Raw genomic sequence first — 57,671 nt, 5'->3', positions numbered from 1 at the left:
TTTTATTGTCAAATCTCTACTAGATAACAACTTATATTCAAATAACTTAACACCTAAAAATTTAATATAACTCTTTCTTATTATATTAAGGTCGTAATTTATAGGTTTATCAATTATTTCATAATACTTCTTTTTATTTTTTTTATTTAATTTCTTAGTTATAACAACTGTGTTATAACTATTTCTACTGCTCAAATGAGTAATATTTTTAAAATATTTTCCTATTATATTATCATACCAATCAGGATCTTTAACTGTACAATGGGCATTTTCTCCATTAGGGAGAATATTCTGTGCTTTAGCATGGTGCAAATTAAAATATGCAAACCTACAAATGGAGGATATATGCTCTAATATATTAGGTATATCTTGCTCAGGAATGTGCTCTAATACATCTGTATTAATAACCATATCAACCTTATTAACTGGAATTTTACTATATTCTTTTATTGCAGGATCATATTTATATATTTTTTTATTTTTATAAATTTCTTGAAGCTTATCAGCTAAAACTCCCTTGCCACAACCATAATCCAATATTGTTTTAGGTTTATATATATTAATTATAAAACAAATTTCTTCAATAAAACTTAATGAGCTAGTTCCAAAATCCTCTTTACTATTATGTAATTCTTCATACTGATTTATATATTTTTCATTTAAAAGCCCCATATGATATTCCTCCTATTTTAAAACAACTTACTATACTTAATCTTCTTCATGAAATCTAAAGATTTTGGGTTAGGAGAAGCATTCCTTAACTTAATTCCTTCTTCCGTAAAAGCTTTATTTGCTTTTTTTATCCAATTAAACATGCCTTCTTTATCCTTTATAGAATTGTTAAGACACCTACCCTGTTCTCCTTTAGAATCTTTATAGAAATGATTGTTATCTTTATTAAAAGACAAATCAACACCTATTAAATATATTTCTTTAATACCCATGTATCTAGCCATCATAAGCATTATAGAAACCACTGTAAAGCCAGAATGACAATACTTTGTCATATCATCACTAACACAAAACCTATTAAGTTTTTGTGGAGTATGGAAAAACGAAACAGTACTATAATCTTTTTTAAATTTAAAATATTTAACACAATCTGTATTAATAATAAACGAGTCCGCAAAATCCTTATCAATTTCAGATTCAAACTCAGGAATAAATTTACTATCAGTCAAAAAGTGATAATGAGTTTTATTCAAACCCTTTTCTTTTAATTTGTATCCCCTATTAGCACTAAACAAAATATAATCACTATTATTTAATTTACTTAAATCTAAATCATTAATAGAAGGAGCCCCTCCTATAATTATACATTTCTTACCTTTATACTTGTTTTTAAGTTTTGATGTTTTTGCTTTTTCAGCGGGAGTCATCTCTCTAGAAATATGCTCTGCTTCTTTCAAAATATCCTCATACTTATTATCTTTATTAACAACAGGAGAAAATGAGCTCTTTATATTTTCTTTAATTAAAGCCTCTTTATTAAATAACACAATATTAAATAGAGATAACTTATGTTCTTCCAAAGTTTTTAATTTTGAAAGAACCTTAATTCCAAACAAATAAAATTCTTTTAGACTCTTATCTTGATTTTTATTAAATATAATCTTTGCAACCGTAAATTTAAAAGCTATATCCGTAGTTTTCAGATTTCTGAAAGAAATAATAATAAATCTTTTTCTTATTACTTCACCTATAATCTCTTTTTTATAAAACTTAACATGTAAAAATGATTTTTTATCTTTGTTTTTAGGCTTAAAAGTTTTATACCCATCTTTCACTTTTATATATAAAATCCAATTTTTCTTACGAGTTGCTGTTCTTTTCTTTTTTAATAATTGAACACCGAATAAATATATTCCCCATTTATTAGAATCATATTTTTTAACTCTTTTATACTCTAAAACATAAGGAATACCTGCTTTTATATTATAACCATAAATATCTTTAGTTATTTCTAAGCTATTTTCTTTTAGGTTATTCCAAGGTGGTCTTATATACTTATTCGCTACATCACCTTTATTGGATATCATTAAAGGCTCATAGTGTTTATGATCTGACAAAGGAGCAAAATAAATTCCAGAGAAGTTTTTCTTATCTAAATTTGTTGGAGCACAATAGCATAGACAGTCTATTAAACAAACTACATCTTCAATAGAGAAAAATAGCTTTTTTGTTTGCAAACTACTTGTCAACTCTTTTGTTAAATCAATGATACCTTGTGTAATATCACCATATACAGACAACCTTTTCTCTTCATGTTTATTGATATCTATATATACTGGTTTATTATTCTCATCCAAATCTTTTATAGGTCGTTCAGGGGCTCCTATGAAAAACTCAAAAATAGTCCAATATTTAATACTATTAAATTTCTCTTCTATAAGGTTATCACATTTAAAATCTTTGCTCATCACTTTAGCTTCAGGTAAAATATGCCAATATATACCCAAAATATCTTTGTTTTCATCAAGTTTCTCCAATAAAGATTGACTAGAAAACTTTCCAGTTATAGTATCAACCATTGCAAATTTTTTATCTAACTTAAATGAAGAAATATATTTTTTCATTTGTTTAAATTTCTTTGCAGAAAACTTCTCTAGCTCTTCATCTGTAACAACATCTTTATTTAAAATATCTGAAGCTTTTCTTCTCATAGCTCTCTTTAAAATAGAATCATCTTTATGGAATGCAAATGATGTCATTTCTGACATAATTCTAGGAGCATACACATAATGAGTCTTAACTTTAGGCATTAAGATATTAAAAACTTTTTCTAAAGAATAACCATCTCTTGCTACGAACACAACATCTTTTAAATTGTTATTACTTACTATTTCACTAATATAATCACAATATGTGTAAGCTAAAGAACCTCCGTAATATTTCCCCATTAAATACCAATAATCTTTTTCCCATGTTTTACCTTCTAAAACAAAATCTATTGCCATCTGCATAATTAAAGCTGAACCACCAACAGATTTATGTCTTTGAATAAATTCTTCTATTTTTTTATTATTATTAGATAATTTTATAAACCTATCTAACACTTTAGGGTAGTGAACCCCCTTTATACCTATATTATTTGCCTGAACAAAATCAGAATGATGGTTATCCCCTATATGAACTACATTCTTTGCTTTTAGAGATAAATCTTTTAATACTTCTTTGTAAAGATTACCTGTCCCTTTTCCTTTTCTATATTCTGAAGATACATATAATTTCTCATACTTATCATATCCATTTTTTTCTACAACTTTCTTTAGAAAAGTAGCTGGTAAATACATATCTGAAACAAATATGACTTTCTTTTTCTTCCTTAGAGCATATTTATAAACATTATATATTTCAGAATTTTGGAATAATACTTTACCCTCTAAATCTAGTTCTTTTTTCTTTAGAGATTTAAACTTCGGATTTATTTCCTCATATATTTCATCAAGTGTGATGTCTTCATATTTAGGATTATTCCCTTTTATAATTCTTCTTGTTCTTCTTTCGGCATTAACTCTCTCTTCAGCGAAGCCTTCAACATTCTCTAGTTGCTCTAAATGGCTAAACAAATCTACAGGCTTAGCATAAGGCCTCAACAAAAGAGTATCAAATATATCAAAAGATACTACATCGTAATTGTCTATAAGATTTTTTAATTTATCTGCTTTAAATTTCATTCTTTATACCTATTATTTATTATTATTATCAACAAAGTGAGTCTTATATAAAGACCTATACACTCCATTTTCTTTATTTATAAGATAATTATGATTACCTTTTTCTACTATTTCCCCATTATCTATAACTATTATTTTATCAGCATGCCTAATTGTTGATAATCTATGAGCTATAATTAAAACTGTTTTATTTTTTATTAAATTTTCTATTGCTTGTTGTACAACTTTCTCTGATTTATTGTCAAGAGCAGAAGTAGCTTCATCTAATATAACTATAGGAGCATCTTTCAAAAATGCTCTAGCAATTGCAATTCTTTGTTTCTGTCCACCAGAGAGAAGAGACCCCATTTCTCCAATTTGAGTATCTAAACCTTTTGGTAAAGAAGTTACAAAATCCTCTAAGCAAGCAGATTTTATTGCATGCATTAACTCTGCCTCTGTTGCCTTAGGTTTCCCTACTAACAAGTTTTTCCTAAGAGTCCCTGAAAACAAGAAATTGTTTTGAAAAACAACAGAGATATTATCTCTTAAAGAGTTCATCGTTAAATCTCTAATGTCATTACCATCTATTGTTATACTTCCTTCTTGTATATCATAAAATCTAGGTATTAAATTTACCAGTGTACTTTTGCCCCCTCCAGAATTACCAACAAAAGCAAATGTTTTTCCCATATCTATTTTTAAATTAATATTTTTTAATACAGGTCTATTGCCTACATATCTAAAGTTTACATCTTTAAATTCTATCCCTTGATTAACTGTTTTTAATACTTTTGCATCACTGCTATCATTAATAGCAGATTTTTGCTCTAGAATTTTAAACATTCTTTCCATAGCAATAAAAGATAATTGAACTGACCCAAATAACTTACCTATTTTTTTTATAGGTGTATATAACATCATTAATGATACAGTGAAAGAAACAAAACTACCCGGAGTAATATGGCCTTGTTCTATTAAAGAGCCCCCATACCAGATAACTCCCGCAATACCACAAGCAACAAGTATATTCATAACTGGAGATATTGCTCCAGTTCTTTTTGTTATTTTAATTTTTAGCTTAAAGAAATCATTTAAAGTCTTTTCAAAATCTTTTTGAGTTGATTTTTTTAAGTTATATGTCTGAATTATCTTATTACCATGAAACACCTGATTAAAATGAGTCAAAATCAATCCTCTGGAAGCAAATATTCCTTTTGTAGCCTCTGTTATCTTTTTTCTAACATTTGTTAATGGAACCATAGCCAAAAACAGAGCAATTAATGCTAAAATAGATAGCCTCCAAGAGTTTACAAACAAAACAACTATAAGAGCTATTGATGAACAAAGTCTAACTGAAAAAGTTTTTATATTTTGCAAAAGACCTGAACAAGCATTATCAACATTATTGTTAAAGTTAAAAATAATATCTCCTGAAGAGCTGTTATCAAAAAAAGCTTGTTCCCTATTTAACAACTTTTTAAACATTTGACTTTTAATATTTATGGATATCTTTTCTCCTACATAAGCATTCAAGAATGTAGAAACAAACATTAATATACTTTGGATTATCGTAATTCCTATTATTACAATAGGAATATAACTTGCTGAAACTGACTTCTCAACTAATACAGTATCCATAAAAGGTTTTAAAAGATAAGCAACCCCAGCTTCCAAAGCACCGATGGGAACACTCATAATCAAAGAGATTATAGCTGCCCACTTATAAGGCTTTATAAACTTCCACATCTTGCGGTAGTTTTTATACATAACAGTATTTATAATTTTTTTCTTTATAACCTTAATCATGCTATTGTCAAATAACCTTTTACTATAGTTTAACATTAATCTATGTTATATATTCTTTTAATTAAAATGTCCAGTTCTTTTAGATAATTAAAGTACAAAAGTACTATTTAAATCTAATAATATTTGCTATATTTCTCAAATTCTTCAAAAGAAGTTTTTTCTTTTTATTTTTTGCAAGTTCTTTTTTAACAAACTCATTGTCATGATTCATTACTAAATTATAGAATTTAACTTCAAAACCACTTCTAGAGCTCATAAATTCTTCAGTGAAAGTTTCAAATAACTTTCTTAACTCCTTTAAAAAATTATCCTTATTTAAATCACAGGTTTTTACTAAATGCTTATAAAGCCATTTGAAAGACTCTGTTTCTGATTGCTTACCAAACTCTTTATAAAACTCTATTACTTTTCTATAGATCTCTACTTCATAGAAAAAGCTCTTCTCCTCTTGACTATCATAATAGCTATTAGAGAAAGAATCTCCTATTCTAGTATAAAAGTAAGCCCCCGCATTAGATATTGAAATCCTATTAGCAAAATGAAATAATTGTATATTAAAGAGATGATCCTCAAACATCAAACCTTCAGCAAAATTTAATGAATATTTATTAAAAAAATCTCTTTTAAAAAGCTTATTGCATACACTTATTCTCATTTCATTCCATTTTATATCTTTAATATCATAAGATCCTTCATTAAGCTTTAACTTATTCTTCGAGCTAATGTTTTTATTCTCATACACACTAACAAGCTTATCGTTATATGAAAAATCTGCATCAGATTTTTTTAAAGCACTATATAATCCTGATATATAATTCTCTGATATATAATCATCCGAATCTAAAAAATAAATAAAACTTCCAGAGCTATTATTGACTCCAAAATTTCTAGAAAATGAAAGACCACCATTTTTATTATGATATATTTTAATTCTATCATCTTTTTGTTTATAATTTTCTAAAATATCAGCACAAGAGTCAGGAGAGCCATCATTAACACAAACTATCTCTAAATTTTTATAGTCCTGATTTATAACTGAATCTAAACATCTAGGTAAATACTTCTCAACATTATAGATAGGTATAACAACTGATATCAAATCATCCATATTAATCTAATCTCCATATTATATATTTTTTATATTATATACAATAAATCATTATAAATGTCTATAAAAAACTCTTTACAAGTAGACAAAAAAAGTATTAGCATAAAAAAGAGGAGTATTTATTATGATATTAATCAAATTTTTAAAAAGCCGCATGCAAAAGCTATCTTTATCTGATATAGCTTTTCTAAAATTAGCATGCATTAGCTTTGGCATAATGTTAGCATCAATTTTTCCTGAAGCACTATTAAGATTGAGTTGGAAAAGCTGGATAACAATCTCTATTATACTTATGCTAAAACCATTTTATAGTTTTTATTTAAAAAGATAATATGAAAGGAGTTTATTATGAAAATAAATAAAATTATTACTATGATAGCAGTATTAAGCCTATCAACATCCGTTTCAACAGCTATAGCTCAAAATAAAATACCTGCTAAAAACAGTCGACCATCATATAGACAAGAAAGAAAAGACTACCGTTCAGACATGAAATCTGAAAGAAAGAGCTATCGTTCAGACATGAAAGAAAGCAGAAAAGATTTTAAGCAAGATATGATGCAAGAACGAAAAGAATTTCAACAAGATATGATGCAAGAACGAAAAGAATTTCAACAAGACATGAAAGAAAAGCGAAAAAGCTATAAAGAAGAGATGATGGAACAAAGAAAATCTCGAAAAGAAGAGATGAAAGAGAGAAAAAGAGATAGAAAAACTCAGAAAAAAGAAAAAAGAATGGAAAGAAGAGATAATAGACAAAAGAATAAAATGAATAAAATAAAAGAAAGAAGAGGCAAAAGATTTTCAGAAAATTAAAATTATAAAAGCTCCTAAAAAAATAGGAGCTTTTATTTATCTTGTATAATTTCATTTTATATGATATTAAAAACTTATGGAAAAGATAAATGGATTTTTAGTTATATATAAGCCTTTAGGGATAACATCAAATCAAGCTCTAGGCATATTAAAAAGAGCTATAGGAAAACAAAAAATAGGACACTTGGGCACACTAGATCCTTTAGCAGAAGGTGTCTTGCCAGTAGCATTAGGAGAAGCAACCAAAGCGATACCCTACCTAACTAATAACAAAAAAACATATGAAATAAAAATAAAATGGGGAGAACAAACATCTACTGATGACACAGAAGGTGAAGTTATAAAAACATCAGATAATCGCCCTAAACTTCAAGAATTGAAAGAAGCTATAAATACTTATCAAGGAAAAATAAAACAAACACCTCCTAACTTTTCTGCTTGCAAAATCAATGGACAAAGAGCTTACGATTTAGCAAGACAAGGAAAAGAGGTAAAAATAAGAGCAAAAGATGTAGAAATATTTTCTATAGAAATATTGGATCACAATGAAGAAGAAAGTTCTATAAGAGTGTTTTGCAGCAAAGGAACTTATATGAGGTCTTTAGCTAGAGACTTAGGAGTTGATTTAAATTGTTATGGACATTGCACATCAATAAAGAGAACTCAGTCAGGAGACTTCAATTTAGAGCAATCTATAATGCCTGAAGATTTCACTAATGCAAATAAAAAAGTAATATCAATTTCGGAAGCTCTTAAAGATTTATACACATTAGAGCTAAACAATGAAGAAGCTAAAAAAATAAAAAATGGCTTATGTATAACAAAGTTAGAAAAAATTCAAAACATTGCATTAGCTATAAATAACAAAACCCCTATAGCTTTTGTGAAAGAAGTTGGAGACGAAAAAATAAGAGCAGTAAAAGTATTTAATTTATAAAAAAGGAGGTTATAAAACCTCCTTTTTTATTTTATATTGTGAACGAAGCTATATTTTTCTTCTTATTTGATTTCTTATTTATAATTTCAGCAACATCAAATGCCATTTCTAATGCCTGCTCATTATTAAGCCTCGGATCAACTTTAGTTTCATAATTAGCACTTAAATCTTTAAGATCACAAGAACCACCAATACATTCTGTGACTTCTTTACCAGTCATCTCTAAATGCATACCAGCAGGGATAGCTCCATTTTCTTGACAAACTTCAAAGAAAGCCTCTAATTCCTCTAATATATCAGAGAAAAACCTTGTCTTTGTCCCATCCTCTAAAGATTTACCATTTCCATGCATAGGATCAGAAATCCATGTAACATTTAAACCTTCTTCTTTAACCGCATTAATTAGTGGTGGCAAATCTTCTCTTATTTTATCTTTACCAAATCTAGCAATAAGAGTAATTTTACCTTCTTCATTATCTGGATTTATAGTCTTAATTAAAGATTTCAACTCATCAGGAGTTAAACTTGACCCGCACTTAATTCCAATAGGATTAATAATGCCTTTTAAAAATTCAACATGAGCACCATTAGGCTGTCTTGTTCTATTTCCAATCCATAGAAAATGACCAGAAGTATCTACTTTTTCACCTGTTAAACTATCTATTCTAACCATTGGCTCTTCATAATCTAACAATAAAGCTTCATGAGATACATAAAAATCCGCCTCTTTCACACTAACTTTTGAACCATCAACCATAACATGACCATTAGATAAAGAATCTAATATAGTCTCAATATCTGAAGCTAGCTCTTGGTATTTGGCTTTAGCTGGGCTATTTTTTACAGATTCTAAAAGCCACTTAGAAGCTAGATGCAAATCCGCATAGCCCTCTACTGCAAGAGATCTAATAAAGTTTAAAGTAGATGCTGATTGATTATAAGCTTCTAACATTCTTTTTGGATCAGGTATTCTTGATTCTTCGTTAAAATCATAACCATTGATAATATCACCTCTATATGAAGGTAAAGAAACACCATCCCTTGTTTCAACATCACTAGATCTAGGCTTAGCGAATTGACCAGCCATTCTACCAATCTTACAAACTCTTTTATCTGCTTTAAACATAAGAATTGCTGTCATTTGCAATAAATGAGCAAAAGTTGCTTTAATAGATTGAGTATCAAATGAGTCAAAGCTCTCCGCACAATCTCCACCTTGAATAACAAATCTTTCTCCCCTACCTGCTTCAGCTAGCTCTTTTTTAAGATTTCTAACTCCACCAGCAAAAATAAGCGGAGGCCTTTTTCTAAGCTTTGCCTTAACATCTTTTAACTCTTCTGTGTTTGGATATGTTGGCATTTGTATTCTTTCTTTTTCTTGCCAAGACTTCTCACTCCATTGTTTTTCCATACTTACCTCTTTCTTATGTTATAAAAAAAAGACCTTTTTTCAAAGGTCTTTTCTTAAAATTTTTGCAAATAGCTAAATTCTCAAACCGACCTTAATCGCTTTGTCCAAAAAAAATAGTTAAATGCAAAATAATTCTGTTTCATTATTATTTTTCTTCTTTCTTAGCTGATGCCGCAAACATTCCTGCGAATCTACCTTCGAATTTATTTCTTTGTGAAGAACCAACCACAACAAAATCTTTAGACTTTGTGTAAGCGGGATGGTTATTAGAATCAATATCTAGATGCATTTCATAACCTTCCTTAGCGCCCAACACAGAGTTAATTTCAACTACTTCACCTGTAGATAGTGTTACTTTCATTGGTCCATACTCTGGATGTATATTTTTTTTCATTTTTAGTTTCTTCCTTATTAATATAATTAATCGTTCTACTTTTATATAGTAGAACTAATAAAAAGTCAAGGTATTTTTTACAATACTTGCTCTACCTTTTTAACCTCTTCAATTTTTTCAGTTAAAATTCTTTCAACTCCGCCTTTTAAAGTCATTCTTGACATTGGACAACCAACACAAGCACCCTCTAACTGAACGAATACTGTTCCTGTTTCAGGATCGTAATCAATTACAGTAACATCTCCGCCATCATTTTGCATTGCTGGACGAATAGTTTCATCTAGTATTTTTTCGATCTCTAAAATTATATCTTTTGACATTTTAAGCCCTTTCTCTTAATTGCTTTATTTGTATAACATCATTTAAAAAAAATATCAATTGAAAAAAAATAAGTTTTAATATATAACTTTACTCATGTTTAAATTACACCTAGATTCTAAAGATAAAGTTACACAGAATATATACTCTGCATGCTCAAGTTCTAAAGTAAAAATGCTATCAGAACTTGCCTCAGACAGAGCGGTAATTTATATAACAAACCATGATAGTGATTGTCATAAAATTAAAGAGCAAGCTTTATTCTTTAATAAAGATGTTAATGTTGAAGTTTTCTCTGCATGGGATTGCTTACCTTATGATAGAGTATCTCCATCCATAGAGATAACATCATCAAGAGTATCTTGCTTAAACAAGATTATTAAAAACCAAAACAATGGCATTCTAATAATAACATCGATAAAGGCTATTAGTAGATTAATACCCTCTAAAGAAAATCTTTTCTCACAAAAAATTAAAACATATAAGATTGGAGATGTTGTAAATCTTGAAAAACTAAGGCAAGAACTTGATAAAAACTCATTTTTCGAAAGTAACACAGTTAGAGAATGTGGACAATTTTCCATAAAGAATAATATTATAGATATATACCTATCAAATGTAGAGCCTCCTGTTAGAATAATGCTACAAGGAGAAAAAATTATCTCTATTAAGAGCTTTGATCCTGAAAAACAAACATCTATAAAAAATATAGAATCTTTCTCTATATTGCCTATTAATGAATTAAACCTAAGTGATAAAAATATAGAGAACTTCAATAATCAATATAAATCAACTTTTTCTAATTCATTTAACGATCCTATATTAAAGGCTATAAATGAAAAGAGAAGAATTGCAGGAATGGAACATTGGTTACCATTTTTATATAATCAAATGAGCTCTATATTTGATTATTGTGAAAACTATGTATTCGCTTTAGAAGCTGATTACACATTGGCTTTAAACTCCAGACAAACAGAGATACAAGACTTATATCAATCTCGCTTAGATATGTTGGAAATAAGTTCTGAAAACAAATATAGGCCGATTCCTATGAAAGAAGCTTTTATAACAGAGGAAGCCTTTGAAAAACAATTAAAAAATAAAAGCACTTATATCTTTCATGATAACAAATCTGAAAAAGACAAAAGCTTCGATGCAGGATTTTCATTTATAGATGCTTTTACAAACACTAAAAACTCTTTTGAAGATATAAAAGATAGAGTAAATAATATAAAGAATAAAAAAACAATTATAGCTTGCTACTCTGAGGGCTCTAGAGATAGAATAAATTCTATATTAAGAGAACACGACATCAGCAACATCAAAAAAATAGATAACATTAGTGAAGCTAGAAAAATCTCTGTATCCTTAGCCATAACACCAATAAACAAAGGTTTTGAGAATAACGACTTCTATATAATAACAGAGCAAGATATATTAGGTGAAAGAATATCTAGAAAAGCAAAAAGAGAAGTTAAAGCTGATAACTTTATATCAGAGATATCAAATCTTAATGTTGGAGACCTAGTTGTCCATGCAGAGCATGGTATAGGTAGATTTGAAGGTTTAGAAGTTATCGAATCAATGGGGATTAAGCACGACTTTTTAAAAATAGTATATAAAGGTGAAGACAAACTTTTCGTTCCAGTTGAAAATCTAGACATGCTATCAATGTTTGGAGAAGAACATTGCAATCTAGACAAACTTGGAAGCTCTTCATGGCAAGCAAGAAAAGCAAAAGTTAAGAAGAACCTTTTTGCAATAGCTGAAGGCTTAATGAAAATTGCTGCAAAAAGGCAATTAAAGAAAGTAGAGAAACTTGAAATAAATCAAGGCGAATATCAAGAGTTTTGTTCAAAATTTCCATACAACGAGACAGAAGATCAAATTAAAGTTATAAATGAAGTTTTAGATGATATGCAATCAGGCAAAGCTATGGACAGATTGGTTTGTGGTGATGTAGGCTTTGGTAAAACTGAAATAGCTATTAGAGCAGCTTTTGCAATGGCAAAATCGGGCAAACAAGTAGCTATAATAGTTCCAACCACCCTGCTCTGCATGCAACACTATAAAAACTTCAAAAACCGCTTTATGCACTTTGGTATTAAAGTTGAACAATTATCAAGATTAGTAACACCAGCTCATGCAAAAAAAGTTAAAGCGGGACTCACAGATGGAACAATAGATTTAATAATAGGAACTCATGCCTTACTATCTGATAGTGTTAAATTTAAAAACTTAGGTTTATTAATAGTTGATGAAGAGCAAAGATTCGGGGTAAAACAAAAAGAGAAAATAAAATCAATAAAAGATGATGTTCATGTCTTAACATTAACAGCAACTCCAATTCCTAGAACACTCCAACTATCTCTAACTGGAGTTAGAGATTTGTCTCTTATCACAACCCCTCCAGTTGATAAACTAGCCATAAGAACATCAATACTACCCTATGATAGTGTAATAATCAAAGAAGCTCTATTAAAAGAGCATTATCGAGGGGGGCAAAGCTTCTATGTTTGCCCTAGAATTAAAGATATTCCTAAGATACAAAAAAGACTCGATACAATAGTTCCAGAGCTAAGCTACATAACAGCTACAGGACAATTATCTGGAAAAGATTTAGATGAGAAAATGTCAGCATTCTACAATGGAGAAGCAGATATTTTACTTGCTACAAATATTATTGAAACAGGTATTGATATCCCTTCAGCAAACACAATTATATTTCATAGAAGCGATATATTAGGATTATCTCAACTATACCAATTAAGAGGTCGTGTTGGCAGAGGCAAATACAGAGGATACTCATACTTTACATACTCAGAAGATAAGATTCTATCCGATAAAGCTAAAAAAAGATTAGAAGTTATTGAGACTCTTGATTCCTTAGGAGCTGGATTTCAACTATCTAGTTATGACCTAGATATAAGAGGAGCTGGAAACCTATTAGGAGAACAACAATCTGGACATATAAAAGAGGTCGGACTTGAAATGTATCAAAACATGCTTAGAGAAGCTGTTGAGCAAGTTAAAGCGGGTGGTAGCATTGAGGATATATCTCTAGATAATCATAGTGTAAATATTAATATTGGCATTTCTGTATTAATCTCTCCAGAATATGTACCGGATATGTCTTTAAGAATGAGCTTATATAAAAGAGCTTCTAAACTAGAAAATTTAAAAGAAATAAATGATTTCCATATAGAAATGATCGATAGATTTGGAGAAATGCCTGAGGAATTTAAAAACCTTTTAGAAACTGTTGAAATAAAGATATTAGCAAAAGAAGCTGGAGTAGCAAAAATAGAAGCTGGAAAGTCCGGAGGAAGCATAACACTATACGAAGAAAAGATAAAAGATTTTGATAAGTTAATTAATACTGTCATGACTAACCCTCTACTTAAAATACATCCAGACAACCAAATAAGTATTATTGGTGCAGGCTGGTCAGATAGTTGTAGAAAAATCCAAAGCATAAAAAAATTACTTAAACAGCTAAAATAAAAACACTTTTTTACAAAAAGTTGCATTATATTGAAATATGTGATATAATAGGTCTCGTTTTATTGGAAAAATCAATGTGACAGGACTATAACAGCTTATGGATAATGGCATCAATATATTTAAATTTAAAAGCAATGAAGAAATTGCAAAGAATGAAGAAAACATAAAAAATTTACTTCTATCATTGAGCAGTAATGACAATCTTCATCTTTATGAAAAAATAGATTTGATAATAGAAGAATTAAAGGAATCTTTAAGAGATTATCCTACTTCTAGAGCTATAATATATAATGGATTAGAATCATATATATGCGATTCTAATAATAATTCTGAATATGATGATTACTGCAAACATAAAATGATTCAAAGCAACATATTAAATAAAAAAATTCTAAAGAATCTTATAGAAAGCAATCAATACGGAGAAGTGTTTTTAGCAGAAATTTTTGAAAGTCTCTTAGGGAAAAGCTTAGATGAAGAAACTGACTTTGATTTTCTAAGAGAGAATTTAATAAGCCCTAAAACAACACATTATACGAAAATTAAAATAGCTAAATCTTTAAAATTTGATGAAAAAAAATTAATAGATATTATTAGAAAAGACGACTTATCTTTTGATATTAATAATGAACTATATAATAATTTAAGAGAAAAGGATAGTCTAAGAATTGAAACAAGGATTGTTCTTGAAAATAGAGTAAGAAATAGCATTGAAGTTTCTCCTGAAGAAAGAAGAAACATTGTAAACTTAAATACTATTTCTGAAGACACTGTAAAAACAATGCTACAATTTGAAACAAGTCAAATTGTTCAAGATGCTCTAGTTGATTACATTAAGCTATTATACAACCATACAACACTGCCAACAGCAGTTAAATCTATATTAAATAGCCTTGCAGCTGGAGAAGTTGAAGGCAGACCTATAAAAATAAGTAATCATTATAAAAAGAAAATTGTAGAGCTTCATATGATTGATGAGCCTGTTGTTAACAATATACTTTCAACAGAAAATGATGCAATTTTAAAATATACTTGTCTAGATTATTTAAAAGTAATAAATGATAGAGAAGGCAAACTATCAAAAGATACAGTCAATATATTAGAACACATGCTTAAAGAAGATTGGATAACAACTGAAAGAGTATTAAGAACAAAATCCATTTCTCCTAGAAGCACTGTTAAAATCCTAACCACTAATGCTCATCCTTTAGTCTTAAAAGCTGGGTGGGATTATTTATCTCATTTATCTAGTAAAAAAGAAACCTCTGAAGACTTCTTACCAAACCTTAAAACAAAAGAAGTAGAACTGTTGAAAAACCTATTCATTAAACACAATAGAAAAAACTCTAGACTTTTTAAGCATATACACAATACGGTTAATCAAAAGAAAAATAAAGAGTTATCTAAGAAGAATTTCTTTAACAACCCAAAACATAAAACTCATTCTGAGGAAATTAAACTGGTTTTTAAAGAACAGCCTAGACCAAATATGGTTCATAAAGATTTTAAAAAGATTGAGAATAAGCATAAAATACCTCATAAAATCATAATTAATGAAAAAGAAGTATTAAAAGGACCAAGTATATAGCATATTAAACAGCTATTCTTTCTTTATAAAAGTATCTCTCTGACATTATAAGTATTTTTTCATAAAACTTGCCAGTTTTAACAGCAAAGTCACATATAGATACTTTTTGTATCACTTGTTTCTTCCCATTAAAACCTTTTATATCTACTTCAAAACCATCTATTATTCGCCAAAAATCACTTATAGTTATTTTCCAAATACTATTAACTTCGTTTTTATCCCATTTTAGCTCAGATATTTCTCTATCAAACTCAGCCCATAAAGTATAATAAATTGATTTTTCTCTTAAACACCTTTGCCCTTTTATAAAGAGTCCTATTTCAAAACTTTTACCACCATTAACAATATTAGACAATTCTTTATCATAAATACCCACTCTTTTCACAAGCATCTCTTTTATTAATGACCTAGCAGAATGATGTTCATAATAGCAGGTAGAAAAGAAATCAAACTTGCCCTTTGATTTAAAAGAGTAATAAGAATTTTTCTGAATCAAAAATGTTGGCTCTTTGCAATTTTTAAACATTAGGATAATCCTTAAGGACTTATGCCAAAAATCGACATCTCTAGCTGATAGAGCATCTTTAAAATCAACTTTCCATTTAGAGCTTTGCTCTAGAACGTCAAAAACTTCAATTTTTCTGTCCTTCATACAACCCTTTTTCAAATAAAAAAACAAAATATAACAATATTTTATACCTTTATTAAAAAGGTTGTCAAGAAACTAAAAAAATATTAACTATTCATTAATAAATTTAAATCCTTGAAAGTTCTTGACCATCTTTTGTGTCTTTAACAGCAAACCCCATTGAAGCAATGTGATCTCTTATTTCATCTGACTTAGCCCAATCTTTATTAGCTCTAGCTTCTCGTCTTTGATCTAGCATAACTTGAACATCTTCTGGAATTTCTAAAGCTTCATCAACTTCAATTTCTGTTAATCCCAATGAAAATACTTTTTCAGCATTAGAAATCACATTTAACTTATCTTTTGCAGACAATTCAGCATCTTTTAATGCTTCCCACATTGTAGCCAATGCTCGTGGAGAATTAAGATCATCAAATAAATAATTATTAAACTTCAATATATAGCTATCTAACAATTCAGAATTACTATCTTCACTTACTTCTTTCTTTAGTTCTTTAATCTTTTTTACTAAATTATTATAAGTATTTTTAGCACTATCAAGATTCTCATAACTAAATATTAATTGAGTCCTATAATGAGCTGTTAAGCATAAATATCTATAATGCTCTGGCAAATACCCCTTCTCTTCTAGAGAAGAAACCGTAAACTTATGCCCTTTTGATTTAGACATTTTACCTTCTTTAAGGTTTAGGTGCTCACCATGCAACCAGAAGTTTACCCATTTTTTACCTGTATATGCCTCACTTTGAGCAATCTCATTTTCATGATGCGGGAATAGATTATCTACTCCACCGCAATGAATATCTATTTCTTCACCCAATGTGTCCATAGACATAACAGAACATTCTAAATGCCATCCCGGATACCCCTCTCCCCATGGAGAGTTCCATTTTAGAGCATGATCTTCAAATTTAGATTGAGTAAACCAAAGAACAAAATCAGATTGATTTTTCTTGTTTTCATCAACCTCAACTCTTTCTCCGTGATTTCTATCCTCTATCTTCTGACCTGAAAGCAGTCCATATCTTTTAAATTTAGATGTATCAAAATACAAATTACCTCCTGAAAGATAAGCATAGCCCTTTTCCTCTAAAGCTTTAGCAAAAGCAATCATTTTTCCAACATACTCTGTAGCTCTTGGAGTTTTAAACGGTCTCTCTATTCTAAGTTTTTTACAATCATTAAAAAACTTCTCTTCATACATCTTTGCTATATCAAGAACTGTAGTTTTAGCAGCTTTCGCAGCTTTAACCATTTTATCCTCTCCTGTATCTAGCTCGTCATTAGTTAAATGACCTACATCTGTAATGTTCATTACATGTTTAAGATCAAATCCTGCTAGTTCAATTGTTTTATGCAGAATATCTTCAAATATATAACTTCTCAAGTTACCAATATGAGCATCACTATAAACTGTAGGTCCACAGCAGTACATTTTAACGGTTTTACCGTCCATTGGTTGTAACTCTTCTGTTTTTCTTGTCATTGTATTATATAACTGCATATTTAATCCTTTCTTATTGTATATACATTTCTACATTATTTTTAAAAGTCTGTCAAAAGTTTTATACTTAAATATCTATAAATATTATCTTGAGTTATAAAAACTATATTTTTACTTTCCATTTTAGAATAAAAAAGCCGCCTCTATTTTATAAGAGGCGACGCTTAATATTTTGTTTTTTGAGCAAAAACAATCTCGTCGCTTTTAAGTGCAACAACAAACTACGAAATTATTTTTTACTAATACTTTAATCATAAATTAAATATATTCCTTTATTAAATTAAAGTCAACAATTTTATTCACTGTAATATTTTTTCACATAATCTGTGATTTCAGCTAGAGGAACCTTAACCTGTTCCATTGTATCTCTATCTCTAACTGTAACAGTTGGGTTATCTCCCTCAATAGAATCAAAATCAACAGTAACACAAATTGGAGTTCCAACTTCATCATGTCTTCTATATGCTTTACCTATATTACCAGTATTTTCATATAAAATTCTACCAATTGCTAATTTTTGTAAATCTTGTTTAACTTTTTTACAAGTTTCTACAATCTCTTCCTTATTTTTCTTTAGAGGAATAACCGCTACTTTAATAGGAGATAAATGTTTTTTAAGCTTAAGAACTATTCTTGACTTACCGTCTCCTAAATCCTCTTCTGTGTATGCTTCATTAAGAACAGCTATACAACCTCTATCAACACCAGCAGATGTTTCAATAACAAATGGGATATACCATTTTCTTGTTTCTTCATCCATCATAGCTAGTTTTGTATTTGAGTCGGTATTTTCTAACACTTTAGCTTTAATATCAAATTCTTTTTGATTTTTAGTATGAGATCCTAAATCGAAGTCTTGTCTATTATGAATACCTTCCATTTCATCAAAACCATGTGGGAATTTATATTCTATATCATATGCAGCTTTAGCATAATGAGCTAATTCATCTTCTGCATGAGGATGAGTTCTTAAATTTTCAGCAGACAAACCTTGTTCTTTCCACCATTCTAAACGAGTTTCACCCCATTTTGCATGCCATTCTTCGTCTGTACCTGGTTTTACATAAAATTGCATTTCCATTTGTTCAAACTCTCTCATACGAAATACAAAGTTTCTTGGAGTAATCTCATTTCTAAAAGATTTACCAACTTGACACATACCAAAAGGAATTTTTTTAGAGCAAGAATCAACCACATTTTTAAAATTAACAAATATAGCTTGAGCTGTTTCAGGTCTTAAATAAACTAAAGATTCATCATTAGCAACTGGACCAACATTTGTTTCTAACATAAGCTTAAATTCTCTCGGTTCTGTAAGATTAGAAGATCCACAGTTATCACATTTAGTCTTATCTTTCATTTTATCTTCTCTAAATCTTAGGTGACAATCTTTACATTCAACTAGAGGATCTGAAAAACCGCCTTCATGACCAGAATATTTCCAAATAAGTCTATTACTCAAAAGAGCTGCATCAATACCTTCTATATCATCTCTTTCATAAACCATAGAGCTCCACCAAGCTCTCTTAAGATTATTTTTTAATTCTATACCTAAAGGACCATAATCATAAGTACCTTTTAAACCACCATAAATTTCTGAGCCAGGAAAAATAAACCCTCTTCTTTTACATAATGATACTAATTCTTCCATACTTTTAGCTGGCATAATCTTTTCCTTTCTGATTTATATATAATTAATAGGGATAAAACATATAACATTTGCTATAAAAAGTCAAATAAAACCGATATTTTAAACAAAGTATTTGATATATCACTATTTTCATGATATAATAAGCTATATTTTTAATAACTTGGAGATAAAAATGCAGAACACAAATAATAGTATTCTAGAACAACTTAAAAATAACTCTACTGTTTCAGAAGAGGAAAACAAACAAAGAAAAAGAAAAGACTTTTTAAACTTCATAAAATCAGATGATTTTGTTTATTCTGTTGCTGCTCTCGTCTCTGGATTAATGGTAATGGCTCATCAAATTAAATTTCTAGATGATGCAAGTCCATACTCAAAAATGCCTAGTTATTCAGAGATTAAAACACCTAAAGATATATCCACACAAACGGTTAAAAAACCACCTGTAAAAAGTAATAATAGTTCAAATAATTACACAATATAAACAATAATAACTGCTTAACAAAAAAGCAGTTATTTTTTATTACAAAAAAATTGATTTTTAAAAATAGAAATGTTATAAATTTTCTTAAACGATTATTCGTTTAATTAAAATCAAACAAAAATAGAAAAGAGGAAAAAATGTCAGAAATGAAGACTCTTGATGGCTGTGAAGCCGCGGCCAGTGTCGCCTACAGGCTAAACGAAACATCAATCATTTACCCAATTACTCCATCATCTCCAATGGGAGAGTTTGCGGATACTTGGGCAGCGAATGAAGAAAAAAACATTTTTGGAAATAATCATCAAGTTGTAGAAATGCAATCAGAAGCTGGAGCTGCAGGTGCGGTTCACGGTTCTTTAATGGCTGGTTCATTAACAACTACTTATACAGCATCACAAGGGTTGCTTTTAATGCTACCTAACATGTATAAAATCGCTGGAGAACTTACTCCATTTGTTATGCATGTTGCTGCTAGATCTATTGCATACAGTTCATTATCTATATTTGGAGATCACTCTGATGTTATGGCTGTTAGACAAGCTGGATTCGCGATGCTATCATCAAACTCTGTGCAAGAAGCTCATGATATGGCTGCTATAGCAAATATGGCAACATTAAAATCAAGAGTGCCATTCTTACACTTCTTTGATGGTTTCAGAACATCTCATGAAATATCAAAAATAGAGATGATTTCAAACGATCAACTAAGAGAATTAATTGATGCAGATAAAATAAAAGAGTTTAAATCTAGATGTCTAACTCCTGATACTCCTACTCTAAGAGGAACTGCTCAAAACCCAGATACATACTTCCAATCAAGAGAAGCTGCAAACAAATATTATGATTTAGCTTTAGAGGAAACTCAAAAAGCTATGGATAAATTCTCCACTGTAGTTGGAAGAAAATATAATTTAGTAGATTATATTGGTCCAGAAGATGCAGAAAAAGTAATAGTAGTTATGGGATCTGCTGCTGAAGCAATTGAAGAAACTATAAACTATATGAATTCAAACATGGGAACAAAGTTAGGATTATTAAAAGTTAGACTTTATCGTCCATTCCCTAAAGATGCATTTATAAAAGCACTTCCAGAAACAGCTAAGAAGATAGCTGTATTAGATAGAACTAAAGAATCAGGTTCTATTGGAGAGCCATTATATCTGGATATAGTTTCTGTATTAGAAGAAAATAACATTAAAGACAGAGCTATTATTGGTGGTAGATATGGACTTTCATCTAAAGAATTTAATCCTGCTATGATTAAAGCAATTTATGATGAGCTAGATAAATCAGAACCTAAAAAACATTTTACAATTGGTATAAATGATGATGTAACAAATACATCTTTAGATTATGATGCTAATTTCCATGTTAAAGATGATAAAGTTAATAAAGCTATATTCTATGGATTAGGATCTGACGGAACTGTTGGAGCGAATAAAAACTCTATTAAAATCATTGGAGGCTCAACAGATAACTATGCTCAAGCATACTTCATATATGATTCTAAGAAATCTGGTGGTATTACATGTTCTCACTTAAGATTCTCTCCAGAAGTTATAAAATCATCTTATGCAATCAATCAAGCTAACTTTGTAGCATGTCATCAATTTAACTTTTTAGAAAAAATTGATGTTTTATCAAGAGCAGCTGAAGGAGCAACATTCTTGTTAAACTCTCCTTATTCAGCTAAAGATGTTTGGGACAAACTTCCAAGAATGGTTCAATCTCAAATTATAGATAAAAAATTAGATTTTTATGTAATTGATGCTCTTCCTGTTGCTAAAAAAGCACAGATGGGAACAAGAATTAACACAATTATGCAAACATGTTATTTTGCTCTAGCTAATATTATTGAGAAAGATAAAGCTATTGAATTAATTAAAGAATCAATTCAAAAAACTTATGGTAAAAAGTCTCAAACACTAGTTGAAAGAAACTTTGCTGCTGTTGACGGAACATTAGAGAATCTTGAAAAAGTTGAAGTTCCTGCTGAAGCTACATCAGAAATTGAAATGAAGCTACCTGTTCCTGCAGATGCTCCTGATTTCGTAAGAGATGTAATAGGTAAAATGATTGAAGGTAAAGGTGATGACCTTCCTGTATCAGCAATGCCTGCAGATGGTGTTTGGCCAACTGCTACATCAAAATATGAAAAAAGAGATATTGCTCCAGAAGTTCCTGTATGGATGCCTGAGCACTGTATCGCATGTGGTATGTGTTCATTTGTTTGCCCTCACTCTGCTATTAGAACTAAATTTGTAACAGATGAGGAAGCAGCTAAGTTAGAAGCAGAAGGAATGCAAGTAATTCAACCAAGAGGAACAGATAAAAAATTTGTTGTTCAAGTTTCTCCTGAAGACTGTACAGGTTGTGGATTATGTGTTCATGCTTGCTTAGGTAAAAATAGAGAAAACCCTGAAGAAAAAGCTATTAATATGCAGAATAAACTAGATGTTGTAGCTAAAGAATCAGCTCAATTTAAATGTTTCTCTCAATTGCCTGAAAACAAAGCGAGTGAAAACCCTCCTACAATTGCAGGAGTATCATCACTACAACCATATATGGAATACTCAGGTGCTTGTGCAGGTTGTGGAGAAACTCCATACATCAAGTTAATAACTCAACTATTTGGAGACAGAATGTTTATAGCTAATGCTACTGGATGCTCTTCAATATATGGTGGTAATTTACCTACAACTCCTTACTGTAAAGATGAAAATGGCAGAGGTCCAGCATGGGCTAACTCTCTATTTGAAGACAATGCAGAATTCGGTATGGGTATGAGAGTAGCTGTAAATGGCAAAAAAGCTCAAGCAGAAAGACTTGTTAAAGAGTACTGTAATTGTGAAGACATTTTAACAGCTGATCAATCAACAGAAGAAGGTATTGAAGCTCAAAGAGAAAGAGTAAATCAGCTAAAAGAAAAATTAGCAAATGACTCTTCAGAGCTAGCAAAAGAACTTCTTGAAGTTGCAGACTATCTAGTTAAAAAATCTGTATGGATTATAGGTGGTGATGGTTGGGCTTATGACATAGGATATGGCGGTTTAGATCATGTTCTTAACTCTGGCGAGAATGTAAACATCATGGTTATGGATAATGAAGTTTATGCTAATACTGGTGGACAAGCATCAAAAGCTACTCCAATTGGAGCTTCTGCTAAGTTTGCTGCTGCTGGTAAAGATAGAACTAAAAAAGATATGGGCTTAGAATCAATGATTCACGGAAATGTCTTTGTTGCTAAAATAGCTTTTGGAGCGAATCCAATGCAAGCAATAAAAGCAATAAAAGAAGCTGAAGCATTTGATGGTCCATCAATTATCCTTGCTTATTCTCATTGTATTGCTCATGGGTATACTCTAGGCGATGGCTTAACACACCAAAAAGAAGCTGTTGCTGCTGGTCACTGGCAATTATATAGATATAGTCCTGTAAATGGATTAGCTATGGATTCCAGAGCTCCTAACGGTAAACTTGCGGAGTATATGCAAAAAGAAACAAGATTCAAAATTGCAGAAAAGAAAGATAAAGATCGTTATGATGCTCTAGCAGAAAAAGCTGCTAAAGATGCTGAAAACAAATTTAAAATCTTTGACTATATTGCGAATTTTGGTAAAGAAGCTAAATAACAATTAATATTGTTATTAAAATATTAAAGCTCTTGTTTTTCAACAAGAGCTTTTTTATTGCCTTTATACAGTTTTATGCTATAATGCCATTTATTAAATAAAAAAACAGGAGTGAAATATGAAAAAAAATAAAATGAAAAAATTTTTAATCAAAGCACCTTTATTATTATCAATAATAGCGGCTTCAAAAATTGCAACAACACAAGAAACAACAACTAAAGAAACTAAAAAAAGAAATATAAAATCAGCTTATAAACAACCAAAAGTTAAACTATCAGCTAGAACTTTAGATGGGAAAGAGATAACAAGTGAACCTTTAAAAGCAGGAGAAAAACCTAGACCTGTAATCACTAAAAAAACTTCTAACTCTATAACAGTAGAAATACCGGTTGTTGGTAGCAGCAATTAATTTTAAAAGCTCTTGTTTTTCAACAAGAGCTTTTTTAATAAATCAATTATTAAATATTATTTCTTAAATCTTTTAGAGTTCGCCCCTTATTTCTATTTAATATTCTCTCTATTTCTCGTTCATTGCTATTCTCTGAATTATTTTCTCTATCAGCAATACAATCAGAAATAATTTCACCTAAAGAAGAAATCAATCTAATTTTAGTTTGAGCTACATCAATTCCCTTTTTAAAAGGTCTATTTCTTTTTAACTTTAATTCTCCGTCTTCTACTTTAAAAGCTATTTGACTTCTTAAATTAGAAATTGAGCATTCTTTAATAGCTAAAGCTTCATAATTATTTACTATTTTTGAAATTACTTTTAACTCTTTATCAGAAACATCTTCTAAAAAAAGCAGATCAATATTCATATTATCATCTTGGCATCTTGCTTTTTCTTTCACTTTAGCATCTAATATTTTAAGAGATTTCTGCAACGGAACAGGAAGCTCTTCATATTTTGCCTTTATATTTTTATATATATCACTAGCTTCAATAAAAACTTGCTTTAATTCTCTTTCTACAATCTTTTCTGATAACACAAGATTAGCTTTATCTTCTTCTGTTATTATATTATTGGTTTGCATTAAACCTTCTCCTTTTTATAATTAATAAGAGACATTATATCACAAAATAGCGATAAAAACAATATAAATTAATAAAGCAAATGACTATAAAAGTAATTGTTTTGCGAATACTCCTACTGCGAAACCTAAAACAGCACCTAACGGAGGAGTTCTGTGTTTTAACATAACAGAAGCTGGAGCAATATCCTCAAATATTAAATATAAAATACCACCGCTAGCAAAAGCCAAAATTAGCGATGTAGTAAATACACTATCTTTTAACACCCAAAATCCCAACATAGCAAAAACAGGTCCTAAAAAGCTTATCAATAATAAATTTATCAAAGTATTTTTAGAATTACCCTCATCGAGCTCTCTAAATGCATTAAAGCCTTCTGGTAAATTCTGCAAACCTATAAATAAAGCCAGCAAAGCTCCTAAATGAGGATTATGTATCCATACCACTCCAAGAACTAAAGACTCTGGGATAAAATCCATTAGCATAGCCATAAACTGAGCTTTACTATGTCCTGATTTACTTATTAAATAATCAAGTATAGAGAAAAAGATTCCGCCTACACATAAAGTTACAAACATTAAATTAGGTGATAAATCCTTCATAGCTTCAGGAACCAAAGTAAAAGCGGTGGCTGATAGTAATATACCTCCACCAAAAGCAACAATAGCATGAACCATCTCTTGTTTCTTTTCGGTTTCCATACTTCCTTCTAAATGAGATATAAAGCCACCTATAAATGCCATTAATCCTGCTAACCAAGAGAATATCAATATCTTTATAAATTCTGACATTTGATAACTATTCCTTATTCATCCATCTTTAGAGCAGCAATAAATGCTTTTTGAGGTATATCAACATTACCTATAGATCGCATTCTCTTTTTACCTTTTTTCTGCTTTTCTAACAATTTTCTCTTACGAGAGATATCACCACCATAACATTTTGCAGTAACATCTTTTCTCATAGCAGAAAGAGTTTCTCTAGCTACAACCTTACCACCGATTGCTGCTTGAATAGCAATTTTAAATAACTGCCTAGGTATAAGAGTTTTTAATTTTTCACAAAGTCTTCTACCACGACTTTCAGCATAATCCTTATGAACAATCATAGACAAGGAGTCAACATCTTCTCCATTAACTAAAATAGTTAATTTAACAAGATTACCAGTTCTATACTCATCTATTTCATAATCAAAACTTGCATAACCTTGAGATAAAGACTTAACTCTATCATAGAAGTCAAACACAACTTCATTCAGAGGAAGTTTATATACCAACATTGCTCTAGAACCAACATAAGTTAAATCAATTTGCTCACCTCTTCTTTGCTGGCAAAGAGTTAGCAATGGTCCCAAATATGTATCTGGAGTCATTATAGTTGCTCTAATCCAAGGTTCTGATATTGATTCTATTTTTTGAACATCTGGCATATCAACAGGATTATATAAATCCATTTCCTCACCATTTGTTAATTTAATTTTATAAACAACAGAAGGAGCAGTTGCCACAAGATCTAAATCAAACTCTCTTTCAAGTCTTTCTTGTATAATCTCCATATGAAGAAGACCTAAGAAACCACATCTAAACCCAAAACCTAATGCTTGAGAAGTCTCCATTTCAAATTTAAAGCTTGCATCGTTAAGAGCAAGTTTACCTAGAGATGCTCTTAATGTTTCAAAATCATTTGCTTCTACTGGAAATAAAGAACAGAAAACAACTGGTATAGAAGGATGGAATCCGTCCAAAGGTTTTGGACAAGGATTTTTCTCTGTAGTTATAGTATCACCAACAGATGTTTCTGATATATTCTTCATTTGAGCAGTTATAAAGCCCATTTCTCCAGCTTTTAGCTCATTTGTTATAACATGCTTAGGAGTAAAGATACCTACTCTATCTGCCTCTCTTACAACTCCCTGTTGCATAAATTTAATCTTCTGACCTTTTTTAAGAGTTCCTTGCATAACTCTAACAAGAATAACAACACCTAAATAAGCATCATACCAACTATCAACTAGCAAAGCTTGCAATGGTTTGTCATATTCTCCTTCAGGACAAGGTAGTTTTGTAACAATCTTTTCTAGCAAATCATCCATACCCTCGCCTGTTTTACCAGATACTAAAGCTGCATCAGATGCATCAATACCGATAACATCTTCAATTTGCTTTTTAACTCTATCTACATCAGCAGCGGGTAAGTCAATTTTATTTATAACTGGAATGATTTCATGATCGTTTTCAATAGCCTTATAAACATTAGCTAAAGTTTGAGCCTCAACCCCTTGAGATGCATCAACTATAAGTAAAGAGCCTTCACAAGATGCTAAAGAACGACTAACTTCATAAGCGAAGTCAACATGCCCAGGAGTATCCATAAGATTTAATTGATAATCTTTACCGTCTTTTGCTTTGTAATCCAATCTCACAGTTTGAGATTTAATCGTAATACCTCTCTCTTTTTCTATATCCATATTATCAAGAACTTGCTCTGACATTTCTCTAGATGTCAAGCCCCCACACATATGAATAAGTCTATCTGCCACAGTAGATTTACCGTGGTCAATATGAGCTATTATCGAAAAGTTTCTTATATGTTCTAATTTCATGCGATTTTTATATCTCATTTTGAAGAAAAAAGCAAGATTTAATTAATTTACTATTGCATATCTTATTCATTTAATGTTATAATGATACATAAATTATAAATGGAGGTTAAGCCATGTCTGAGGGATATGTTGAAAAAGAGATACTACAAGATGTGAAGAAATTCATAAAAAAATCTCCTCAAATAGTTGTATATAACGGATCTCACTGGAGAAAAGTACAGCAAAATATTCAACATCTTAAAACAGCTTTTAAAGATGAACTGAAAGAATTAGGAGCTGGAGTTATAGTCTCATCTGTAACTTCATTTTTAACAGGTGGAGCCATTGCTTTACCAGGTGTATTAGGTTTTGCAACGGCAGTAGTAATGAATGCTCTAAAAAACAAAAATAGAGCCGAAGAAAAAGCTGTAATGCAAAAATTAAAAATTCCAGGAGTTTATGCTTAAATGATAGATAAAGAGATTACAATAGCTAAAGACTTTTTATCCATTCAAAACAAGGATGGAGAAGTTATGTTTGTTATCATGTATAACGATAAATCATCTCAACCAGATAGTGATGCAAAAATAATATATGGAGACGATAGCCCTCATGCTGTTTTGATAAAAAATGATGATCATGCTATCATATTAGACTTTCTAGCAGAAGAAACTCTGAAAATGATGAAAAACAGTAAAAAAGCTCTCGTTACAGAAATAGAATACAATGAAAACCTAATAAAATATAATTTAGAAAACAAGTTTTCAAAAGATAGCTTATATAAATTATTTGAATTTGCTGAAGCTCAACATGCTTTAAAAGCTTGTTATAGTGTCAAATTAGAGAAGATAAAAAACTTTGATGAGAGATTTATGAAATTCATAGACAAAGAAATTGAAGAAATATAAACACCTATTTGGTTTCAATCATCTTTCACTTACCCTATCATCTTTCCCTTTTTCGTCATACAGACTCTCCACTTCTCTGTCATTATCGTCATTCCTCCCTCTCCTCCGCCATTCTAAGTGCAAGGAAGAATCTTTTCGTGCTTGTGTAATGTGAATTCATATCCTGTAACACAATGAGATTCTTCGACTCCTCGCAGTCGCTCAGAATGACTGAATTGATTAAATATAGGTTTATATCCAGTTGCACAATGAGATTCTTCGACTCCTCGCAGTCGTTCAGAATGACTGAATTGATTAAATATAGGTTTATATCCAGTTGCACAATGAGATTCTTCACTACCACACAAGTGTGTCAGTTAAGAATGACAGAGTAGAGAGGGTATCCGTAACACAAGAAGATTCTTCTGCTAGCGATTGTTATGCTGAAGGAGAGAGGAATGAAAAAAATAGCAGAAATAACGGGAAAAGTGGGCATGACTAAAAAAAATTAGATTAAAAAAAGCCTCAAATAATTCAAGGCTTTAAAATTAAATCTTTAAATAATTATAAAATATATTACTTTCTTTTTCTTTTCTTATTGTATTTACCCTTATTCCCAGAGTTTCTTCTAGATTTTTTAACACCAGGTATTTTACTATCTTTTAACCAAGGAATATCTGCCCCTTTTGTTCCAACAACTTCAAAAAGAGTTGAAGCATTCAATCCACTTGCCTCTGCAACTTTTACTTTAATTTTTGCAGTCAATCTATAAACATTACCTTTTCTTTTACCCACTAAACAATGATTTTTTTCATCATGGATATAATAATCATCAGATAAAGATTTCATAGGGATAAATCCTTCAGCACCAGATTCATCAAGTTCTATAAATATACCTCTATTAGATATACCTGATATTCTACCAGGGAACACAGCCCCAATATTTTCTGATAAATACATTGCTATATACCTAGCTTTTGCATCTCTCTCAGCAGCGACAGATCTTCTCTCTGTTATTGATATATGATCAGAGATTTCTTCAACGGTCTCAATTTCTGAATCTGTTAATCCGCCCTCGCCTAATCCAAGTTCTTTCACTAAAGATCTATGCACTATTAAATCAGCATATCTTCTAATTGGCGAAGTAAAGTGAGCATATTCTTCTAAAGAAAGTCCAAAATGCCCAATATTGTATGAGCCATAAACAGCTTGAGATTGAGATCTTAAAACAATTTCGTTAATCAAAGGAGCTTCTGGTTTACCTTCAACTTTAGCCAATAGTTGGTTTAAGTGTCTTGATGTTATCTCCTCTTTTGAAGTTAAAGAATAACCTATTTCAGAAATAAAGGCTCTAACATTCATCAATCTCTCAGGGTCAGGTTTATCATGCACTCTATATATACAAGTATGCTTTTTAAGAGTTTCAGCAGCAGCTACATTTGCAGCGACCATAAATTCCTCAATAAGCTTATGAGCTTCATATCTGGCTTTAACAGTTATACTCCCAATTGTATTAGTTTTTCTATCTAGTTTAACTTCTCTTTCTGGTAGATTTAGCTCCAAACACTGCCTAGAGTTTCTTGCTTTTAAGAAAGACTGATATGCTTTATATAAAGGGATTATAACATCGTCCATGATAGGCTTAACCTTAGGATCTAACTGCCCTTCTCCTTTAACATAGAAATCAATGCCGTTTTGAGCTTGTTCATAAGTTAATCTTGCTTTTGAATTCATAAGAGCTCTTTTAAAGTAATGGCTTTTTATATTTCCATCTTTATCTATTTTCATATGACAAGCCATACATGCTCTATCAACATGAGGCATTAATGAACACATGTCATTTGATAATCCTTCTGGCAACATTGGAACCACTCTATCTGGGAAGTATGTAGAGTTACCTCTTTCATAAGCCTCTCTATCCAAAACAGAATTGGGTCTAACATAGTAAGATACATCAGCGATTGCTACAATTATATCAAAACCGTCTTTTGTTTCTTTTGCATAGACAGCATCATCAAAATCTCTAGCATCTGCCCCATCAATTGTTATAAGAGGAGTATCTCTTAAATCTTCTCTATCTCCTAATTCTGGAACTGAGTTCTCTTTTGCTTGTTGCATAGCCTCAGGAGAAAATTCATTAGGTATCTCATAAGAGTTAATTGATATTAAACTAATAGCATGAGGATCATTTTTATCAGCTATTTTTCTAACAATTCTAATCTTTTCTCTTCTTTCATAAGCAGGAGAAGGAGTTATTTTAGCTTCTACTAAATCTCCATCATTAAGATTTTCAGATTCTTTTTTATCTAAGAAATAAACTCTTTTATTTTTTCTATCAGAAGGTATAAGAGTTCTCTCTCCATCTTTATTTATCTTATATGTACAAATAATGTCATTTTCACTATGATGCCTAATTTTTCTAACTTCATTTGCTTCAAAATGACCTGTAGAATCATCTCTTCGGCACTTACCTAGAACTCTATCACCTGGTTTAATTTGTCCGTCATTAGTATTAACATAAATTTTCGTATTACCTAACTTTTCTCCTTTTACAGGATATCCTATAAGCTCTCCGTTTTTATCTATTCTAACAACTTCTATCACAGAAGACTCGGCAACTGTAGCCTCTACTGCAACATAGCTTTTTGCTCCAGACTTAACTATTAATTTATCATCTAGCAATTGTTTCAATATTGCTTTCAACTCAACTCTATCAGCACCTCTTAAGTGAAAGGACTTAGCTATTTCATTTTTATGAGCTGGTAAATTTGATTCAGATATAAACTCTAGTATTTCTTCAGCTGTAGGTATTTCTTTTTTCATTATAATTTCTTCTTATTCTTTTTTATAGTTTCTTTAATTTGCATAGTAATCATACCCATACCAAATAAGCTAAATAGAGACACAACTGCATTTGCAACTAAATTCACTTTTATTTGCCCCTCTGCTATATTTATAGAAGTAGCAGGAATCATTAAATACAGAGGTAATACAAATACCATAATAATTAAGTTAATAGATAATAAAGAGATTAATTTATTTAATGTAGATAGCTTATCAAATTTCACATTCTTTTTTTCATATAACCATTCTAGAATCCCTATACTGAAAACAGGCAAAGACATAGAATAAATTATTAAAATAGCCCCTAATATTATAGCAGAGATACCTGATCCAACTACTGCTAAAAAACCTACAGACATTATTAAAACTAAAACCGCAGATGTAAGTAAAGCATCACCTAAAATTTTCAACTTGCTTTTTTCTAATAAAATCTTACTTGTTTTCTTAAAGAACTTAGGGCAAGATATTGACAGAACAAATGCTAATATTCCAGATGCTAAAAATTTAAACATAACATCTAAAAAACTTAATTCTGTTGACAGATCCATCTCTTGAGAAATTGCAGCATCAACAGATGCCATATTTTCTCCATTTTGCATAACTTCAGCAACAACCTCAGGATTTTCTGCATAAGCCGCTGATATAGTAACCAACATCATAATTGCAATAAACTTTAAAACTTTCATATTTTCTCTCCTTGATTTAAATTTATAACTAATATATAGTTAGCATAGTAAGGGAAAAAAGCAAAGGATTTATTAAAAAAATATGTTTTTATTTAATAAAATCAAAAAAGTCTTAGTAGTTACTGTTTTGAGCTTATTCTGCTTAACAACTACTAGCATTAGCACCTCTTATGCTAAAACAGTAATAAGAGATGCTGAGATTGAAGCCTACATAAAATCATATTCTAGAGATATATTCAAAGCTGCAATACTTAACCCTAGTGATATTACAATATTTTTAATAGAAGATGAAAGTCCAAATGCATTTGTAGCTGGAGGCATGAATATTTTTATTCATACTGGCTTAATTGAAATGTGTGAAACCCCTGAAGAATTAATAGGAGTAATAGCACATGAAACAGCTCATATTGCTGGAGGACATTTAGCAAGAATACATTCGCAAGTTGAAAACTCTAAGAATAATGTCCTTTACTCATTGCTATTAGCTACCGTAGTTGGCTTAGGAAGTAAAAACAGTCAAGCGGGGACAGCCATTTTAGCAGGAGGAACAGAAACAAGCAAAAGAGGATTGCTTCACTATTCTAGAACTCAAGAATCTGTTGCGGACTCTAATGCCATAAGGTATCTAGAAAAAAATAATATATCCTCTAAAGGATTATTAAGTTTTATGGAAAAATTGGAGAAAAATTCTTTATTACCAGAAAGCTCTCAAGCTGAGTACCTAAGAACTCATCCCTTATCAAAAAATAGAATAGAGATAATTAAAAACAGAACAGCAAGCTCCAATAAAAAAAGCAAAAAATTAGATAGAGTTAAGTTTGATATAATAAAAAATAAAATTTATAGCTTCTTAAACCCTAGAAAAGTCTTGTCTAAAATAAAACAACCAAATAATTTTATAGATAGTTATTCTTTAGTAATTGCTAACTATAAAACTGGAAACACCGAGAAAGCGATAGAAATAATAGATATTCTAATAACAGAGCAAAAAAACAACCCTTATCTACATGAGCTAAAAGGAGAAATTTTGAGAAATAGCGGACAAATTAATAAATCAATATTAGCCTATAAAGAAGCTAATAAAAAGGTTAATTCAGCTCTAATAAAAATAGAATTAGCTAAAGCGATGTCAGAATCCAATAACCCGTTATATGATAATCAAATAATTGATCTGTTAAATGAAAGCTTACGAATAGAAAAAAACTCTTTAACCTCTTGGAAGTTATTAGCAAAGACATATAAGAAACAAGGTAATGAAGCTTTATTCAGATTATCTCAAGCAGAAGCTGATTTATTAACAAGAGATTTTATAAAGGCTAAATTTAACTCTAAAAGAGCAGAAAATATATTAAAAGAAAAACAAAAGACTTGCCAAAGGTGCAAAGATATTGTAAGTTTCATAGAGAAACAATCAAAAACTAAATAATGAGGAGAAAATATAATGAAAAACACAATATCTACAATTGCAATTTTAGCTATTGCTGCTCTTAGCGGTTACAACTATGTGCAAAACAAGATGATAAACAATAAGTCTATAGGCTCTATCCCTACAATAGAATCTAAAATAAATAAAGAAGAAATATCTAAATTTATCTTAGAAAACCCAAATGTAATTATAGAATCTCTAGAAAACTATAAAGTTAAAATGATGCAAGAGCAAGAGGATTTAATCAAATCTCAAATTAAAGAAAATGCAGATAAAATTTATACTGAAAATTCTTTTGTTATCGGTAATCCTGATGCTGAAATAAAGTTAGTTGAGTTTTTTGACTACAACTGTGGATACTGTAAAAAAGCTGCAAATATCTTGAAAGAACTTGTAAAGAAAAATCCAAATGTAAAAATTTATATGAAAGACATGCCAATTCTAAGTGAGTCATCTGTTGAAGCTGCTAAAGCATCTGTTGCAGCTGGACTATTAGGCAAATACGAAGAGTTTAGTTTTGCTCTTATGAAAAAAGAAGGACCTCTAAATGAAGAAGTGTTTAGAGCTATAGCTGCAGAAATTGAATTAGATCCAAATGAACTAATTGAAATGACAAACAGTGAAAAAGTTGTTGAAATACTAATGGACAACAGAATGGCTGCTTCTTTAATTGGATTAAAAGGAACTCCAACAATCCTTATAGAAACTGATTTATACAATGGAGAGTTTTCTATTGAAGGGTTTGAAAAAGCTATTAGAGAAAAATTAGAAGAAACAATGTAATTTTTAATTATAACACCTAATAAAGCTCTCTTATAAAAAAGAGAGCTTTATTTTAATTGACTATTTTTTAATAGTAATATATAACTTTTCTTATGTTTTCATATTTAGATAAATTAAACCCTGAACAAAGAGAAGCTGTAGAGCAAACTGAAGGACCTCTATTGGTTCTAGCTGGTGCTGGAACAGGTAAAACCAGAGTTCTAACAACCAGAATAGCTCACATACTTTATCAAGGAAAATGTAACTCACATGAAATAATGGCAGTTACATTTACAAATAAAGCTTCTATTGAAATGAAAGAGAGAGTCGCTGCAACTCTAAACATTCCTTCTGTTGAAGGATGGATGATTGGAACATTTCACTCTTTGGCTGTAAAAATTTTAAGAAGACACATAGATTTAATAGGATTTAAAAGAGACTTCACAATTATTGATGCTTCTGACCAATTAAGACTAATAAAACAGATTTTAAAAGATAAAAAAATTGATGACAAAAAATATCCTCCTAAATTAATAGCTGGGGCTATTGAAGGATTCAAAAACAAAGCTATATCTTCAGATAAAATATCTATTCATGATGTAGATGATACAAGTATAATGGGTATATACAAAGAGTATCAAACTAGATTAAAAATCTCAAATGCTTGTGATTTTGGAGACTTTTTAATGTATAACCTACAAATATTTCAAAGCTTTCCTGAGGTTTTAAAAACATATCAAGAAAGATTTAAATATATATTAGTAGATGAATATCAGGATACGAATATAGCTCAATATTTATGGTTAAGAATCCTAACTCAAAAACACAAGAATATTTGTTGTGTAGGAGACGATGATCAATCTATATATGGCTGGAGAGGCGCAGAAGTTGGCAACATATTAAAATTCGAAAAAGATTTTCCAAATGCAAAAACAGTTAGGCTTGAAGAAAACTATAGATCAACGGGTCATATTCTTGAAGCAGCTTCTTGTTTAATAGCTAAAAATGCTACCAGATTAGGAAAAACATTAAGAACATCTAAAGGACCAGGAGAAAAGATTAAAGTAATTAATTCTTGGGATGGCAGACAAGAGGCTCAAAATGTAGTTAAGGAAATAGATAAGTTAAAATCAAATGCAGTTTCATACAATGAAATGGCTGTATTAGTTAGAACTGCAGCTCAAACAAGAGAATTTGAAGAAGTCTTAATTCAACAAGGAATACCTTATAAAATAATTGGTGGGGCTCGTTTCTATGAGAGAAAAGAAATTCGTGATGCGATAGCATACTTAAGAGTAATAAATCAACCTTCTGATAACATGGCCTTACAAAGAATTATAAACACTCCTAAAAGAGGTATTGGAGATGCTACAATCCAGAAGATAAATATATTTGCCAGAGAAAATGAAATGTCAATGTTTGAGGCTATAGAAAAGATAGTTTACACTGATATAATTAGCTCGGGGGTAAAGAATAAACTCGAAGCCGTCATGAAAATGTTCTATTACTGGCGAGAAGAAGCCTCTCAAATCAAACACCCTATTCTTCTTAAAAATGTTTTAAGTCAATCAGGATACTTAGGAGCTTTAAAAGAGGATAAATCTTTAGAATCTAAAGGTAGAGTTGAAAACCTTAACGAATTAATAACTGCAATAGAAACTTTTGATAATTTGCAAGAATTTCTTGAGCATGTTTCTCTTGTTATGGAGAACCAAGAAAACAACAATCAAAATAAAGTATCTTTAATGACCTTACATAAAGCTAAAGGATTAGAGTTTGATGCTGTGTTTTTACCAGGTTGGGAAGAAGGATTTTTCCCTTCTCCAAGAAGTATAGATGAGGGTGGAATTGAAGAGGAAAGAAGACTTGCTCATGTTGGAATAACCAGAGCAAAACAATACTTATACATACTGCATGCTTCCTCAAGGTTTATGTTCGGACAGTATTCAAACCCTGCTCCATCAAGATTCTTAAAGGAACTAAGTGAAAAAAATATAGAAAAAATATCGGTTTTTGGTGGAAGCAATAGTTATTCAAAAGTAGAATCTAAAGATTACTCTTTCAAAAACATCACAAAACAAACAAAAATTGATTCTAACAAACTATCTAAAAGAGTATTTCATAAAAAATTCGGCATGGGAATGGTAATAAGAAAAGATGGTGATAAATTAGATATAATCTTTGACAAATCCGGTAGGAAAAAAATTATGGAAAAATTTATTAAGTATATGTAAAATATTATATTAATCTAAAAACAGCTTAAGAAGTAAGAATCAAACTCAACTACATTAACTTTATTCTTTTTCAAAAACTCATTAGTTTTTGAAGCATCTTTCTCTAAAACAACTTTTACAAAATCTTCTGTTTTTTCATCTCCAAGCATTGCATGTATCTTGTCATATGAGCAGTAACATGCATCATATAAATCTAAGTCTGACATTGGAATACTAGAAGGTATTGATTCTTGACAACTAGAAATATAAGCACCCTTCATATTGCTCTTAAACACATCTGATTTTATAAATAAACCAACCAATATACTAGCAACTACTAAAACTATTAAAAGTATAATAGAAAACTTATTAATTTTTATTTTCATGTTAATCACCTTCATACCTGTTATTTTCAACTCAATATAACATTTAAAAACAAAAAAAGTAAATAAAAAATTTAAAAAAATTAAAAATTTTATTTACAAAATAGTATTTAATCTTTATACATATATATATAACATATAAGAAGGAGAACTTAAGTTATGAAAAAATTTACAAAATTATTTACATTAGTTTTACTATTATCAATATCAGCTTGCTCATCAAACAAAACAGCTAAGCTTGAAGAAATGAGTAACATCGATGGTTATAGTGAAACTGAAGAAGCTAATACAGAAGCAACTAATAATGATGAAATATCATCTGAAGAGTTAGAAAATTATGAGCCAGATGCAGATGCTAACATTGCATTTATGACAGATGTTGTTAACATTGTTTTCTTTGATTTTGATAGCTCAGAGTTAAACGAAACAGCTAGACAAACTCTACAAGATCAAGCTGCTTGGTTAGAAATAAACCCTACAACAAAAATCATGTTAGAAGGTCATTGTGATGAAAGAGGAACAAGAGAATACAATCTTGCTTTAGGAGCTAGAAGAGCTGCTAAAACACAAGCTTATCTAGTTGCTCTAGGGATTGATGAATCAAGAATAAAAACAATTTCTTATGGTAAAGAAAGACCTATGATATTAGACTCATCAGAAAAAGCTTGGGGCAAAAACAGAAGAGCTGTTACAATCCTTTATTAAGAATAAACTAAAAGAGAGATAAAAATATGTCTAAAATAAAATATGTTATTGCTGGAATTTGTTTAATTTCAAGTGTAAGTATTACATCAGCTGCAAATACTTATTCTGGTAACACTATAGAAAATAGATTAAATAGAGTTGAAAAAGACTTAAGAATATTAAACAAAGAAGTTTATAGCAATGGAGTTAGCCCTCTATCTAAAAGTTCTCAATCAATGGACATAGGAAAAGCTCAAATAGCAGATTTTGAGATTAGATTATCTTCTCTTGAAGAAAACCTTAGAAAGACTAAAGGTCAAATGGAAGTTCTAACTCATCAACAAAATGAGTTAAAAACTCAAATGGAAAAAGTCCAAAAAGATATAGACTTTAGACTTAATGAAATGGAAAAACAAAAAACTATTGAAGTTAAAAAAGCTAAAAAAGAGTTAGATTTATCAGCTTTCAAAAAAACAGATTCTGTAAAAGAGGAGCTATCTCCAGAAAAACAATACAGTAAAGCTTTTGAACTATTAAAGTTAAAAGATTTCGAAAAAGCTGAAAAAGCTTTTGCTGAGTTTATAACTAAAAATCCAGAACATAAATTAGCAGGGAATGCTCAATACTGGTTATCAGAAACATTTTATGTAAGAGGTAACATGGAAGAAGCAATGAAACAATTTGCTGTTGGTTATAAAAAATATAACAAGTCTCAAAAAGCAACTGATAATCTTTTAAAACTCGGAATTACTTTAGGAGCAATTGGCAGAACAAGTGATGCATGCTTAACTCTAGCAGAATTAGAAAAAAACTACTCTCCATTGCCAAAAACTATTGCTAATAGAATGAAAAATGAACAAAATAAACTTAAATGCTCTAAATAACACTTTTGAAGAAAACTTATTTAGGACTACGAAAAACAAATTACCAAAAAAAATAGCAGTTGCTGTATCAGGTGGAGCTGACAGTATGGCTCTAGCATTCTTAATAGCAGAGTTTGCAAAGCATCTTCCTATAGATCTATATGCATATACAGTTGATCATAAATTAAGAAAAAGCTCTAAAAAAGAAGCTGAATTCGTACATAGTACTCTTTCTAAAATGGGTTATGTCCATGAAATTTTAAACTGGGATGGTAAAAAGCCTAAAACTAAAATTGAAGAAACAGCTCGTAAAAAAAGATATGAGCTCATGTTTAAAGAGTGCAAAAAATTAAAAATTGATTATTTAGCTACAGCTCATCATAAAGATGACCAAATTGAAACATTATTAATGAGGTTTTTCAAGGGATCTGGAGTTGATGGGCTATGTGGGATCCCCTCAATAAGAGAAGAACAAGGAATTAAAATCATTCGCCCTCTTCTGTATTTATCAAAGCAAGAAATCATAGACATTTGCAAAACATTTAAAATAAAATGGAAAGAAGATAAATCAAATAAAAGTGATAAATTTGAAAGAAATAAGATTCGCAAACTTTGCACTTACATGAAAAACAAAAACCTTCTAACAGATGAGATTCTACTAGCTAGAGAAAGAGCTATAGATGAAAGCACAGCTTTAATAAATATAGCAAACAAAGAGTTTGCTAACTTAGTCACAGAAAAAAGTGATAAATTAACATTAAACAAAAAAGATTTCTTTGCACTTGAAAAAGAGATTAAAATTCGTTTATTACAAAAATGTATGGATAATTTTTATAAGGGCAAGTATTCTTGCAAAAGAAAATCTATAGAAAATGTTATTAATAAGCTGAGTGAAAACAAAGGCTCAACTCTTAGAAAATGCTTTATAAAAACTAGCCGTGGAAAAATCATCATCACTAAAGAGTAAAAAACTTCTTATTTACTATTGTATTCTTTACTAAGATATACTATATATAGTATATATAAACCGGGAGAAAAATATGCCAGAAAATAAAAATAACAATAAAAAAATGCAACCTAAAAAACCAAACAATTTTAAAAACTTAATAATATGGGCAATAATGATTATAGTATTATTCTCTATATTCTCAAGCACAGAAGAAAAAGCTAAAAAATTAGCTTATCCTGAAATACCTTACTCTGACTTTATCAATCAATCACAACAAGGTTCAGTATCTGAAATAACAATTGTTGGAAGTGATATTTTTGGAGAAAACTCTAACGGTGCTAAGTTTTATACCTATATTCCTGCAAACACAGATGCGGTAGCAGATATAAAAGATTCTAACATAGTAATACAAGGTAAGCCTGTTGATAATTCTCCTACACTTAGCAGTATATTAATTTCCTTACTTCCTATGCTATTATTTATAGCTTTCTGGGTATTTTTTATGAAAAAAATGAGTGCTGGTGGAGGCAAAGCTTTTAGTTTTGGTTCATCAAAGGCAAAACTTCTAACAGAAAATAAAAACCCTATAACATTTAAAGATGTTGCTGGAGTTAACGAGGCAAAAGAAGACTTAACAGAAATTATAGAGTTCTTAAAGAACCCTCTAAAATTCTCAAGACTTGGTGGTAAAATACCTAGAGGATGCTTACTTATGGGCCCTCCAGGTACAGGTAAGACTTTATTAGCAAGAGCTGTTGCTGGAGAAGCTAAAGTTCCATTCTTCTCTATTTCTGGATCAGATTTTGTAGAGATGTTCGTAGGGGTTGGAGCATCTCGTGTTAGAGATATGTTTGAAAAAGGTAAAAAGAATGCTCCTTGCATAATATTCATAGATGAAATCGATGCTGTAGGTCGTCACAGAGGTGCTGGTCTTGGCGGAGGTAATGATGAAAGAGAACAAACTCTTAACCAATTATTAGTTGAAATGGATGGCTTTGAAGATAATAATGGAGTTATAATAGTAGCTGCAACAAATAGACCTGATGTTTTAGACCCTGCCCTATTAAGACCAGGCAGATTTGATAGACAAATTGTAGTTCCAAACCCTGATATTTTAGGTAGGGAAGAAATTCTAAAGGTTCACATGAAGAAAGTTCCTTTAGCTGCCGATGTTGATGCTAAGGTAATAGCAAGAGGAACTCCTGGCTTCTCAGGTGCTGATTTAGCAAATATCGTTAACGAAGGAGCTTTATTAGCGGCAAGAAGAAATCGTAGAGTTGTTGGCATGAGTGAATTAGAAGATGCTAAAGATAAAGTTATGATGGGATCAGAAAGAAGAACTCTATCATTCTCTGAAGAAGAAAGAAAACTCACCGCATATCATGAAGGTGGACATGCTTTATTAGCTCACTTATTGCCAGATTCAGATCCTATTCATAAAGCAACTATTGTACCTAGAGGAAGAGCTTTAGGTATGGTTATGAGATTACCAGAGAAAGATAAAGTTTCTGTATCTCTTGCGACATTGGAAGCTGACCTAGTAGTAGCCATGGGTGGTAGAGTAGCTGAAGAAATGATCTTTGGTGCTAGAAAGGTTACAACTGGAGCCTCTGCTGACATTAAAGCCGCTACAAATATGGCTAGCCGTATGGTTAAAGAATGGGGAATGAGTGAATTAGGACCTATAGCTCTTGGAGCTGACCAACAAGAAGTATTCTTAGGTATGGCCGTTGCTAAAGAAAAAAATATGTCTGATGAAACAGCTAGAAAAGTTGATGTGGAAATCAAGAAGATTGTTGACAAAGCTTTTAAAGAAGCTACAAAGTTATTATCAAACAATAAAGATAAACTTGAAATTATTGCTCAAGGGCTTCTAGAACACGAGACTTTATCAGGTGAAGAAATAGACAAGATTTTAAAAGGTGAAAAAATCACTAAAGTTGACAAAAATAATCGCACTAAAAAGATTAAGAAAAAAACTACATCTTCAGTCCCTAGTGTAAAAAAAGAAAAATAGCATTTAGGTGTTGAATAATAATTTTTTTATGCTTTAGATTTAGTATATTTTCTCCCACACCGTCATTCTCTCCTCCTACTTTGTCATTCCGATGAGCAGAGCGAAGAAGAATCTTCTTGTGTTAAAGCAGTGCTAAACTTTCTATTTGTCGTCATTCTGAACGGACACACTTGTGTGGTAGTGAAGAATCTCTTTGTGTTACTGGATATTAATTAACATTCCTCAGGCATGAAAAGATTTTTCGACTCCTTATAGTCGCTCAAAATGACGAGAAAAGAAAATACACACTGCCGTATCCCCAGCTCGTCATTCTGATGAGCGGAGCGAAGAAGAATCTCATTATGCTACTGGATATAAATTCACATTACACAAGCATGAAAAGATTCTTCACTTTGTTCAGAATGACGAGAAAAAGGCGATAATGACATAGAAAAGAAAAATAGATTTTAAAAAATTTTAAATTATGAAAAAGCCCCCGTGTAGTACACAGTAGTACTTGAGGGGGCTTTTTTGTAAAAATAAAATTTAATTAAAATCTATTTTTTTAGGAGAGGCCACTTACCTTGTATTATCTCCTTAGCAGAAGTATTATCTTCTCCTAATAGCTTTTGATAAATCCAGTAATTAGCTAACACTTTTTTAACAAACACTCTTGTTTCTTTATAAGGTATTGTTTCAATAAATAATAAGGGATCATCTTCGAAATGCATATTCTCCAACCACATTCTTAATGTACCAGGTCCAGAATTATAAGCTACAGGGAGCATAACAAGAGAGTTTTTTACTCCCTTATCTCTTAGAAGCTCTTCTAAATACTGTTCTCCTAATTTTATATTGTTCTCAGGATTAAATAATTGATCCTTATAGTAATCTTTATCATAAGGTTTGCCTGTAATATGTTTAGCTGTATTAGGCATTATTTGCATTAGCCCTCTTGCTCCTGAGGAACTAACAGCATTAGGATCGAACCTAGACTCTTGTTTAATAAAAGCATAAACTATTGCAGGATCAAGCTCAAACCCTCCTTTAGGAGCCCAAGAAGGCACTGGATAAATAGCATAATCATATCTATCATACCTATCACTATCTGGTTTTAATGAACTTCCTAATACTAGAGACATTTGTGCCATATTTGTATAAGATACTAATGCAAAAACTGCTTTCTCTAATTCTTTATTTGATCTTAAATCTATACCCATTAATTCTTTTTCAGCTAAATCAAATTGCCCTGCATTAATTAAATATATAGCTCTCCTACCAGAATTATTATTAGCAATAATTTTAAAATCGTCTGCTGTAAATTCAGGAATATTTAAATTTAAATCCAACTCTTCTTCTGCTTCATAAGTAGCTAACTGCCCATAAAATGTTGCTGGGAATTTCATAGCATTATACAACCATGTTTTATGCTTTCTATTTTTCCCCAAAGTCTTATACATTCTAGCATTCCAGTAAGCTGCTGCTGTTCTCTTCCATGGATCACAGTCTTCTATGTTATAAAGCTTATCAAAAAAGTCTATAGCATCTTCTAATTTATTAAGTTTCCATGAAGCAAGTCCAGCTACCCAATAAGCCTCATCAACATCATCTTTTGATCTTTCTATTGATTTTTTTGCATACTCTAATGCTAATTCAGTCTTACCAACATATAAATATGCAGAAGCAATGTTTGTTTGAAGTAAATCATATTCAACTTTATCTAAAATATCTTTAGCAACGGATGAAGTCTTCATTCTTTCTATCGCTCGTGTTGGCATTGTTCTTCTTAACTTGCTCTTAATCTCTTTATTAAAAGATTTAACTTTTTTCCAATTATCAGGACTTCTCCATCTTGCATGTCTGTAATCACTAACAAAACACCCATAGTTTTCAACTATGCCTGGAGTTATATATTGATGATTAGATGGATCTATTGATAAAAGCTGTCCCTTAGGTTTCTTTTTCATTGCTAAATCATAAATATTATCAGCATTTGGTAAATCATTATAAGTATAAAGCCATGTTTTTAACTCAAAGAAAGAACTTATATACTTATTCGGGTGCATATATCGTTGATACAAAACATGCCCCATAATAGATTTATCATTTATATCAGTTATAAATTTATCTGCCTGATGCCAATCGCCATGCTTTTGTAATTCAAAAACAGTTGCATAGTTTTTTGCATCTCTATTGCTAAGTTGCATTGCCTTTATTTCAGGAATATCCTTCAATAACAAAAAAGGAGCCTTTATTTTAAAAGGCTGTGTTGGTTTTTTACTTGGCTTAACAGTTTTGGCTAATACAGGATTAGCCAAAAATATTAAAACCAAAAATATAAATGAAATTCTTTTCATAAGATTAAGCAACAGCTGTTTCTTCTTTATCTTTTGAATTACCGTTTTCTTTTACCTTAGATGCAATAATTTGCTCTATTTGCTCAACAGCCTCGGAATGAGAAACATTCTTTACTATAGAGTACTCAGAAGCAAATCTATCTAAAGCATATTTGTAGAATTTTCTTTCCGAATAAGACTGATCTTCAGCTGTTGGTAAAATGGAGCAGTTTCTGCTTAAATCTCTAAGCACTTCTGCTACCATTACTTGACATCCTGATTCAATTTTTGTCTTATATTCTTGAGCTCTTTTTGCCCACATAATTCGCTTAATTTTAGCTTTACCTTTTAAAGTTTCAATAGCATCATCAAAATCTTCATGTGATAACAAGTTTCTTAGTCCCGCTTCTTCGACTCTATGTTTTGGAAGTTTTAAAGTCAACTTATCTTTAGAAAATGTTACTGAATATAATTCTACTTCCTGATCTGAGATTTGCATTTTTTCAACACCATTAATCTCTCCAACACCATGAGCAGGGTAAACAACGAAATCACCTTTTTTAAAAGATTTTTTATTAGCCATATACATATACCTCTCTATAAATACATCTCTTCTTTACACATTATATATACCATATAACTTAAAAAAACTCAATAGAAAAAAGCAAAAAAATCAATTTTATTATTATAATCAATCTAACCTGTTGTCATCATTAATAAAAAAATAACAAAAATCACTAACATTTTGATTAATAAAATATTTTCCTAAACTTTTTTAAAACATAGAGTTTAATGAAATGTGGTTTGATATAAGGGAATCTTTCTGTATCAGCATCTTGCATCAATAGAATTTTTGCATAGAAAAATTCTAAGTATCCCACAACAATTCTTGAGAGAACCAATCCTAATATACCACCTATTGCTCCATATAAATGAGAACCTAAATATATTGAGGCTATTATTGATACAGTCTGAAAAACACTAAAGAATACGGAATACCTAGATTTATCTATAGAGTTAAACAATGAATGAGATGCATACATTAATTCAACACCAGAATATGAAGCACTTGTTAAAATTAAGTATATAATAGCAAATCTAACTATAATCTCATCGCGAGTAAATATAGATATTATTAGCTCTCCAAAACAATGATATATAGCTAAGCATAATACAGACCAAATTATAGCAAAATATGCATTATAGTTAAGAGCAGAAACTATTCTTTTGTGTCTCCTCGCCCCAAAATTTTGCCCTATAAAAGCAGGCATAGATTCACCAACAGCTAATAAAGCTATAGCTGCAAAAGCCTCAATTTTAACAGCAACACCAAAACCTGCAATTAAAGCAAGACCATAACCAGCCATTACTTTATTAAACATCATAATAATAAATTGCACTAGTATTGTATTTATGGAAGTTGGAACAGATATTTTTAGCATATCTTTCCAAGACTTAAACATCTCTTTTAAAAATTTATCAGGAATAATAGATATTAAATTTCTTTTATTCAAGACATATAATATAGCAAAAGTTCCAAACACTCTTCCTATAACTGTAGCCCAAGAAGCACCAGCTATTCCCATTTCAGGAAAAGGACCGATACCAAATATTAGTAAAGGATCTAAAATTATATTTATAATAGATGATATAATCATTATTTTAGCTGGAGTTTTTGTATCCCCCATTGCAGATAATGATTTATCAGTCATAATAGGAAGTCCCATAAAAGCAAGACCTAAAAACCATGGGAACATATAAGATGAAACCATGCCCATTAATTCTTCAGGGACACCCATAAAATGAAATATGTCTTTCATAAAGAAAACTCCTAAAGAAGACATTACTATAACAATAAGTAAACTCAATGCTATACCATCTGTTATATATCTCGCAGCTTTATTGTGATTATGCATTCCAAATGCTCTACTCACAAGAACATTATTTCCAACTCCCAACCCGATAAAAGTCCCTATCATAATCATAACAATTGGAAATGTGAAACCAATAGCGGCAAGAGCCTCTTCTCCTAAGAAAGATATGAAAAATGTATCAACTAGGTTAAAAGTCATAAGAGCCATAATACCTAAAGCCATAGGATATGACAAATTAAACAAATGCTTACGAATAGACCCTTCTGTTAAATCTATATGTAAGTGCTTTCTTCTAAAAAATCTTCTAAATATAAACATAGGATGTATAATAAATTAATAAATACAATAATGCAAGAAAATATATTATATTATAACCCCTCTAAACTCTTTATTGTAATTCCCACTTTTTTTAATTAGTTATTCCCGCTCCCTGCTCTTTCATTCACTCCCCCTACTTTGTCATTCTGGTGAACGGAGCGAAGAAGAATCTAACCGTGTTAAAGCAGTGCCAAACTTTCTATTTGTCGTCATTCTGAACGGACACAGCTATGTGGTAGTGAAGAATCTCATTGTGCTACTGGATGTAAATTAACATTCCACAAGCATGAAAAGATTCTTCGTTACATTCAGAATGACTATATAATAAAATAGCATGATGAGTAGATTTTTCGACTCCTTACAGTCGCTCAAAATGACAATATCATTTCCTCAGCCTGTCATTCTGAACGAACACAGCTATGTGGTAGTGAAGAATCTCATTGTGCTACTGGATGTAAATTAACATTCCACAAGCATGAAAAGATTCTTCGTTACACTCAGAATGACGATATAATAATATATCATGGTGAAAAGATTCTTCACTTTGTTCAGGATGATCCGAAAAGAAAAATAGATTTTAAAAAATTTTAGATTATGAAAAAGCCCCTAAATAAAAAATAGATTTTAAGCTTATTTTAGGTGAATTATTTTTGAGTGAAGTGTACATAAAAGCACATGAGCGAAAACCCCAGCTAAAAGCTGGGGCTCGAATAATCACATAAAATGAACTTAAAATCTATTTTTTATTTTTCCACTGGAATTTTGAAAACTAATTTCTTGATTTCCGTCATTCTGTTATCTACCACCAATAAAGGCTTATGTAAGTCCTCTGGGAAGAACACAGCAAAGTGATTTTTATCTATCAAGAATGAAGTTTTTGATGGAGTATTATAGAAATACAAATCATCTTCTGGTCTTGAAATATCTTCCTTGTATATTTCCAATCCTGAGATATTAGCATATTCTATAATTTCTTCTCCTGTTAAACCAACCTGAATATCAATATATTTTTTATGAGCCTCTAAAGGTCCTTCGTATCTGGTATTTGTTAAATCCACATTAACATAAACTCCATTTTCAAGTTCATATCTACCAGGCTCGATATCTTCAGAAACTTCTTTTAAGAACTTTTCAACTTGATAGAACTCTTTATGACAGTTCTTATACAACCCGAAATTTTCTACTTTATCAAATATCATATGTTTTTTTACCCTTCATTTTTATCAAACCTTCTAACAACTCCCCTGTTGATTTGCTTCCGCTGCCCATTATACATTGAGCAATTTTTTTATCCAATTCTCCAACTAAATTAGTTTGGAATATTTCTTTAAAGTTTTCATAAGAAACTCTTTGTCCTAGCATCCACATACACTTAGTAGTCGCAGCTTCTATAGACATATCATAGGCTTCAATTGCACCCAAATCCACAGCTTTTTTACCTAAGCTATATTTACTCATAACTGTAGTCCCTTCAGGACATTGAGAAACAACAATCACAGGTATTCTTTTTTCTTTTGCTTTTAAAAGACTTGGATGTAAAACCTCTGGTATATTACCTGTACCAAATGTTCTAAATATAATAGCCTCAACACCTCCATATATTAATTCATCAACATATCTAGGGTTTAATCCTGGAGTATTATGTATACAAACAATATTATCATTGAACCCATTTTTAATTTTAGGTGCTTTAAAATGTCTCTTAACATGATTTGGATGTAAAAGGTCTATATCAGAGAAAACCTTCGTTGTAGTACCAAAGTCCTCTTGATTACATGAACTAAATGCATTTATTGCAATATCTGAATACTTTTGAGCTCTTGCACCTTTAATAATCTTATCACCAAACACTACAAACACACCTGATAGATTCATACAAGCAACTAAAGCTACATTAATTAAGTTTATCTTAGCATCTGTTCTTATTTCCTCTAAAGGTATTTGAGCACCTGTAATAGCAACTGGCTTACCTATATCTCTTAAAGAAAAAGCTAATGCACTAGATAAATAAGCCATTGTATCTGTACCAGTAGTTATGATAAAACCATCATACTTATCATATTCTTCTTCAATAGCTGTTGTAACTTTTTCCCAAACAGTTTTATCCATATCAGAAGAGTCTTCATTTATTATAAATTTAGTAGTTAAATTAGCAAGACTATCTATTCTTGGAGCAAGCCTCAACATCTGTTTATGATCATCATTATGAGTAGTATCCAGCTTACCACCATCATCAGCATGCATACTAATTGTTCCACCACAGAATAATAATAATATATTTTGTTTCATAATAAATACTCCTTATGTTTTTACAATGTAATACATTTACTTAACATGTTATTTAACAATATGCAAGCAAAAATAAACATCTGAATATAAATAAAAAAAGAGGATTTAACTCCTCTTTTTTATAATTTATAACATACTTTCCACTTCAGAAATCGCCTCATCTGCTTTAGCAAAATTAACACCTCCTGCTTGAGCCATATCAGGACGACCTCCTCCGCCTTTTCCTTCTAACACTTCAGAAGCTTTTCTAACTAGAGAAACAGCATCAATCTTATCTGTTAAGCCTTTATTTACTGCTACAACAACTGACACCTTTCCTTCATTCTCAGCAATTAACAATGCGACACCATCGCCTCTTAATTCTTCAGCCATTGGTTTTAAAGATTTAGCCTCAACACCTGACAACTTTTTAGCTATAAATTTAATGCCATTAATCTCTTTTGCTTCATTAGATGACATTCCTCCACCCATAGCAACTTTTTGTTTTAACTGCTCTATTTCTTTTTCTAGTTTTTTGTTTTTCTTAACTAGCTCTGCATTATCATCTTCTAGGGCATCTTCATTCTTATAAAATCTTTCAAACACCTTATAGCCTGTAATAGCTTCAATTCTTCTAACACCAGAGGCCACAGATGAATCAGATATAATTTTAAAGCACCCTATATCACCTGTTCTATCTACATGAGTCCCCCCACATAGTTCCATTGAATAGAATCCATCATTTTCAGAAATCATAGATACAACTCTTACTTCATCACCATACTTTTCGCCGAATAAAGCCATAGCACCTGATTCAAAAGCCTCTTCAGACGACATAAGCTTAGTAACCACCTCTCCATTTTCACGAATTTTTTCGTTAACTAACTTTTCAACTTTAATCATATCTTCTTTAGATAAAGCTGATGGAGATGAATAGTCAAATCTCAGTCTTTCAGCTGTAACATAGGAACCTTTTTGATTTACATGATCTCCCAATATATCTTGAAGAGCTTTTTGAACTAAGTGAGTAGCAGAATGATTTGCTCTAACTGAATCGCGATGAGCCTTATCTACATGCATATTTACCACATTACCTTCTTTTACAGAACCCTCTATGATTTCAATATGATGAATAAATAAATCTCCAAACTCTTTTGTAGTATCTAATACTTTTGCTTTAAAATTATCATTTTCTATAATTCCAGTATCACCAATTTGACCACCTGACTCACCATAAAACGGAGTTTGATTTGTTATCATATATGTATTATTATTCTCTTCAACAACAGCCAATACTTTAGCCTCTGCAGATAATGCCTTATACCCTAAGAAATCCGTTGCTCCACATTTATCTTTTAAGTCAAACCATATTTTAGATTTTGCAGCATCCCCAGAACCTTTCCAAGATGCACGAGCTTTTTCTTTCTGATCTTCCATAGATTTCTCAAAGCCCTCTACATCAACCGTTTTATTTTCTGCTTTTAAAATATCTTGTGTTAAATCCATTGGGAAACCATAAGTATCATATAGTTTAAAAGCTATATCTCCCGAAAGAACTCCATTTTCTGGAAGCTTAGCAGATTCATCTGATAACATAGACAACCCTTTATCAAGAGTTCTCTTAAAATTCTTTTCTTCTAATTCTAGAGTTTGAACAATTAAGCTTTCTGCTCTACCTAGTTCTGGATAAGCCTCTCCCATTTCTTTTAATAATGCTGGGAATAACTTGTACATTAAAGGCTCTTTACATCCTAAAATATGAGCATGCCTCATAGCTCTTCTCATAATACGACGAAGAACATAACCTCTACCTTCATTTGAAGGTAATACTCCATCAGCAATTAGGAATGATGCACACCTTAAATGATCCGCAATAATTCTACATGAGAATAAAGCATCCCCTTCAGCCTTTACTCCTACTTTTTCTTCTATATCTTTAATTAAGTTTAAGAATAAATCAACTTCGAAATTATTATATGAACCTTGTAAAATCGCAGAAATTCTCTCTAATCCCATTCCTGTATCAACATTCTTCATCGGCAGAGGAATTAAAGATCCATCTTCTAATCTTTCGAACTCCATAAATACATTGTTCCAAATTTCGATATACCTATCTCCATCTTCTTCTGGAGTTCCCGGCTTACCACCCCATACATCAGGGCCATTATCATAAAATATTTCTGTACAAGGTCCACAAGGCCCTGTATCTCCCATTTCCCAGAAGTTATCTTTTGTATCTATACGGATAATTTTATCATCACCCCAACCTGTTAGCTCTTTCCAAATTTTGTATGACTCTTCATCTGTATGATAAACAGTCGCAATAAGTTTATCTTCATCCAAACCAAGAACTTTTGTTAAAAATTCATAACTCCACTCTATTGCTTCTTTTTTAAAATAATCTCCAAAAGACCAGTTACCAAGCATTTCAAAAAAAGTATGATGTCTAGCAGTATATCCAACATTTTCTAAATCATTATGCTTTCCTCCTGCTCTTACACATTTTTGGCAAGAAGCTGCACGAACATAATCTCTTTTTTCTTTTCCTGTAAGAACATCTTTAAACTGCACCATACCAGCTACAGTAAACATAAGAGTAGGATCGTTATCTGGAATTGTGGCGGAAGACTTAACAATCGTATGCTGTTTTGATTCAAAAAAGTCTAAATAAGCTTTTCTAACTTCGTTAAGTGTTTTGTTTTTCATTTTTGTCTTCCTTTTTTTATTAATCTAGAAGTAAATTATTACTACAAAAAAAGCTTTTTGTCTAGTTTTTTAAAAAAAGTACTAAACCAAGCTCGAAATATTAAAAAAACTATAATAAAATCAAGATTTTGATTGTTTTTATTGTTATTTTGTGATATATTACCCCTAAGTTGTTGAATTATTATAAGGTAAAAAAGTGAGAAAAATAAAATACAAAGTTACAACAGATAAAAAGATTATTAAAAAAGTTATCCACGAAAATTATGCAGAACCATATATAACAAGCGATATTACAAAAATTTGCATAATTGCAACTCACGAAGATAAAATATGCGGATGTGCTTTAGGAAGAGAACAAAAAAATAACAAATCAGGAGAAATACACTTGGCATGGATGGCATCTTATTCAGGGTTTCAGGAACGAAAAGAGGCTGTTGGCACAAACTTATTAACTAGCTTTTGCCAAGAAGCAAAGAGATTAGGCTATAATAGTATATCTCTAAATTCATTATCAGAAGCAATGCCTTTTTATAAAAATCTAAAAGTAAAAAAAACCTCAGGTAGAAAAAATCATTTTAGAGACTCTATAGAAGATTTTTTGAGAAGAAGAAAAAAACAATCAACAACATTATCACCGGTATAAAACATGAGAAAAATAAAATACAAAGTTACAACAGATAAAAAGATTATTCAAAAGGCTATAGAAATAAGCCATGGGGATAATTTTATAAAAGCTGACATTACAAAACTATGTATAATAGCAACTCATGAAGGTAGAATATGTGGCTGTGCTATGGGATCAGAAAAAAAAGGTCGCAAGCCTGGAGCAATATATCTAGCCTGGATTGCATCAGGAACAAATTTTCAACAAAAACCCGAAAAAACAGGAACAAACCTAATGATTAATTTTTGTAAAGAAGCTAAAAAAATGGGATATAAAACCATAACTATAAACTCTTTACAAGAACCCATTTATTTTTATGATAAATTAAAAATAAAACAAAAAGAAAATGAAATATATATTTTTGAAGACAGTATAGAAGATATACTATATAAAAACAGGCCAAAGATAGACAAAATTTCTACTAAAAACCAATCAAGTTTATCGCAACAATCAAAAGCAACAGTTTAGGAATCTAATAGATATGAAATATCAAATAATAAAAGATAAGAATAGCGAAACCATTAAACATAACACTGAAAAAAAGAAAGTAGATATGTCCAAAATAAACACTCACACAGCAGAAAACTTAGAAGAAATATTTGATATTCACCCTGATATATTTAGCTCTGAAATCACCAAATATACAGACAACATAAATCATGCTATTATAGCTCTAGATGAAGACATTGAAGAAGCTGGTTTTTTAGTGGCATATAAAGACTACCAAGATAATAATACTATTTTCTTAGAAAGAATTAATGTAAATCAAGATTATAAAAGAGAAAAAATTGGAACAACCCTAATAAAAGAGTTATGCGAACATGCATTAGATGAAGGCTTCTCTAGAATTATACTAACATCCTCCCCAGAAGGAGAACCATTTTATGAAAGACTAGGATTTGAAAGAGAAAGCGAATACGATTCAGTATTTGAAGGGGATATTGAAACAATTTATGCAAATGCTAAATATCTAACACATATTTCTAGACCTAAACTTTTATCAAACAACAAACCTAAAGAAATAAAGTTAATAAGACAATGCACGAAATAACATACAAAACCATAACAAACAAAGATAAAATCTTGGAAACATTTAAAACAATTGTTAAAGATTCTAAAATGAAACACACCTATGCACTGAGAAACTGTGCAAAGGGGAAAACTGAAGTTGCTTTTGTTATAACAGCAATGGAAAACAATAAGTTAATAGGGTATGCTTTCCCTGAAGAATCTGTCCACCCAAGTATATCTTACTTAAGCTATATATTTGTAAAAGAAAACTATAGGTGCTCTAAAAACATAGGGAAAAACATTCTAAAAGATTTTTGTAAAGCAGCAAAAAACCATAAAAGCGACACAATTACTTTTTGGTCTTTAGAAGAGGCAAAAGGTTTTTATAAACATATAGGTTTAAAATCTGCAAACAATGATGACTATTTCACTTTAGGGATAGACGAAGCCTTACAAATAATTGAAAAAAGTAAGAAAGATAAAAAAATAAGACCTGTACAGCCAATTAAAATGGCTAAACCTAAAGAACTATTTTGTTACTTTAAATAAACTCTTGATTATTAAATTAATTTGAGTTAATTTAATCTTATGAGAGATAGTATTTTAAACCCATTATTTGTTTCTGTTGAAACTTTACCAGGCATAGGCAGTAAAACTAGCCTATACATTAAAAAATTATTAGGAAACAACAGACTTAAAGATTTATTATTTTTAAAACCTTCTAATGTAATAGATAGGACATTTTCTCCAAAAATAAAAGATGTTATTGAGGGGCAAATATGTACTCTTGAAGTTGAAATAATTAGCCACGACCCTAATGACAGATACAGAAAAGTTTACTCTGTATTTTGCAAAGATGAAACAGGATTCATAAGTGTAAAATTTTTCAAACCTAGAAAAGATTGGATTAAGAGTCAGCTTCCAGTTGGAGAAAAAAGAGTTATAAGTGGAACCATTGAAAAATTCAATAATTCTTTACAAATGACACACCCTGATTTTATAGAAAAAGTTGAGAACAAATATAAAGTTCAAAAAGTTGAAGCAGTTTACCCTCTAACGGCAGGACTATCTAGGAAAATGATAGGTAAAGCTATTGATAAATGTTTAGATAAAGTTCCTGATTTGGCAGAATGGAATGATGAACACTTTATGGCAAAACAAAAGTGGCTATCTTGGAAAGAAAGCATACTAAAACTTCACAGTCCAACTAGCAAAGAAGATATTATAGATAATTCACTATTTAAAGACCGATTAGCTTATGATGAGGTGTTATCAATGCAATTAGCTTTAGCTTATGTGAGGAAATTTTCAAAAGAGAAAAAAGGAATTAGCATAGGACAAGGAGGAGAAGGATTAGATTTCAAATCGACTAAAGCCCCTCTCCCTAACCCTCTCCTGCAAGGGGAGAGTCAAAGAGAACAAGCCCAAAGGAAAAAATTCGACTTAGAGAGAGGTAATGTATTACAAAAACTTATTCAAGATCTCCCATTCTCTTTAACTGAAGCTCAAGAAAGAGCAATCAAAGATATATTTATTGATATGAAATCACCTCATAAAATGATGAGGTTATTACAAGGAGATGTCGGATCTGGTAAAACCATAGTATCCTTATTTGCTTGCATCAATACTTGTAGTTCAGGTTTTCAGTCCTGCATAATGGCTCCAACAGAAATATTAGCAACTCAACACTATGAAACTATAAACAAGTTCTGTAAAAATCTAAATATTGAAGTTGAAATATTAACAGGAAAGCACAAAGGTAAAAGCAGAGAAGAAAAACTTCATAAAATTAATAATGGAGAAGCTAAAATAATCATAGGTACTCATGCCTTATTCCAAGAATCAGTAGAGTTTTATAACTTGGGACTAGCTGTAATAGATGAACAACACCGTTTTGGAGTTCATCAAAGAATGATGCTAGCAGAAAAAGGTGAGAAATTAGATTGTTTAGTTATGTCTGCAACCCCAATCCCAAGAACTCTTACTCTTACTTTATATGGAGACATGGACATATCAATATTAGGTGAAAAGCCTGCAAATAGAAAAGACATAAATACCGTAGTAATTAATAGCAATAAACTTGATGATGTAGTTAATTCTTTAAAAGACAAAATAAATGAAGGAGAACAGATATATTGGGTTTGCCCTTTAGTTGAAGAGTCTGAAAAAATAGATTTAGCTGCTGCTACAGATAGATACAATAGCTTAAAGAAAATCTTTGGAGATAAGGTTGGATTAATTCATGGTAAAATGAAAGCAGATGAAAAAAAACATGCGATGGATAAGTTCTCTAAGGGCATTACTAGAATTTTAGTTGCAACAACTGTAATTGAGGTTGGAGTTGATGTAAAAAATGCCAGCATCATGATTATTGAGCACTCCGAAAGATTTGGATTATCACAGTTACACCAATTAAGAGGTCGTGTTGGCCGTGGTGAGAAACAATCAACATGTATTTTGATTTACTCTCATCCAATATCAATAGATGGCAGAAAAAGATTAGAAATCATGAGAAAAACAAATGATGGGTTCTTAATAGCGGAAGAAGATTTATCAATTAGAGGTGGTGGAGAAATATTAGGAACAAGGCAATCCGGAATACCTGAATTTAAATTTGCGGATTATAGCATACACAAAGATTTATTTATGATTGCTAGACAAGATGCTAAAGTTATAATAGAAACTGACCCCTATCTAAAATCAGAAAGAGGTCAAGATTTACGAATTTTACTATATCTTTTTGAACAAGATGTAGGTATTAAATATCTAGAGAATTAGCCCACAATTAAAAGCTGTTTACCCTTAACAACGGGAGCTTTTTTACCTTTATGAGCACTATCAATCTTAGGTCTCAAAGCTTTTTTAATCAAACTTTGCACTTCATCATTTGTTTCCAGATTTTTTGCTTTATTAATGACACGAATAACTTCCTTGTGATAACCAGTTTGAACCGATTTATTAATTAAAAATTTAGCATTTGCAGGAGACATTCTCTTAGAATTTTCTCTAGCAGATAAATCTAGGCACTGCTCTGCCAATGCAGGTATAAAATTATCAGGAGATATTTTCGCTAAAGTTACTAGTAAACTGTGTTTCATTATTCAATCTTTCTATAATTATTCACGCTATAATCATTATAGCAAAAAAACACCTTATAATCAAGAGTTAAAGCAATAAGTTAAAACTTCATAGCTAGACTTAAGTTTAGATTTTGCATTTAATTCATAAGTATTATTCTCACAATAGCTATTATTTTTAATATTAGCTTTTTTTTGTTTCTGTTCTAGCTCATTTAAAAACATGCAAACATTTTTTGCCAATTCAGGAGTGCTCTTATATAGATATGAAAGTTTGCAATCACCAATAAACCCTACAACAGTTGACATAACATCGTTTTTCTGGTTTTTAGTAGCTACTAAATCAACAGCATTAACAATTTTATTAAATCCTTTAAGTTTTTTTTCTTTATTAAGATTAGATAATAAATATAATAAACTTTTTGAAAACTTAACAACATTTCCTTCTCTAGTCATACAATAATGAGAAGAATTATCTATAAATTTCCAAGCACTTTCATCTGGGCATTTATCAAACATTTTTAATAAATAATCATCTTTAACTTCACCACAGTACTTTTCTACATCTTCAGAAAGCAAATGAATAAAATCTGGATGTGTTTTATCAATTATAGTATTTATGAACTTATCTTCATCATCTACTGATATATTTTTTAGAGCACAAATATATAAAAAAGGAATAGTCTTTCTATTTGAACATTTATCCAGTGCTTTATATAAGAACTCATCATCAATTTTCATTAAAGGGAACTCTGAAGCCATATTTATAAAATCTTTAAACTCATGTTCATCTACATGATTTAAAAGCACTCTAAAAACATCTTTAGCATCTCTTTTGTCTTTAAATGTTTTATATGTTTTAATAAAATCCTCTATATAATAAGAACCACAATTATCTGCTAACTTAAGCACCGCCTCTCTTGTATCATTTCCATATGGCATCTTTTGCAAAAGGTTTAAATCTCTTATAATTTCTTCATTTTTAACATTATCTAAATCTAATCTACATAAATCCTCTGTTACAATTAAAGCACCGCCATAACAATCCCTATTTATTTCTCTACTAGCTGATAATATACCGAACTCATCTATAGCTTGAGAGGGAGTCTTTTTCAATTTTAAGTTTTTGTCTGCTTTTTCCATTTGATTATTTTATCACAAAATAAAGCTTGATTCAAGTTTATTTTAAGAAAAAAACAATGCTAAATCATTATTTTATTTTACTTTTTGTTTGATGATTATGAGAATGACATATAGCAACAGCTAAAGCATCCGCCGAATCCTCAGAGTCTAACTCACACCCACCCAACAGCATTTTAACCATCATCTTAATTTGATTTTTATCTGCTCTACCAGTTCCAACCACAGATTTTTTAACCATTGTAGTTGAGTACTCAACTGTTTCTATGCACTTCATAGCAGGAGCTAATAAACAAGCTCCTCTTGCTTGACCAAGCTTAAGAGTAGAATTAGGATTCATATTAACAAAAACCTCTTCAACTGCAGCTTGCTCAGGATTATATTTAGATATTACTTCTTGCAAACCAACAAAAATCTCTTTAATTCTTTGGGATAAGATTTCACTTTTAGTTGAGTGTATAGTCCCATTAGCAATATGAGTTAATTTATTACCATTAATTTCTATAACTCCCCAACCCGTATGCTGTAATCCTGGATCTATCCCTATTATTTTCATATCTTTTTCCTTTTAATAACACTTCAATATTATATATATAAATTTATAAGCAGAATGTAAAGATAAAAATTTAATACCTTATTATAAGTCTTTTACATATTTATGATTATAATTTTATATAAGGTAGTACAAAAAAACTTATTATCTGTTCGTCATTCCGCGAAAGCGGAAATCTCATTGTGCTACTAGATGTAAATTAACATTCCACAGGCATGAAAAGATTTTTCGACTCCTTGCAGTCGCTCAAAATGACATTACCATTTCCCCCAGCTCGTCATTCTGAACGAACACATTTATGTGGTAGTGAAGAATCTCATCGTGTTACTGGATATCAATTAACATTCCACAAGCATGAAAAGGTTCTTCGTTACACTCAGAATTGACGATATAATAATATAGCATGGTGAAAAGATTCTTCACCTTGTTCAGAATGACAAGCAAATAAGAGGGTATAAAAAAACTCCCAAAACAGGGAGCTTCTTTAAACAATCAATAACTTTATTAGTTAGAACTAAATACCCAGCCCTTATCTTCTAAAGTTGCTTTAGCTGATGAACATGTAGCATCTGAACAAGTGTTAGAGCCAATGTGCAATGTCCCATTATCTTTTAAAATTGCCCAAGAGTCAGACAAAAATGATAAAAATTTTCCATATTCCATAGAAGTCATTTTTTTAGAATAAGTTATATTTGTTAAACTAGTAGCACCGTGGAAAATGTAATTTAAAGCAGGAGAGTCATGTATAACCCAGCCACTAAGGTTAAGAGATGCTAAATTACTAGCTCCATAGAACATTGAAGACATATCAATAACATTACTTGTATCCCAGCTACTAAGATCAAGAGATGTTAAGCTTGATGTATTCTTAAACATATCGTTCATCCTAATAACATTGCTTGTGTTCCAATTGCTAAGATTAAGAGATGTTAAGCTTGATGCTTCTTCAAACATTTG

The 57,671-nt window shown here is 30.5% G+C and carries 48 protein-coding genes (1 of these 48 running past the window's edge); 22 read left to right on the top strand and 26 right to left on the bottom strand.

Features of this window, described 5'->3' with window-relative positions; all coding sequences use genetic code 11:
* The 4 genes from OIF36_00345 to OIF36_00330 all read right to left on the bottom strand — a co-directional run.
* Nucleotides 1–672, bottom strand: the 5' portion of a protein-coding gene (locus OIF36_00345) for a class I SAM-dependent methyltransferase (GenBank protein MCV6598921.1). 105 nt of this gene lie to the left of the window's left edge; the window shows 672 of its 777 coding nt (coding positions 1–672); the start codon lies at nt 670–672; its stop codon lies off the left edge, out of view.
* A gap of 17 nt (nt 673–689) precedes the next feature.
* Nucleotides 690–3,677 carry an HAD-IA family hydrolase gene (locus tag OIF36_00340; GenBank protein MCV6598920.1) on the bottom strand — a complete coding sequence of 996 codons (2,988 nt, stop codon included), beginning with the start codon at nt 3,675–3,677 and terminating at the stop codon, nt 690–692.
* 12 nt (nt 3,678–3,689) lie between these two features.
* A complete protein-coding gene (locus OIF36_00335; protein ID MCV6598919.1) occupies nt 3,690–5,465 on the bottom strand; it encodes an ABC transporter ATP-binding protein/permease in 1,776 nt (591 codons plus the stop codon).
* A gap of 103 nt (nt 5,466–5,568) precedes the next feature.
* Entirely contained in the window at nt 5,569–6,573 is a 1,005-nt protein-coding gene (locus OIF36_00330; GenBank protein ID MCV6598918.1) for a glycosyltransferase, read from the bottom strand.
* Between the two features lie 348 nt (nt 6,574–6,921).
* Here OIF36_00330 and OIF36_00325 point away from each other — a divergent pair, with 348 nt between their 5' ends.
* Both OIF36_00325 and truB read left to right on the top strand, forming a co-directional pair.
* Nucleotides 6,922–7,389, top strand: a complete 468-nt coding sequence (locus OIF36_00325; protein ID MCV6598917.1) for a hypothetical protein — start codon at nt 6,922–6,924, stop codon at nt 7,387–7,389.
* 76 nt (nt 7,390–7,465) lie between these two features.
* Nucleotides 7,466–8,326 carry a tRNA pseudouridine(55) synthase TruB gene (gene truB / locus OIF36_00320; GenBank protein MCV6598916.1) on the top strand — a complete coding sequence of 287 codons (861 nt, stop codon included), beginning with the start codon at nt 7,466–7,468 and terminating at the stop codon, nt 8,324–8,326.
* Between the two features lie 31 nt (nt 8,327–8,357).
* Here the strand turns inward: truB and OIF36_00315 are convergent, their stop codons facing one another.
* From OIF36_00315 to OIF36_00305, 3 genes are all read right to left on the bottom strand, one after another.
* Nucleotides 8,358–9,737, bottom strand: a complete 1,380-nt coding sequence (locus OIF36_00315) for a 3-deoxy-7-phosphoheptulonate synthase (protein ID MCV6598915.1) — start codon at nt 9,735–9,737, stop codon at nt 8,358–8,360.
* A 145-nt stretch (nt 9,738–9,882) separates the two neighbouring features.
* Nucleotides 9,883–10,131, bottom strand: coding sequence for a 50S ribosomal protein L31 (rpmE, locus tag OIF36_00310; GenBank protein ID MCV6598914.1), 249 nt, complete (start codon nt 10,129–10,131; stop codon nt 9,883–9,885).
* 77 nt (nt 10,132–10,208) lie between these two features.
* Nucleotides 10,209–10,451, bottom strand: coding sequence for a NifU family protein (locus tag OIF36_00305; protein MCV6598913.1), 243 nt, complete (start codon nt 10,449–10,451; stop codon nt 10,209–10,211).
* 94 nt (nt 10,452–10,545) lie between these two features.
* Here OIF36_00305 and mfd point away from each other — a divergent pair, with 94 nt between their 5' ends.
* Entirely contained in the window at nt 10,546–13,953 is a 3,408-nt protein-coding gene (mfd, locus tag OIF36_00300; GenBank protein ID MCV6598912.1) for a transcription-repair coupling factor, read from the top strand.
* A 97-nt stretch (nt 13,954–14,050) separates the two neighbouring features.
* Nucleotides 14,051–15,541 (top strand): hypothetical protein, encoded by a 1,491-nt coding sequence (locus tag OIF36_00295; protein MCV6598911.1) that lies wholly within the window; start codon nt 14,051–14,053, stop codon nt 15,539–15,541.
* Nucleotides 15,542–15,545: 4 nt separating this feature from the next.
* Here the strand turns inward: OIF36_00295 and OIF36_00290 are convergent, their stop codons facing one another.
* The 3 genes from OIF36_00290 to OIF36_00280 all read right to left on the bottom strand — a co-directional run bounded on the left by OIF36_00290 (nt 15,546) and on the right by OIF36_00280 (nt 19,360).
* Nucleotides 15,546–16,193 carry a hypothetical protein gene (locus OIF36_00290; protein ID MCV6598910.1) on the bottom strand — a complete coding sequence of 216 codons (648 nt, stop codon included), beginning with the start codon at nt 16,191–16,193 and terminating at the stop codon, nt 15,546–15,548.
* A 103-nt stretch (nt 16,194–16,296) separates the two neighbouring features.
* Nucleotides 16,297–17,694 carry a cysteine--tRNA ligase gene (gene cysS / locus OIF36_00285; GenBank protein ID MCV6598909.1) on the bottom strand — a complete coding sequence of 466 codons (1,398 nt, stop codon included), beginning with the start codon at nt 17,692–17,694 and terminating at the stop codon, nt 16,297–16,299.
* Nucleotides 17,695–17,989: 295 nt separating this feature from the next.
* Nucleotides 17,990–19,360 (bottom strand): glycine--tRNA ligase, encoded by a 1,371-nt coding sequence (locus OIF36_00280; GenBank protein ID MCV6598908.1) that lies wholly within the window; start codon nt 19,358–19,360, stop codon nt 17,990–17,992.
* 157 nt (nt 19,361–19,517) lie between these two features.
* Here OIF36_00280 and OIF36_00275 point away from each other — a divergent pair, with 157 nt between their 5' ends.
* The 3 genes from OIF36_00275 to OIF36_00265 all read left to right on the top strand — a co-directional run bounded on the left by OIF36_00275 (nt 19,518) and on the right by OIF36_00265 (nt 23,870).
* A complete protein-coding gene (locus OIF36_00275) occupies nt 19,518–19,829 on the top strand; it encodes a hypothetical protein (protein ID MCV6598907.1) in 312 nt (103 codons plus the stop codon).
* Nucleotides 19,830–19,966: 137 nt separating this feature from the next.
* Complete coding sequence (gene nifJ, locus OIF36_00270) at nt 19,967–23,461, top strand: pyruvate:ferredoxin (flavodoxin) oxidoreductase (protein ID MCV6598906.1); 3,495 nt, start codon at nt 19,967–19,969, stop codon at nt 23,459–23,461.
* Nucleotides 23,462–23,579: 118 nt separating this feature from the next.
* On the top strand, nt 23,580–23,870 hold the full coding sequence (locus OIF36_00265; protein ID MCV6598905.1) for a hypothetical protein: 291 nt from the start codon (nt 23,580–23,582) through the stop codon (nt 23,868–23,870).
* Between the two features lie 49 nt (nt 23,871–23,919).
* Here OIF36_00265 and OIF36_00260 read toward each other — a convergent pair whose 3' ends face one another.
* The 3 genes from OIF36_00260 to lepA form a co-directional block, all read right to left on the bottom strand.
* Nucleotides 23,920–24,495 (bottom strand): hypothetical protein, encoded by a 576-nt coding sequence (locus OIF36_00260; GenBank protein MCV6598904.1) that lies wholly within the window; start codon nt 24,493–24,495, stop codon nt 23,920–23,922.
* A gap of 84 nt (nt 24,496–24,579) precedes the next feature.
* Nucleotides 24,580–25,284 (bottom strand): divalent cation transporter, encoded by a 705-nt coding sequence (locus tag OIF36_00255; protein MCV6598903.1) that lies wholly within the window; start codon nt 25,282–25,284, stop codon nt 24,580–24,582.
* 14 nt (nt 25,285–25,298) lie between these two features.
* Nucleotides 25,299–27,095, bottom strand: coding sequence for a translation elongation factor 4 (gene lepA / locus OIF36_00250; GenBank protein MCV6598902.1), 1,797 nt, complete (start codon nt 27,093–27,095; stop codon nt 25,299–25,301).
* A gap of 113 nt (nt 27,096–27,208) precedes the next feature.
* Between lepA and OIF36_00245 the strand changes: the two genes are divergently transcribed.
* The 3 genes from OIF36_00245 (at nt 27,209) to OIF36_00235 (ending at nt 28,463) form a co-directional block, all read left to right on the top strand.
* Nucleotides 27,209–27,541 carry a hypothetical protein gene (locus OIF36_00245; GenBank protein MCV6598901.1) on the top strand — a complete coding sequence of 111 codons (333 nt, stop codon included), beginning with the start codon at nt 27,209–27,211 and terminating at the stop codon, nt 27,539–27,541.
* Nucleotides 27,542–27,982 (top strand): hypothetical protein, encoded by a 441-nt coding sequence (locus OIF36_00240; GenBank protein MCV6598900.1) that lies wholly within the window; start codon nt 27,542–27,544, stop codon nt 27,980–27,982.
* A gap of 349 nt (nt 27,983–28,331) precedes the next feature.
* Nucleotides 28,332–28,463, top strand: coding sequence for a hypothetical protein (locus OIF36_00235; GenBank protein MCV6598899.1), 132 nt, complete (start codon nt 28,332–28,334; stop codon nt 28,461–28,463).
* Nucleotides 28,464–28,537: 74 nt separating this feature from the next.
* Here OIF36_00235 and rnr read toward each other — a convergent pair whose 3' ends face one another.
* Both rnr and OIF36_00225 read right to left on the bottom strand, forming a co-directional pair.
* On the bottom strand, nt 28,538–30,784 hold the full coding sequence (rnr, locus tag OIF36_00230) for a ribonuclease R (GenBank protein MCV6598898.1): 2,247 nt from the start codon (nt 30,782–30,784) through the stop codon (nt 28,538–28,540).
* The gene (locus OIF36_00225) at nt 30,784–31,491 is read right to left on the bottom strand and encodes a hypothetical protein (GenBank protein MCV6598897.1); all 708 of its coding nucleotides are present in this window, start codon (nt 31,489–31,491) and stop codon (nt 30,784–30,786) included. The genes rnr and OIF36_00225 overlap by 1 nt, the downstream gene beginning before the upstream one ends.
* A gap of 82 nt (nt 31,492–31,573) precedes the next feature.
* Between OIF36_00225 and OIF36_00220 the strand changes: the two genes are divergently transcribed.
* The 3 genes from OIF36_00220 (at nt 31,574) to OIF36_00210 (ending at nt 35,913) form a co-directional block, all read left to right on the top strand.
* A complete protein-coding gene (locus OIF36_00220; GenBank protein ID MCV6598896.1) occupies nt 31,574–32,917 on the top strand; it encodes a M48 family metalloprotease in 1,344 nt (447 codons plus the stop codon).
* A 15-nt stretch (nt 32,918–32,932) separates the two neighbouring features.
* Nucleotides 32,933–33,700, top strand: a complete 768-nt coding sequence (locus OIF36_00215; GenBank protein ID MCV6598895.1) for a DsbA family protein — start codon at nt 32,933–32,935, stop codon at nt 33,698–33,700.
* A 92-nt stretch (nt 33,701–33,792) separates the two neighbouring features.
* Nucleotides 33,793–35,913 carry a UvrD-helicase domain-containing protein gene (locus tag OIF36_00210; protein ID MCV6598894.1) on the top strand — a complete coding sequence of 707 codons (2,121 nt, stop codon included), beginning with the start codon at nt 33,793–33,795 and terminating at the stop codon, nt 35,911–35,913.
* Between the two features lie 14 nt (nt 35,914–35,927).
* Here OIF36_00210 and OIF36_00205 read toward each other — a convergent pair whose 3' ends face one another.
* Complete coding sequence (locus OIF36_00205) at nt 35,928–36,278, bottom strand: hypothetical protein (protein ID MCV6598893.1); 351 nt, start codon at nt 36,276–36,278, stop codon at nt 35,928–35,930.
* A 156-nt stretch (nt 36,279–36,434) separates the two neighbouring features.
* Between OIF36_00205 and pal the strand changes: the two genes are divergently transcribed.
* The 4 genes from pal (at nt 36,435) to ftsH (ending at nt 40,788) form a co-directional block, all read left to right on the top strand.
* On the top strand, nt 36,435–36,980 hold the full coding sequence (pal, locus tag OIF36_00200; GenBank protein ID MCV6598892.1) for a peptidoglycan-associated lipoprotein Pal: 546 nt from the start codon (nt 36,435–36,437) through the stop codon (nt 36,978–36,980).
* 26 nt (nt 36,981–37,006) lie between these two features.
* Nucleotides 37,007–37,843, top strand: a complete 837-nt coding sequence (ybgF, locus tag OIF36_00195) for a tol-pal system protein YbgF (GenBank protein MCV6598891.1) — start codon at nt 37,007–37,009, stop codon at nt 37,841–37,843.
* Nucleotides 37,812–38,789, top strand: a complete 978-nt coding sequence (gene tilS, locus OIF36_00190) for a tRNA lysidine(34) synthetase TilS (GenBank protein MCV6598890.1) — start codon at nt 37,812–37,814, stop codon at nt 38,787–38,789. The genes ybgF and tilS overlap by 32 nt, the downstream gene beginning before the upstream one ends.
* 103 nt (nt 38,790–38,892) lie before the next feature.
* Nucleotides 38,893–40,788, top strand: coding sequence for an ATP-dependent zinc metalloprotease FtsH (gene ftsH / locus OIF36_00185; protein MCV6598889.1), 1,896 nt, complete (start codon nt 38,893–38,895; stop codon nt 40,786–40,788).
* A 536-nt stretch (nt 40,789–41,324) separates the two neighbouring features.
* Here ftsH and OIF36_00180 read toward each other — a convergent pair.
* The 6 genes from OIF36_00180 to alaS all read right to left on the bottom strand — a co-directional run bounded on the left by OIF36_00180 (nt 41,325) and on the right by alaS (nt 50,269).
* On the bottom strand, nt 41,325–43,124 hold the full coding sequence (locus OIF36_00180; protein MCV6598888.1) for a transglycosylase SLT domain-containing protein: 1,800 nt from the start codon (nt 43,122–43,124) through the stop codon (nt 41,325–41,327).
* 4 nt (nt 43,125–43,128) lie between these two features.
* Complete coding sequence (locus OIF36_00175; protein ID MCV6598887.1) at nt 43,129–43,686, bottom strand: CarD family transcriptional regulator; 558 nt, start codon at nt 43,684–43,686, stop codon at nt 43,129–43,131.
* A 166-nt stretch (nt 43,687–43,852) separates the two neighbouring features.
* A complete protein-coding gene (locus OIF36_00170; GenBank protein ID MCV6598886.1) occupies nt 43,853–45,295 on the bottom strand; it encodes an MATE family efflux transporter in 1,443 nt (480 codons plus the stop codon).
* A gap of 743 nt (nt 45,296–46,038) precedes the next feature.
* Nucleotides 46,039–46,494, bottom strand: coding sequence for a YhcH/YjgK/YiaL family protein (locus tag OIF36_00165; protein ID MCV6598885.1), 456 nt, complete (start codon nt 46,492–46,494; stop codon nt 46,039–46,041).
* Entirely contained in the window at nt 46,484–47,584 is a 1,101-nt protein-coding gene (locus tag OIF36_00160; GenBank protein MCV6598884.1) for an asparaginase, read from the bottom strand. Before OIF36_00160 ends, OIF36_00165 begins: the two co-directional genes overlap by 11 nt.
* A 126-nt stretch (nt 47,585–47,710) precedes the next feature.
* Complete coding sequence (gene alaS, locus OIF36_00155; protein MCV6598883.1) at nt 47,711–50,269, bottom strand: alanine--tRNA ligase; 2,559 nt, start codon at nt 50,267–50,269, stop codon at nt 47,711–47,713.
* 196 nt (nt 50,270–50,465) lie between these two features.
* Between alaS and OIF36_00150 the strand changes: the two genes are divergently transcribed.
* The 5 genes from OIF36_00150 to recG are packed head-to-tail and all read left to right on the top strand — an operon-like array spanning nt 50,466 to nt 54,722.
* Nucleotides 50,466–50,912, top strand: coding sequence for a GNAT family N-acetyltransferase (locus OIF36_00150; GenBank protein MCV6598882.1), 447 nt, complete (start codon nt 50,466–50,468; stop codon nt 50,910–50,912).
* A 3-nt stretch (nt 50,913–50,915) separates the two neighbouring features.
* On the top strand, nt 50,916–51,401 hold the full coding sequence (locus OIF36_00145; GenBank protein MCV6598881.1) for a GNAT family N-acetyltransferase: 486 nt from the start codon (nt 50,916–50,918) through the stop codon (nt 51,399–51,401).
* Between the two features lie 13 nt (nt 51,402–51,414).
* Entirely contained in the window at nt 51,415–51,984 is a 570-nt protein-coding gene (locus OIF36_00140; GenBank protein MCV6598880.1) for a GNAT family N-acetyltransferase, read from the top strand.
* Nucleotides 51,972–52,493: a GNAT family N-acetyltransferase gene (locus tag OIF36_00135; GenBank protein ID MCV6598879.1), complete on the top strand. Its 522-nt coding sequence runs from the start codon at nt 51,972–51,974 to the stop codon at nt 52,491–52,493. The genes OIF36_00140 and OIF36_00135 overlap by 13 nt, the downstream gene beginning before the upstream one ends.
* Nucleotides 52,494–52,532: 39 nt before the next feature.
* Nucleotides 52,533–54,722 carry an ATP-dependent DNA helicase RecG gene (gene recG / locus OIF36_00130; protein MCV6598878.1) on the top strand — a complete coding sequence of 730 codons (2,190 nt, stop codon included), beginning with the start codon at nt 52,533–52,535 and terminating at the stop codon, nt 54,720–54,722.
* Here recG and OIF36_00125 read toward each other — a convergent pair.
* The 4 genes from OIF36_00125 to OIF36_00110 form a co-directional block, all read right to left on the bottom strand.
* A complete protein-coding gene (locus OIF36_00125; GenBank protein ID MCV6598877.1) occupies nt 54,719–55,042 on the bottom strand; it encodes a hypothetical protein in 324 nt (107 codons plus the stop codon). The genes recG and OIF36_00125 overlap by 4 nt on opposite strands.
* 60 nt (nt 55,043–55,102) lie before the next feature.
* Nucleotides 55,103–56,164: a hypothetical protein gene (locus OIF36_00120; protein ID MCV6598876.1), complete on the bottom strand. Its 1,062-nt coding sequence runs from the start codon at nt 56,162–56,164 to the stop codon at nt 55,103–55,105.
* 67 nt (nt 56,165–56,231) lie between these two features.
* Nucleotides 56,232–56,717 (bottom strand): crossover junction endodeoxyribonuclease RuvC, encoded by a 486-nt coding sequence (gene ruvC / locus OIF36_00115; GenBank protein MCV6598875.1) that lies wholly within the window; start codon nt 56,715–56,717, stop codon nt 56,232–56,234.
* A gap of 501 nt (nt 56,718–57,218) precedes the next feature.
* On the bottom strand, nt 57,219–57,671 hold a 453-nt coding region (locus OIF36_00110), incomplete at its 5' end, for a BspA family leucine-rich repeat surface protein (GenBank protein ID MCV6598874.1).

The organism is Alphaproteobacteria bacterium, from assembly GCA_025800285.1.
Classification (GTDB): domain Bacteria; phylum Pseudomonadota; class Alphaproteobacteria; order JAOXRX01; family JAOXRX01; genus JAOXRX01.
The sequence above is the reverse complement of the archived record's forward strand: the minus strand, read 5'-3'. Positions and strand labels throughout refer to the sequence as shown.

Coding starts and splice junctions, on each gene's coding strand:
- OIF36_00340 (MCV6598920.1), bottom strand. CDS start 3,677: ATGAAATTTAAAGCAGATAAATTAAAAAATCTTATAGACAATTACGAT.
- OIF36_00335 (MCV6598919.1), bottom strand. CDS start 5,465: ATGATTAAGGTTATAAAGAAAAAAATTATAAATACTGTTATGTATAAA.
- OIF36_00330 (MCV6598918.1), bottom strand. CDS start 6,573: ATGGATGATTTGATATCAGTTGTTATACCTATCTATAATGTTGAGAAG.
- OIF36_00325 (MCV6598917.1), top strand. CDS start 6,922: ATGAAAATAAATAAAATTATTACTATGATAGCAGTATTAAGCCTATCA.
- truB (MCV6598916.1), top strand. CDS start 7,466: ATGGAAAAGATAAATGGATTTTTAGTTATATATAAGCCTTTAGGGATA.
- OIF36_00315 (MCV6598915.1), bottom strand. CDS start 9,737: ATGGAAAAACAATGGAGTGAGAAGTCTTGGCAAGAAAAAGAAAGAATA.
- rpmE (MCV6598914.1), bottom strand. CDS start 10,131: ATGAAAAAAAATATACATCCAGAGTATGGACCAATGAAAGTAACACTA.
- OIF36_00305 (MCV6598913.1), bottom strand. CDS start 10,451: ATGTCAAAAGATATAATTTTAGAGATCGAAAAAATACTAGATGAAACT.
- mfd (MCV6598912.1), top strand. CDS start 10,546: ATGTTTAAATTACACCTAGATTCTAAAGATAAAGTTACACAGAATATA.
- OIF36_00295 (MCV6598911.1), top strand. CDS start 14,051: ATGGATAATGGCATCAATATATTTAAATTTAAAAGCAATGAAGAAATT.
- OIF36_00290 (MCV6598910.1), bottom strand. CDS start 16,193: ATGAAGGACAGAAAAATTGAAGTTTTTGACGTTCTAGAGCAAAGCTCT.
- cysS (MCV6598909.1), bottom strand. CDS start 17,694: ATGCAGTTATATAATACAATGACAAGAAAAACAGAAGAGTTACAACCA.
- OIF36_00280 (MCV6598908.1), bottom strand. CDS start 19,360: ATGCCAGCTAAAAGTATGGAAGAATTAGTATCATTATGTAAAAGAAGA.
- OIF36_00275 (MCV6598907.1), top strand. CDS start 19,518: ATGCAGAACACAAATAATAGTATTCTAGAACAACTTAAAAATAACTCT.
- nifJ (MCV6598906.1), top strand. CDS start 19,967: ATGTCAGAAATGAAGACTCTTGATGGCTGTGAAGCCGCGGCCAGTGTC.
- OIF36_00265 (MCV6598905.1), top strand. CDS start 23,580: ATGAAAAAAAATAAAATGAAAAAATTTTTAATCAAAGCACCTTTATTA.
- OIF36_00260 (MCV6598904.1), bottom strand. CDS start 24,495: ATGCAAACCAATAATATAATAACAGAAGAAGATAAAGCTAATCTTGTG.
- OIF36_00255 (MCV6598903.1), bottom strand. CDS start 25,284: ATGTCAGAATTTATAAAGATATTGATATTCTCTTGGTTAGCAGGATTA.
- lepA (MCV6598902.1), bottom strand. CDS start 27,095: ATGAAATTAGAACATATAAGAAACTTTTCGATAATAGCTCATATTGAC.
- OIF36_00245 (MCV6598901.1), top strand. CDS start 27,209: ATGTCTGAGGGATATGTTGAAAAAGAGATACTACAAGATGTGAAGAAA.
- OIF36_00240 (MCV6598900.1), top strand. CDS start 27,542: ATGATAGATAAAGAGATTACAATAGCTAAAGACTTTTTATCCATTCAA.
- rnr (MCV6598898.1), bottom strand. CDS start 30,784: ATGAAAAAAGAAATACCTACAGCTGAAGAAATACTAGAGTTTATATCT.
- OIF36_00225 (MCV6598897.1), bottom strand. CDS start 31,491: ATGAAAGTTTTAAAGTTTATTGCAATTATGATGTTGGTTACTATATCA.
- OIF36_00220 (MCV6598896.1), top strand. CDS start 31,574: ATGTTTTTATTTAATAAAATCAAAAAAGTCTTAGTAGTTACTGTTTTG.
- OIF36_00215 (MCV6598895.1), top strand. CDS start 32,933: ATGAAAAACACAATATCTACAATTGCAATTTTAGCTATTGCTGCTCTT.
- OIF36_00210 (MCV6598894.1), top strand. CDS start 33,793: ATGTTTTCATATTTAGATAAATTAAACCCTGAACAAAGAGAAGCTGTA.
- OIF36_00205 (MCV6598893.1), bottom strand. CDS start 36,278: ATGAAAATAAAAATTAATAAGTTTTCTATTATACTTTTAATAGTTTTA.
- pal (MCV6598892.1), top strand. CDS start 36,435: ATGAAAAAATTTACAAAATTATTTACATTAGTTTTACTATTATCAATA.
- ybgF (MCV6598891.1), top strand. CDS start 37,007: ATGTCTAAAATAAAATATGTTATTGCTGGAATTTGTTTAATTTCAAGT.
- tilS (MCV6598890.1), top strand. CDS start 37,812: ATGAACAAAATAAACTTAAATGCTCTAAATAACACTTTTGAAGAAAAC.
- ftsH (MCV6598889.1), top strand. CDS start 38,893: ATGCAACCTAAAAAACCAAACAATTTTAAAAACTTAATAATATGGGCA.
- OIF36_00180 (MCV6598888.1), bottom strand. CDS start 43,124: ATGAAAAGAATTTCATTTATATTTTTGGTTTTAATATTTTTGGCTAAT.
- OIF36_00175 (MCV6598887.1), bottom strand. CDS start 43,686: ATGGCTAATAAAAAATCTTTTAAAAAAGGTGATTTCGTTGTTTACCCT.
- OIF36_00170 (MCV6598886.1), bottom strand. CDS start 45,295: ATGTTTATATTTAGAAGATTTTTTAGAAGAAAGCACTTACATATAGAT.
- OIF36_00165 (MCV6598885.1), bottom strand. CDS start 46,494: ATGATATTTGATAAAGTAGAAAATTTCGGGTTGTATAAGAACTGTCAT.
- OIF36_00160 (MCV6598884.1), bottom strand. CDS start 47,584: ATGAAACAAAATATATTATTATTATTCTGTGGTGGAACAATTAGTATG.
- alaS (MCV6598883.1), bottom strand. CDS start 50,269: ATGAAAAACAAAACACTTAACGAAGTTAGAAAAGCTTATTTAGACTTT.
- OIF36_00145 (MCV6598881.1), top strand. CDS start 50,916: ATGAGAAAAATAAAATACAAAGTTACAACAGATAAAAAGATTATTCAA.
- OIF36_00140 (MCV6598880.1), top strand. CDS start 51,415: ATGAAATATCAAATAATAAAAGATAAGAATAGCGAAACCATTAAACAT.
- OIF36_00135 (MCV6598879.1), top strand. CDS start 51,972: ATGCACGAAATAACATACAAAACCATAACAAACAAAGATAAAATCTTG.
- recG (MCV6598878.1), top strand. CDS start 52,533: ATGAGAGATAGTATTTTAAACCCATTATTTGTTTCTGTTGAAACTTTA.
- OIF36_00125 (MCV6598877.1), bottom strand. CDS start 55,042: ATGAAACACAGTTTACTAGTAACTTTAGCGAAAATATCTCCTGATAAT.
- OIF36_00120 (MCV6598876.1), bottom strand. CDS start 56,164: ATGGAAAAAGCAGACAAAAACTTAAAATTGAAAAAGACTCCCTCTCAA.
- ruvC (MCV6598875.1), bottom strand. CDS start 56,717: ATGAAAATAATAGGGATAGATCCAGGATTACAGCATACGGGTTGGGGA.